Below are 55,424 nucleotides of genomic sequence, written 5' to 3' on the forward strand. Positions count from 1 at the left end.
CTCAAAATAGCATGAACAAACATAATTTGCCCCTTACCCCCCGTCTTTTTTCTTAGAGGTGATAAAGTAAACCTTTTTCCGCCCAAACCGTGTAATACTGCCCCTGCGAAATTAGCCCCCCTCAAATTTGCCTTAGATAAATTCGCCTGATGGAGAAATAAACCCTCCAAAATACAATTACTTAAATTAGCCTTTCTTAAATCCGCACGGCTGAAATTAGCTTCACTCAAATTCGCCCCCGTCAAATTAGACTCCGATAAATCTGCCCTAGTAAAATCCGCCTCCATTAAGTTTAAACCGCTCAAATCCGCTTCACTCAAATTAGCCCCCGTTAAATTCACCCCCGTAAGGGTAGCCCCTGTGAGGTTAGCCCCTGTGAGGTTAGCCCCTGTGAGGTTAGCATTAGATAAAAAAGTATTAGATAAATTGGCATAGCTTAAATCCCCATAGCTTAAATTGGCGCTGTTAAAATTGCTCCAACTTAAGTCACTGTAACTAAAATCCGTATGTTGTAAGTTCGCGCCGATAAAACGAGAGCTAATAATCCTTGCGTTTACCAAGTCGGCATGGCTGAGATTACCACCACTTAAATCTGTTGAGCTTAAATTACTCCAACTCAAATCACTATGATTTAATTCAATTTGAGTTAAATTTACCTGAATTATTTCACTAGCCGAAAGACTCAGACGGCTAAATTCTCTTTGCCCTTGGGAATATAACCTTAGTAATTCATCAACATTCATTATCAAAAGTAGTTTTACAAAAAAAATCGTAAGTGCGATCGGCAATTAGAAGCAAAATTAATTTAATATCAAATTCTTATCTTAGCTTAATTGGCGAGAAGCCCCACAGCTTGTTTTCGACAAAAAAATAATTAAACAGTTGTGGGACGGGGCTTACAAGGTTTGGATGTAAAATCCAAACACAGCCCCTCATGAATCGCCCAATAAAAAAACATCCCATAGGATTCGACATTTCCCTAAATTATGTGTTAACTTTTTTTGTATTGAATCTCGTTTGCTCTAAAGTAATGTTAAAAGTCGTTAAAGTCAGAATTTATCCAGATTCATCTCAAAAACTAGCACTAACAAAAGCCTTTGGTACTTGTAGATGGCTATGGAATCATTTTTTGAATTTAATGAATGAAACTTATAAGCAAACTGGGAAAGGGTTATCAGGGTATGATATTAAAAAATTAATTCCTGAGCTAAAAAAACAAGAGGAAACTTCTTGGTTGTCTGAAACTTATTCTCAATGTTTACAGCAAGTTTGTTTAAATCTAGGAGTAGCTTTTAATAATTTCTTTGAGAAAAGAGCAAAGTATCCTAATTTTAAGAGTAAACATGGAAAGCAATCCTTACAATACCCTAGCAATGTCAGTATTAAAGGCGACTGTCTAAATGTTCCTAAAATTGGTTTGGTTTATGCAAAAATTCACCGCCCTATTGATGGAAAAATTAAAACTGTAACTATTACTAAGAATTGTTGTAATCAATACTACGCCTCTATATTGATTGATGATGGTAAAGATAAACCAGAAGTAAGCTCGGAAGGTAAAGCTATAGGAATTGATTTGGGATTAAATCCTAACATTGCTATTACCAGTGATGGGAGTAAGTTTGATAACCCAAAAATACTAAAAAAACATGAGGTTAATTTAAAGAGAAAACAGCAACAATTATCCCGTAAACAAAAAGGGTCAAATAATCGAAATAAAGCAAGATTAAAAGTTGCTAAAGTACATAAAAAAATTACTAATTGCCGTGAGGATTTTCTACACAAACTATCTCGTAGGATAGTAAACGAAAACCAAGTTATAGTGCTAGAAAATTTAAACGTAAAAGGTATGATGCAGAATCATTGCCTAGCTAAATCAATACAACAGGTAGGTTGGGGAATGTTTTGCACGATGCTTAAATATAAAGCAGAGCAGGAAGGAAAAGTTTACATTGAAGTAGATAGATTTTTCCCAAGTTCTAAAACTTGTCATGTGTGTCTTAATAGAGTAGATAGTTTGCCTTTGGACATAAGACACTGGGAATGTCCAAAGTGTAAAGCAAGGCATGATAGGGATATAAATGCGGCAATTAACATCCGAGATGAAGGACTACGAATATTAAAGACGGGGCTTATAAAGCCCCTCACCTCTGGAACGGGGGATAAAGCCTGTCGCCAAACTGTAAGACGAAGTAAGGGAGGACGTAAGAAATCCACTACTACGCTGGTTTCTGGGCAGGAAGCCAACACTTTACCGTCAGGTCAGTGTAGGTAGTTCACCCCATAAACCATTGACCATAGAAGATGATTTTGTCTCCTAACTAACACCATAGAAAATCGATTGTAAAGGAAAGTTTATATTTATGACCAACCACCAAAATCAGATCTAAGATCAAAATAGAGACAAGTATAAAACACTTATTTAAAAATCTCTAATCAATTTTATTTAGGTGCTACTTGATAACTCTTTTTTAGTAACTTTATCAAGGAGTAAATCATGACCGATAACCAAAACCAATTAGCACAATTAGAAGAATTAATTGCCAAAGTAAAAAAAGCTCAAAAAATTTACGCTACCTTTAGCCAAGAACAAGTAGATCGTATTTTTAAAAGAGCCGCCCTCGCTGCCAATGATGCCCGTATTCCCCTTGCTAAAATAGCTTGTGAAGAAACAGCGATGGGTATAGTCGAAGATAAAGTAATCAAAAATCACTTCGCTTCAGAAATTATTTACAATAAATATCGTGATGAAAAAACCTGTGGAGTTATTGAAAAAGATGATTTTTATGGCATCGAAAAAGTAGCCGAACCCATAGGATTAATTGCAGGAATTATTCCCACCACAAACCCCACTTCCACCGCAGTTTTTAAAACTCTTTTAGCCCTCAAAACTCGCAATGGAATTATTTTATCTCCCCATCCTCGGGCAAAAAAATGTACCATAGAAGCCACTCAGATTATCTTACAAGCTGCGATCGCAGCGGGCGCCCCTCCTGATATTATCGGTTGCATCGAAGAGCCTACCCTACAAGTATCCCAAGCATTGATGCAACACCCCGAAATCAAATTAATCCTTGCCACAGGGGGACCAGGGATGGTGAAGGCCGCTTATTCTTCAGGACATCCTTCCCTGGGGGTGGGTGCTGGAAATACCCCCGCTTTTGTGGCGGGTAGTGCGGATATAAAAATGGCTGTTTCTTCGATTATGCTCAGTAAAACCTTTGATAATGGCATGATTTGTGCCTCTGAGCAGTCGGTTATCGTGGAAAATGATATTTATGACGAGTTTAAGAAAGAATTTGAGTTTAGGGGAGCTTATTTTACTACCCCAGAGGAGACAGAAAACTTACGGCAAGTTATCCTCAAAGATGGTCGTCTTAATGCCGATATTGTGGGGCAGTCGGTGATTAGGATTGCTGAGTTGGCAAATATTGTTATTCCCCCAGAAACGAAGGTATTAATTGCGGAGGTGGAGGACATTGGTATTAATGAGCCTTTATCCTATGAAAAATTATCCCCCATCCTTGCCATGTATCGAGCCAGAGATTTGGAAGATGGCACGGCGAAAGCGTCTCGGTTAGTGGAATTTGGCGGTAGGGGACATACTTCGGTAATTTATATCGCCCAAGATGACCATGACCATATAGAATATTTTGAGGCACGGATGGAAACCAGTCGGGTATTGGTGAATACCCCTGCGTCCATGGGTGCGATCGGCGATTTGTATAATTTCCGTCTCGATCCTTCCCTTACCCTTGGTTGTGGTAGTTGGGGGGGTAACTCCATCAGTGGTAATGTGGGGGTATCTCACCTGCTGAATGTGAAAACCATTACCGAGCGTAGAGAAAATATGCTTTGGTTTAGAGTACCGCCGAAGGTATATTTTAAGTATGGTTGTTTGCCCGTGGCGTTGGGAGATTTGGCAGGAAAACACCGAGCTTTTATTGTAACCGATCGCCCCTTATACGATCTGGGTATTACTAATAAAATCGAGAGCGTATTGGAACAGTTGGGCATCAAATTTGATATATTCTATGACGTAGAACCAGATCCGAGTTTAAGCACCGTAAACCGTGGTTTGGAGCGCATGAACAGCTTTAACCCCGATGTAATTATTGCTGTGGGGGGTGGTTCGCCCATGGATGCCGCCAAAATCATGTGGTTGTTGTACGAACATCCTGACATCGAATTTGAGGGCATTGCCACCCGTTTTATGGACATTCGCAAACGGGTATATGATCTACCTCCTTTGGGGGAAAAAGCCATCATGGTAGCCATTCCCACCACCTCTGGCACGGGTTCGGAAGTAACTCCCTTTGCCGTGGTAACGGACGATCGCACCGGGGTAAAATATCCTTTGGCAGACTATGCCCTAACCCCTAATATCGCCATCGTTGACCCCGAATTGGTGTTGCATATGCCCAAAGGTTTAACAGCTTTTGGGGGGATAGATGCCCTCACCCACGCCCTAGAAGCCTATGTTTCCGCCTACTCTACCGAGTTTACCAGTGGTTTGGCGCTAAAGGCGATCGGTTTGATCTTTGAATATCTCCCTCGCTCCTACCGTGAAGGGGCAAAAGACGTTAAGGCAAGGGAAAAAGTCCACTATGCCGCCACCATTGCAGGGATGGCCTTCGCTAACGGCTTCCTTGGTATCTGCCATTCTTTGGCTCACAAATTGGGTTCTCGCTTCCATATTGCCCATGGTTTGGCTAATGCCCTCATGATTTCCCATGTAATTCGTTACAATGCCACCGATGCCCCTTTTAAACAGGCTATTTTTTCCCAGTACAAATATCCTAACGCCAAATACCGTTATGCCCAAATCGCCGACTATCTCCATTTAGGGGGTGAAACGGAGGAAGAAAAAGTTGACTTACTCATTGAGGCGGTGGAAAATCTCAAACGGGCGGTTAATATTCCTGCCACCATTAAAGAAGTTTACTCTGGCACTGAAGAGGAATTTTTAGGGGCGATCGTCACTTTAGCAGAAGAAGCCTTTGATGATCAATGTACAGGCAGTAATCCTCGTTATCCTTTAATAAAAGATATGAAGGATTTATATATCATTGCCTATCACGGTAGTTAGTTTTTTTTCCCCAGGGTAAAAGTAGGGTGATGGGGAGTAGGGTTGATAATAATTTATACTAAATCCATAGATCAAAATATACCTTAGTTCAATTTATTGAACGATAAACTATTAGCCTTGTAATTTATTGCAAGGCGAGTAACGATATATTTTTAAATCGGATTTGGTATCAAACCTGACAGCTTGGGAATACGATAAATTTTATCCCGAACTAAATTATCTTAGGTCAATTTATTGAACTAACTATCGTTAGCTGTGTAATTGATTACACGGTGGGGCAACTGCCAAAATACAATCTATTTATGATGAATTATCCGAACTTGACATAATAAATTACAAGGCGAATAATGATATATTTTCTAAATCGGATTTGGTATCAATTTAATTGCAAAAAAAGAATTAAATATGCTATTATTTTAGTTATTCGGTTTTAATAATTTAAAAAAATTATTGAACGTGAGGGGGAAAGATTGGTGCAAATCCAACGCTGTCCCGCAACTGTAATTGGTAAAATTTACCATAAGTCAGAATGCCCACCGATGATTAACCATGTTATTAAATTTATCTGCGAGGCACAGATGATGGTATTACAACAACGTAGAATATCTTTGTTCCATAACCATAACCTTTGGTTAGACTATCAGTAGTAAACTGAAAAAATATTACAAATAAGATCACTCTTAACCCTGAGAATATGACCCTCAGTACTTTTTAGGATATAAGAGCCTTCATACTAATCATTACTAATCTTAATTAGACATTTACAATTTTTGCTCCTATACTCTTGGGAAAAAAGAGATAGAGTTATTTTTTTATAGTCATCCTTCGGCTTTTTGTCTCTTCGTAACCATTGATAGACAAAGCATATCGCTACCCCAAACCCCGATAATGGATACTATGAATTAATTTAACTCAGGGCAAAATTATCGTCACACCCCATTTTTAAGATAGTTAATGGATTGCCTATTTACCTATAGCCATAGGGATATAAAGTTAGTGGGAAAATTATTGATGTTTTTTCCTACTTATAAATATGTCCGATATTGGCGTAGTTTTGTGATGCAAAAAATTAGATAAACTGTATATTTTTGTGCGGTTAAATTCACCCATTCATTATCTTAATAAATAATCTCAATATCCATGACAAATAAATCAAATTCATTGACTACATTAACTCTCGGATACCCTCGCATTGGCGAAAAAAGAGAAGTAAAAAAAGCCTTAGAATCCTATTGGGCAAAGAAAATTAGTTCTGATGAACTATATACCACCATTGAAGACATTGAAAAATCGAATTGGCAAAAACAAATAGATGCGGGGATTGATTTAATTGCCGTGGGGGATATGAGTTTATATGATCATATCTTAGACTGGACTGTTTATTTGGGTTTAATTCCTTCTCGTTTTAAGTCTTTTACTGGTTTACAACAATATTTTGCCATGGCCCGGGGCGCTGATGGTATTCCGGCCTTAGAAATGACAAAATGGTTTGACACTAACTATCATTACCTTGTCCCTGAAATTGAGGCAGATTGTCAACCCTGTAATAATTTTCAAGGGTTTTTAAATCAAGTAAAACGAGGGCAAAATATTTTAGTAAAAAGTGCTAACCCTATTATTATTAGCCCTGTAACCCTCGTTGCCCTTAGTAGATATGAGGGTAGTTTGAGAGAAAATGTAGAGAAATTATTGCCTTTATATCAATCTTTATTGGAGGAGTTAAAGGGTTATGGCATCACAGAAATACAAATTCATGAGCCTATTTTAGTTACCGATGAAACCGCAGAGGTAAAAGAAGCGACTATCAAAACCTATGAAATTTTTAACCAAGTGGGTTTAGCCATTAATTTAGTGACTTATTTTGAGGATTTGGGTAATAACTATGGTTGGGTAATTAATTTACCCGTTGAAGCCATCAGTCTCGATTTCACGAGGGGTAATAATTTAGATTTACTGCAAAAGTATGGATTTCCCAGCGATAAACGTTTGGGGGTAGGTATTGTTGATGCGCGTAATGTGTGGCAGGTTAATTATGCACAGGTGCAGGATGTTTTAGAAACGGTTAAAACTGTTACTACTAATATCAGTATTCAACCTTCGGCTTCCTTGCAGTTTGTGCCTTTGGATGTGGAAAGGGAGGTTAATTTACCAGCGCACCTTAGAAATATCCTTAGTTTTGCCCAACAAAAATTAATTGAGCTAAAAATGCTTTCAACGGAAGGAAATGGGCAATTTTGGCAAGAAAAGAATGACAAATGGCAATCATTTAAGGCTTTAGCCCCCCATCGCCCTGGGGTGCAAGAAAAGGTTAAGGGTTTAACGGTGGAAGATTTCCAGCGCACTTTATCCTATGAAGAAAGAATTAAGCAACAAATAAAGTTACCAATTTTCCCCACCACCACCATCGGCTCGTTTCCTCAAACCAAGAAGCTGAGAAGGTTACGACTAAATTATAAAAAAGGAGAATTAAGTTTACAAGAATATCAAGAAGCCATTGACAAGGAAATCGCTGAATGTATTAAATTACAAGAAGATATTGGCTTAGATGTGTTAGTTCATGGGGAATTTGAGCGCACCGACATGGTAGAATTCTTTGGACAACGGTTGTCTGGTTTTGCTTTCACCGACTCGGGTTGGGTACAAAGTTACGGTAGTCGTTATGTGCGCCCCCCCATTATTTTTGGGGATGTGGAAAGAAACGAACCCATGACCATCAGGGAGTTTAAAATCGCTCAAGCCCTTACGGATAAACCTGTTAAGGGGATGTTAACTGGCCCTGTTACCATGTTAAATTGGTCATTTCCCCGCGCTGATATTTCCCGTAAACATCAAGCCTTCCAAATTGCTTTGGCACTTCAAGCAGAGGTGGCTGATTTACAAGAGGCTGGGGCGTTAATCATTCAAATGGATGAACCTGCCTTCAGGGAAGGATTACCCCTAAAAACCGCTCTCTGGGCTGATTATCTCACATGGGCAGTGGATGCTTTTCGGTTAGCCAGTGCGATCGCCCTTCCTGTAACACAGATACATACTCATATGTGCTATTCTGAATTTGGAGATATTATCAAAGACATCGAAAAAATGGATGCTGACGTTATCTCTATCGAAAATAGCCGTAGCAATAATCGCACCCTCGAGGAAGTAACCACCGCAGGATATAACCACCAAATCGGCAATGGAGTATATGATATTCATAGCCCCGTAGTGCCTTCGATTCAACAAATGGTAAAACAATTAGAAGAAGGAATTAAAAATCTACCCTTACAACAAATTTGGGTAAATCCCGATTGTGGCTTAAAAACCCGTCATTGGAATGAAGTTATTCCCGCCCTAACCAATATGGTAGAAGCCACTAAAATTATTCGTCAACAAGCCGAAAAATAAAAGAGTTATGGGGAGTATGGGGGATAATAGTTTAATTTTAGTTCAATTTATTGAACGAACTACCATTAGCCGTGTAATTTATTACACGGTGGGGCAACTGCTGAAATACAATCTATCTATAAGGAATTTTCCGAACTTGATATAATTCATTACACGGTGGGGCAACTGCGAGGATACTTGATATTATGAGGCCATGGGGGTATAAACTTTACCCCTTCACCTTAACTTTGAGATAGACGTTTAACCTCTTGCCCCCCCAACAAAGACTCCGCTTCCGCCAGAAGACGGGGAATTTGCTCACCATAGGGGCTTTTTTGTAAACAAGAAGTTAAATCCAAGCCCTGTAACTTATCAGCCTTTTGCCCGGGAAACCAATGCCCCCCATTACCCAAAAGGTTATAACGCATTTTGCCATATTCCACCATGTCATAAGCAAGGGCGAGATTACGTAACCATAAAATGGTAGATATATTAATATTTCCGGGGGTTTCCTTATAACTAGGCAAACCTCGGCGCCATGTCTTTAACCATTTTTCCCCTAAAACTTTCTTAGCCTCATTTTCCAATCTTTCAATGATAGGAGGTAATAAAACATTAGCCTTTTCTAATAATGGTAAAGTGTTGAGATGCTCATCAAAATCCTCTGGTTTTGCCGCCCCTAAACTAAGGGTATGCACTGGGGCATGGGATAAACAAAATAAATTATTAAATACCATGGGGCTAAGGGGTTGACATAATTCCCTTAACTTTGGAGAAGGTTGATATAATAAACCACCCTTATTAGAAGGGCTGATAATAAATACCCCCATATCTAGTTTATTAGCTTCTGCAATGGCTGCCCAATTTTCTTGATTAATCCAATACCAGTGTAAATTTACATAGTCAAACTGGTTGGTTTTAATGGTATCTATGATTAAATGGGTGTCGCCATGGGTAGAAAATCCAACATATTTGACTTTTCCTTCTGCCTGTAGTTTACGCACCTCATCAAGACAACCCCCTTTTTTTATGGTCATTTCCAGTAATTCGGGGGTATTAATACCATGGATGCCCAATAAATCCACATAGTCTAGTTGTAGATATGCTAAGGATTTATCAAAAGTTTCCCTAAATTTACGACTATCACTTTGGGGAGATACCTTGGTTTGAATGATTAAATCTTCTCTGGGAAATTGGGGTAAAATACGCCCTAACTGCATTTCTGATGTGCCATAACCCCTTGCGGTTTCGATGTGATTAATACCAAGCTCAATACTACGTTTGATAACGGCTTCTAAGTTATCTTGATTGTCTTGGGGTATATCTTTTTGGGGTACATCTTGCCATTTATATTGGTAGCGCATTCCTCCACAGGAAAATACGGGCATTTGTAATTCTGTTCTACCAAATCTACGATACAGCATAGAGAAAAGCTAAGTTAATGGTTAATTTTCTTAACATAACTTTACCATATTTGTTTGGGGGGCTGGTTTTGCTTATAAATTGGTTAATTGAATGATGGCTTTTTGTAGGGCATTGAGGGGGATTTCTCCTCTTTTTAAACTTAATTCTAGGTTGAGGAGAATGGGTAAGGTTGATTGTAGTTTCTGGGCGCTGATGTGACTGACTTCTTTTTTGAGGAAATAGATTCTTTTGGGATTGCCAACATCGGCTTGGGTAGCGATTTTTTTTTCGTCTTTTTCCCCTGATTCGATGATGGTTTTTACCATAGCCCAAGTGCGAAATTGTCCTACTAGGGTAGCAACTATTCGGAGGGCTGGTTCATTTAAATTAATTAATTCTTGGGCCAGTTGCAGGGCTTTCCCTGTGTCTTGTTTTAGAATTGCTTGGGCTAGTTGGAGGCTGTTTTGGTTACTGACGTTAACTAGGGCGTTAACGGTTTCTTGGGAGATGGGTTGGGGGTTGTCTCCTTGGTAGAGGGCGAGTTTGTCTAATTCTTGCCATAGTAAGCGACTGTCGTTACCGACACAGGTGGCAAGGGTTTGGATGGCGGGGGGAGTTAGTTTAATATTTTTTTCTTGGGCTGTTTCTTCTACTCTTTTGATTAAAATATCGGTTTGCCAGATGGGGATAAGGGAAAATTCTTTGATTTGGGTATATTGATTGATTAATTTGGTGCTTTTGATTCGGGCATCGGGTTTTTTTCGACTGGTGAATAGAAGATGACTGGTTTCTGGGATTTGTTGTAGGGTGTTTTTGAGGATTGATAGTAATTCTTCGCTACAGGTTTGACATATGGTTGTATTATTTAACCATACAAGGCGATCGCCATTACCGAAGGGAGGAGTCATAACTTCCATCAAGGCTTGTTTGATGTTATCTTCTTTATCACCGTTAATTTTTTCATAGTTAAACTGTACCCAATTTGAGTCTATTTTATCTTCTTTTATAAGGGCGATCGCCCGATTCATGGCAAAATCATCTTCACCCCAATAATAATAAATTGGCATGGCTAAAATTGACAGATAAGGTAAATCAAAACTTTATCATTAAACGAATGATTTTCCATAACAATGATAAATCGGACAATAACATAGTCGATAATTCGTGTAGGATTATGGTGTAGTTACTAATGCCTAACTTTAGCATCCAACTTCGGTTATTTAATGAGTCAAACCATCGTTATTAAAATTGGTACTTCTAGTTTAACAATTCCGGAAACGGGAAGCCTTGCCCTATCCACCATTGCTACCCTCGTCGAAACCCTCACCAATCTAAGACAAAAGGGTTATAACATCATTTTAGTTTCCTCAGGCGCAGTGGGGGTTGGTTGCGGTAGATTAGGCATCTCTAAACGCCCCCAAAATTTAAATCAAAAACAAGCTATTGCAGCGGTGGGGCAAGGGCGCTTAATCCGTATCTATGATGATTTATTTAATAATTTAGGGCAGCCCATCGCCCAAATTTTGCTTACCCGTCATGATTTTAAGGAAAGAAGTAGTTACGTCAATGCTAGTAACACTTTTCGGGCTTTATTGGATTTGGGAGTAATCCCCGTGGTAAATGAAAATGATACCGTGGCAACCGATGAGTTAAAATTCGGTGATAATGATACCCTCTCGGCTTTAGTGGCTAGTTTAGTGGATGCTGATTGGTTGTTTTTATTGACCGATGTTGATAAACTATATTCTGCTGACCCTCGTTTAGTGCCTTCTGCTACTCCCATTGATTTGGTGGCAAGGCATGAGTTATCTAATTTAGATATTGATGTGGGTGATAGTGGCACCAATTGGGGCACAGGGGGCATGGTTACTAAAATTACCGCCGCTCGTATCGCTACAGGGGCAGGGGTGACAACGGTTATCACCAATGGTAAGAATCCTACTAATATCCTTGATATTTTAGCAGGAAGGGCGATCGGTACTCGTTTTGAACCTCAACCACGTCCAGAAAATGCCCGTAAGCGTTGGATTATTAATGGTTTAGTTTCTAAGGGCAAAATATATCTTGACAATGGGGCAACTAAGGCTATTTGTGAGCAAGGAAAATCCCTTTTATCCGCAGGAATTTTAGCCATTGAGGGTGATTTTAATAGTGCTGATGCAGTGGATTTATATGCCCCTGATAATTTGCCTGTGGCACGGGGTATCGTTAATTATAGTAGTAATGAATTACAGCTAATTAAGGGTAAAAAGTCTCAAAAAATTTATGAAATACTTGGTTATGAGGGAGCACAGACAGTTATCCATCGAGATAATTTAGTCGTTATTGATTAAGATTTTTTGCGGATTGATGTTGATAAAAGTTGGTGTTAAATACTGTTTATGAAAAAGGTATTATTTATTAGTAATGGTCATGGGGAAGATTTAAATGGCAGTTTAATCGCTGAGGCTTTAAAAAAAATTGATCCTAATTTAATTATTGATACTTTTCCTATTGTGGGGCAGGGTAAAAGTTATCTTAATAAGGGTTTTAATGTGGTTGCACCTATTTTAACTATGCCCTCTGGGGGAATGTTTTATCTCAATCCTCGTAATTTTGTCAAAGATTTATGGGCGGGTTTATTGGGATTAACTTTTAAACAAATTTTAACTTTATTTAAACTCAGAAAAAACTATGATATTTTTGTGGCAATTGGGGATATAGTACCTTTATTATTCTGTTTTTTAATTAGAAAAAAGTTTTTTATTTTTTTAGTTGCTTATTCTAGTTATTATGAAGGTAAATTGGGCTTACCTTTATTTAGTCGTTTTTTCTTAAATTCTTCTTTATGTTTAGGGGTTTTTACGAAGGATAATTTCACGGCTCAAGATTTACAAAAACAGGGTATTAAGAGGGTTAGTTGTTATGGTTATCCGATTATGGATGCGTTAAAAATTAACTCGAATAAGATGGGTTTTAATGTTCAAAGTCAAACTTTAAATGACGACTCAAACCCTTCTATGATAGCTCTTTTACCAGGTAGTAGAGTACCTGAAGCGGTGAATAATTTACAATTACAAATTCAAGTTTGTGAAAGGTTAGTGCATCTTTCTTCAAAGCCATGGCGGTTTTGTGGGGCTTTGGTGACGGATATTATTTATAGTGATGTGGCGAAAATTGCCAAAGATTTGGGTTGGAATTTTTATTTTTCTAATGATTTTAAAAAAAGTAAAAAAAATAATTATATTTCCTTAAAAGAAAAGCCAGAAAAATTAATTTTAACTAAAAATATTAATGAGCAAAATGTTACTATTGAGTTATTTTATAATAGTTTTGCCGAGATTTTAATTAGCAGTGATTTGATTTTAGGAATGGCTGGAACTGCCATAGAACAAGGAGTTGGTTTAGGTAAACCCGTAGTACAAATTATTGGTGGAGGCCCTCAATTTACTTATCGTTTTGCCGAGGCTCAAATGCGTTATTTAGGGCTTAATATTCGTACGGTAACTGAGTTTCGGGATTTAGATTTGATGTTTAGTCAGGGGGCAAGGGAGATTATGGAAATTATGGAAGATAGTCAGTATTTAGCTGATTGTCGGGAGAATGGATTGGAAAGAATTGGTTCTGCGGGGGCTTCAAGGGCGATCGCCCATAGTATAATCTCAACCATTAGGGATTAAATTAATACCAAATTTGTTCCATAGCCCATTTAATCACCGAGCGCACCTTAACTATTTCCTTTTCTTGTCCTTTTTAGGATAAAAAACCTGAGGATAACCAAGGGGGCGTACCTCCTGATACTTTCTTTCCTCCTCCTTCTGCCGCACTTGGGTATAATCTAACCAATGAATACAATCCACAGGGCAAGTGTCCATAGCCTCTTGAATAATATCCTCCTCATCTCCATTTTGGTTATACACCCTAGAGCGCCCAAAATTATCCTCAATATAAAAAGTATTAGGGGCAACATGAACGCAATTTTTACAACCAATACAAGTCACCTCATCCACATAAACCCCCCTTTGACGAACACTCCCCCCCAACTCAGGTTCAAAACCAGTCCTTTCAGGGTTATCACGCCAAACCCCTCCCAATTCAGGCTCAAAGCCACTGGTTTCGGGAATATTTTGTTCATCAAACATAACAAACCTCATCAAAAATAACAGCAACCCATCACCAAAACCCCACCCAATCAAAAACAGTGGGTAACAATAATCATTACCCACCCACAAAACGAAAAAACTAACTCCAACGCTGTACCACTAAACGGATAGAGCCATCCTCATTCTTTTGTTGCTCAGTCACAGCAAACCCCTGTTGGCTAGACTCCGTCAAAACAGTATGTAAAGCATAATTCTGAGTTACACGCTGTAAAAACCCATCAACAGTCCAAGGCTGTTGCCAGTATTGTAAATCAGCCACTAACTCATAATGTTGACCATTCCAGCTAAAACCAATATCATAATTGTTTTCCTGTGCAATGACCAAATCAGCCTTACTGGTTTGCCCCTGATAACCACGAACCTCAGAAGGGCCCTCCTTCCAATCAATTTTGAGGTCATTTAAGGCAGATTTGAGAGAAGTTAGATTGCGAATTTGCGTCTTGATGCTACTAAAATGTGACATAAATTTATCTTGATAGAGTAAACAAAAATTGGAAAAATGAGATTTATATATAAAAGTTTACCAATTCTGATTCTGAATTTGATTTTCAGATTCGATTTTTTGTTGGTAATAATCCGATGTTTTTTGGCTAGAAATGACAACGCCCAACTGTTCTTCGATCGCCCTAGTCACCTCCTCACAAGACTTCCCCACAATACCAGTAACCCTTTCTTTTACCCTACCATCAGGATAAATAATAAATTCTAAAGTTTCCATTGCCATGGATATTTACCCTCACTATATAAAAAAATTCTCAGAAATTGTACAAAAATTACAATTACCCTCCATTAACATGATAGACAAATTGAAGATTATTGCATTATGCAAAATAAATAAAAATCTGGGGAAAAATAAAATTAAAATAAAAAAAGAATATCATTGAACAATGATTGCACCATGAAAATCGCCCCAAAACCCGACAACGAACAAGAGCGTATCAATGCCCTTCTTGCCTACGATATTTTAGACACCGAATTCGAGCAAGTTTATGACGAACTCACCGAATTAGCCTCCTCCATCTGTCAAACCCCCATCGCCCTTATTAGCCTCATCGATGAAAATAGACAGTGGTTTAAATCGAGGGTAGGATTAGAAGCCAGGGAAACTAATCGCGATATTGCTTTCTGTAGCCATGCCATTTTAAAACAAGAAGAAGTTTTAATCGTTGAAGATGCTACCAAAGATGAACGTTTCGCCGATAACCCCTTAGTCTTAAAAAATCCCTCCATTCGTTTCTATGCAGGAGCGCCCCTTATCACCCCCAATGGTTTCGCCCTAGGTACATTATGCGCCATCGACACCAAACCCAAAACCTTAACCGCCGCCCAAGAAAAAGCCCTCAAAATCTTAGCAAAACAAGTCATTAGCCAATTAGAACTTCGGCTATCATTTAAAAAACTACAAACTTACTCCACAGAATTAAGACAAATTAACGCAGGAAAAGACCGTTTTTTCTCCATCATTGCCCATGACTTAAAATCCCCCTTTAATGCCATGCTTGGGTTTGCCGAAATTCTCCATAAAGACGTTGATAATTTAGACGACGAACAAATAAAAGAAATCAGCTCAGACATATATAGTACAGGTAAATCTACCCTAAAACTATTAGATAACCTTTTACAATGGTCTATGCTAGAAACAGGCAATTTATCTTGGCGCCCTAAAAGACTTAATCTTCGTGAAGTAGTAGAAGAAGTTTTAGAGTTACTTTCTGGCACAGCCTTTCACAAAAAAATTATTTTAGTCAATGAAGTTAGCCCCGATATTAATATTTACGGCGATTTAATTATGCTCGAGTCAGTGATTCAAAATTTAGTGAATAACGCTATCAAATTTAGCCACATGGGGGAAAAAATTACTATTACCTGTGAGTTAGAAAATAATAACCTAGTTAGGGTGATAGTAGCTGATTCAGGGGTTGGTATGACTCAAGAGCAAATGAATCGTTTATTTGAAATAGAATATACCGCCACTAAATTAGGTACGGAAGGGGAAAAAGGTACAGGGTTAGGATTACTGTTATGTAAAGAATTTGTCCATCGCAACGGTGGCTCTTTTAGGGTTGAATCAGACTTACATCAAGGTTCTCGCTTTAGTTTTACCATTCCTCGAATTTAACCTTTTTTGTATTATACGAAGTTTTGTAATGTAATATATATCCTATCTGGAAAATAAATTAAGTTTATTACTAAAGCTAGAAAAGAGTGATAATTTTGTGGAATGTAGTATTCGTTATCGCCCCGCCTTTGCCACTATTTTTGTAACCCTACAACCTAGGGAAAAAATTACCGCCGAGGCAGGAGCAATGGTTAGTATGGATGGGGGAATAACTATTAAAACCGAGTTTTCTGGTGGTTTTTTCCCTGCCCTGATGCGTAGGTTTTTTGGTGGAGAATCTTTGTTTGTGAATGTTTTCCAGAATAACACCAATGTCCCTCAAACCCTAGTGTTAAGTCAGGCTATGATTGGCGACATTGAACATAAAAAACTAAGTTCAAAACCTTTTTGTTTGCAACCTGGGGCTTATATTGCCCATACTCCTGGGGCTAAAATGGGAGTGCGTTGGGCTGGTTTTTCTAGTTGGTTTGCGGGGGAAGGGTTGTTTAAACTGCAATTTACGGGTAAAGGGCAGGTTTTATTTGGCTCTTATGGTGGTTTGACTCAAAAGGAAGTTAGTGGCGATTTTGTGGTGGATAATAGCCATTTGGTTGCCTATGAGGGTGATTTGAAAATGAATATTGGTTTATCGGGAAATCTACTCTCCTCCATGACTTCGGGGGAAGGTTTTGTTAATCGGATTACGGGAAGGGGTACTATTTATCTTCAATCTCGTAGTATTTCTGGTTTGGTTGGTTTTTTACGTCCTAAAGTTCGTTAATTTGAGATTTTTATGAATATTGAAACTTTACAACAGCCCGACAGTGCGATCGCCAAGATAACCCTCGATGCTCAAGAGGAGTTACTAGCCGAGGCGGGAAGCATGATTGCCATGAGCGATTTTATCAATGTTAGTACCACCCTCAGGCAAGGAAAGGGAGGAGGTATTTTAGGGGGTTTAAAAAGAATGATGGCAGGGGAATCATTATTTCTTAGTGTTTTTCGATGCTATCAACCCAATGGAGAAATTTATCTTGCCCCCCATCTGATGGGAGATATATTGGTTTATGAAATGATGGGCAATGAATTGGTAGTGCAATCAGGCTCTTATTTGGCTTGTGCTTCGGGGGTAGATATTGAATTGGGTTTTCAGGGTTTTAAATCATTGTTTTCGGGAGAATCTGTTTTTTGGTTACAAGTAAGCGGTAGCGGCCCAATTATTCTTACTTCTTTTGGTGGTATCTATGAAATAGATGTGGATGGGGAATATGTGGTTGATACGGGAAATATTGTGGCTTTTGAAAAAACTTTAGATTTCCGCATTACTAAAGCTAGTTCTAGTTTAATAGGTTCTTTTTTGGGGGGTGAGGGTTTAGTTTGTCGTTTTAGTGGGCGAGGAAAACTATTTTGTCAAACCCATAGTCCAAAGAGTTTTGGTACTACCATTGGCCCTAAATTACCTCCTAGATAAGTAATAAATATTAATTAAAAAATGTTTTTTTGACATTTAATAGTAATAGTGAAAAAGATAAAAAATGTGATAAAAATATGTTAAATAAATCAGAAATTAATTATCGAATTGAAAATAACCCGGCCTATGCTTTTTTAATTTTAACTCTACAGGCTAATCAGATGGTGATGGTGGAGTCAGGAGCGATGGCGGCCATGGATTCTGGTATTAAGATGAAATCGAAAATGAAAGGGGGTTTAGGTAAAAGTATTGGCAGGATGTTAGGGGGAGAATCCTTGTTTTTAAGTGGATTTACCGCTGAAAATAAGTCGGGGGAACTATATTTATCCCCGGGTGTGCCAGGGGATATTGCCCATTATTTATTAACGGGAAATAATAGTTTAATGATTCAGTCATCGGGTTTTGTTGCCTGTGGTGCGGGGGTGGAAATAGATACTAAATTTCAGGGTTTTAAAGGTTTTTTTAGTGGTGAGTCTTTATTTTTGATCAAGGCTACGGGGCAAGGAGATATTTGGTTTAGTTCCTATGGTGCTATTTTGGAGGTGGATGTTAGGGGCAGTTATGTGGTGGATACGGGATATATTGTCGCCTTTGAGGATACCCTAGATTACAATGTGGAGATGATGGGGGGTTTATCGTTTAAGGGTTTGCGTACGGGTATATTAGGAGGAGAAGGGTTGGTATGTCGTTTTAGTGGTAATGGAAAGTTATGGATACAGTCTCGTAATCTTTTTCCTTTGATGAATTTTCTCAATCCTTTTCGCCCTGTTAAAAGCGATTAATTAATATTTTGGCATTGCTGATTTTGAGTATGATTTCTGGTTGAGGCAGGGAACAGGGAACGGTTATAATATTTAGAAGTCTTATTTTTTAGTGTAATTCAACTATATTTCATGCCATAACCCATGCAATGATCATATTTTATTATGCCTTATTCTTCTCCTATACGCGATCGCAACTCAGACACTAATAATAGACAAGTGATTATTGTTTTGATTATATTTTTGACTGTTATTAGTTTAATTATATATGGTCTATTTGCGGTCATTAATAATGTTGTTAATTTTATTCCTATTTCGGTAGAACAGAGAATCGGTTCATTAGTTGTCCCTAGTTTTGAGCGAAAAAATTTAGCTAATATTACTAATCAACAATTAAATCAATTATTAGATAATTTAGAGAATAAATTACCTGAAAATAGTTTAGTAAAAAGGGATTATGAAATTATTTATGTTCCTGAAAATGTTGTAAATGCGATCGCCCTTCCGGGTAACAAAATAGTCATTTATGAAGGTTTACTAAAGGAAGTAGAATCGGAAAATGAATTAATGATGATATTAGGTCATGAAATAGGACATTTTGCTAATCGAGATCACCTCAGGAGTATTGGTCATTTAATCTTAATTAGGATAGTAATTAATTACTTTTTAGGAGGTTCGGAAATATTACAATCGGGAGCAGATTTAAGCAACTTAATTGTCAATGCCCGATATAGTCAAAATCAAGAACAAAAAGCCGATTTATTTGGAATTAATCTCTTAAATAAATACTATGACCATGTAAACGGGGCAACGGATTTTTTTCAAAGATTAAATGAAGAAGCAAAAAATAATCTTAATATTGCATTTTTATCAAGCCATCCTCTACCCGAAAAAAGAGTTAGAAGACTAGAAAAACTAATTAAAGAAAATAATTATTCTATCAAAGATAAGACGGCTCTTAACATTACCATTGAAAGATAGTATGGAGTATCGATAATTAGTTTTTAGCCCTAAATCTTGATTATCAATTAACTAAAGCATTTTGTCCCACTAAATTTTGAATGGCCTGTAAAAACTTTTGTTCAATATAAGGCTTAGTAAAATAAGCATCAGCCCCTAAATGGGTAGCCAATTTTTGGTGTTTTTCATTACTACGAGAAGTAAGCATAGCCACAGGAATTTTGGTTAACTCAGGAAAACGGCGACGTTGCCCCAAAAATTCAAAACCATTCATATTAGGCATTTCAATATCACAGATTACTAAACTAATATTAGAGGTTTGTTGCAATTGATCAAGGGCTTCCTTACCATCTTTGGCTTGTAATACCCTATAACCCGCTTTCTCAAGGGATAAAGCCAGGGTACGTCTCATAGCGGCGCTATCATCTACCACTAACACAGAAGTAACCCTAAACACTCCCGAAGAAGGCTTACGCGCTGATTCTCCATAATTTGACAGGGGAGTATTTAAACTACTACCAGGCTGGGTAGCTTGGAAATAATTTTCTAAAAGAATCGCACTGTTAATCACAGGAATTAATGTACCATCCCCCAAAATTGTACAACCGTAGGTGTAACTAGGGGCGCTCAAGGCACTACCAAAGGGTTTAATTACTAATTCTTGCTCACTAACTAAGTTATCCACTTGGATGGCAAATAATTCTTGCCCTTGACGGATTAATAGTAATGGTTTGCCCCAATCCTTGGGGGTGGGTAAAACTTCTAGGGCTTGGGTGGTGCTACTGACATCAGGCATATGACAACGGTAGTTGAGTAAGTCATTTAAGCCGTAGATGGGAATGATACGGTTTTCAAAATGAAGGAAGCGTTTATTGCCAGAGGTTTTAATTTGTTGGGATTCTGGGACTACAATTTCTTCGATGTTGTCCGATGGTAGGGCATAAAATTGCGACTCGGCGGATAAAACTAATAATTTGTCAATGGTAAGGGTTAAGGGTAGTTTTAGGGTGAAGGTTGTTCCCTCATTGGGGTTTGAATCCACCGAAATTGTACCTTTTAAGGATCTAAGTTGCGATCGCACTATATCCAAACCTACTCCACGGCCAGATATTTCGGTAACCGATGCTGCGGTAGAAAAACCAGGTTGAAAAATAAGATCGAGTAAATTTTCTTTAGAAGCAACGGCCAATTGTTCAGGGGTTAAAATACCACGTTCTACAGCCTTCTTACCAATCTTATCAAGATTTAAACCACCACCATCATCTTTGACTTCAATAATAGTCTGATTACCCTGATGATAGGCTTTAACCTCAATTATCCCTGTTTCGGATTTACCCTTTTGACGACGAATAGAAGGGGTTTCAATGCCGTGGTCAAAACCATTACGGATCAAATGTACCAAAGGATCATATAATTTTTCTAAAGCGGCCTTATCCACTAAAACATTTGTACCGCTCAACTTAAGATTAACCTTTTTGCTATACTTTACCGACAAATCCCGCAACACACGGGGGAAACGGTTTAACACCTCCCCTAAGGGTAACATTCTCGCCCACATCAACTCATCTCGCATCCGATTGAGCATTTGTCGTTGATTTTCCATGGTTTGCCCCGACTGGGCCGCATAAAGGGCAATATCATCCACCGATTCTTCTAACTGAATCATCTGTTCAATTAACCCTTGTACCACATAATAAAGGTTATCATAACGATCCATTTCCAGAGAATCGAAAGCGGCCATTAAATCCACGTTGCCATCTTCCGAGACACTGAGGGGAAAAGAAGAATTACCCTGAGAAACGTTAAATTTTTCGGGGGAGGTTAGCATCTTATCAGACAATTCCCGTAGGGCGTTAGCGGTGGATTGGAAACGATTAAAACGTTCTAAAAGATCCTTAACGGAGGTTTGTAGTTTATCATTTTGTAGGGACAAACCATTACGGTTAATGGATAATTCACCAATCAGATTATTCATCCTTTCTAAACGCTCTAAATCTACCCTTACGGTGAGATTACTTTTTGGTTTAGGGGCGGGGGGAGTCGTCTGGGGGGTTACAGGTTTTTTCTTGAGATTAGGTTGAGAATTTTTCCCACGGGCAAACAAATTTATATCAGCTTCTTCTTTTAACCCGGGTAACTTATCAAAAACATTTTTTAAAGACTCTATTTGTTCGTCAATATTACCTTGGGGGCTTGTGGTTTGAATATTTTCTTCTTCCTGCTGACTAACAGGGATAGACGATTCGGGGGTAATGGTTTGTTTGGAGTTTTGCTCCACATCACCGATTAACTCCTCAATACTAGGAATCGGACTGTTATCATCATCCCTTTGGGAGTTATCATTTTCAATGGTACTAAAGGTAATTTTGTCCCCAAAAACATCCTCTAAACTGGGTGATTCTTCTTCCTTGTCATCTTCGGGAGGGACTTCTATGTTACTTAAATCGGGGGTGATAAAGACTTCTTCTAGGGATGGTAAGGTGGTGTTTTTATCTTCTTCTAAGGCCATTTGGGAGGCTTTGGAGAGAAGGTTGATTTCTTCGGGGCTAATTTCATTGGTGAAGATTTCTTCGAGGGAGGCAATGTCTAATTCTTCGTTATCTTCTGGGGGGGTTAAGGAGTCGATAACGGCGAATTCGTCTTCTTGATTACCAAATACTTCATCGAGGGAAGGGGAGTTGGTATGGGTTTCTTTATCTTCGAGGCTAAAGTTAACTGATTCTTCATTATCCCTCACAACATCGTTAAATACTGGTTCGATATTGTCTGTTTCGTTTTCTTCTTCTTCAAGGTAGAAAATTTCTTCTTGGTGGTCAGTGTCTTTTCCTGCTTCTGGGCTATCTGTGGGGCTGTGATTGGCTAGTTCTATTAATTTTTGACTTGGAGAACCTCCTGTGGTGCGATCGCCCCCTAACACTAAATCACGAGCGTTATCAGCATCTTCGATCACCGTTTCAATGATGGCAACCACCTGATGGGGGTTATTTTCTAGGGCGGTTAAACCCCATTGGGCAATGGAGGCAAAACCGCTCAGGTTAAGCATTTCCCCAAACCCTGAAAACACTTCGAGGGTGGCCCGTAACTCCCCTGCCAGGGGTTGAGAAGTGGGGGTAGATAACACTGCCCTTAATCGCTCTAATTCTTGGGCCACATCTATTTCAAACATTGATTGTACTATATCCACCCCTAAATCTTCCGAGGAGGGGATAAAGTCATCGGGGCGATGGAGGGCATCTCCTAATCTATTTTCTAGGGCTTTCCATACCTCTTGGGCTTTATTTAGGGCCAGGGCGGGTTGATAAGCTCCCGTTTCCATTTGCTCGATGAGGGCTTCTTGGAGACAGTCAAAACCGTTGAGAAGGAGGGTTTCTAATTCATCATCAATGACAATGGCTTCATCGTAAAACACTTTAATAATGTCTTCTAGGCGATGGGAAATTGTTTTGATGGCTTCTAAACCAACACTAGCGGCACCTCCTTTTATGGAGTGGGCGGCGCGCATAATGCTATGGATTTTAGCCGTGGTGCGCTCTGCTTTTAAACTCAATAAGCCTTCTTCCATCATAGCGAGTAATTCGGGGGCTTCTTCGATAAAGAATCCATAACTAGGATCGTTGATGTCGATGGGGGCTTCTTGATATTCTTCAATGGGGGTATTGTCTTCTTGGGGTTGAATACCTGCAAGGGTTAATAATTCTTGGTTTGGGCTTCCCCCTGTTTCCCTATCTCCTGCCATGACTAATTGATGGGCTTGTTTTATGTTATCTAAAAAGATAGGGGCGATCGCCCTTAATTCTTCTGGTTTTTGTTGTAAAACATCCCCTGTAATCTGACAAATTTCCACAAACCCGGGTAAATTTAACATTTCCCCAAATCCTGTAAATACCTCTGTCTGCATGGTGAGGGTTTCTCTGAGAGTATCATCATCCCTTTGGATGGCACTTTCTACCTCACTAATACCCTGGGCCACATCTACTTCAAAAATAGAGGTAGCAATATCAATGCCTAAATCACTAGAAGAAGGTAAAAATTCTTCTGCCTTGGCTAACTCCTCTCCATATTTTTCCTCAAATTCGGCCCACATTTCATTGGCTAAATCAAGGTTAAATTTTTCGTCAAATTCTTGGTTTTCTAATCGGGCAACCAAAGGTTGTCGCAACAGTTGGTATATATCCCGCATATAGGCGGTTAATTCTTCGTCAAGGTTAATATTTTCATTAAAGAGGGCTTTAAAACTTTTTTCTACCCGTAGGGCAATGTTACCAATATCTTCTAATCCTGCACTTCTTGCACCCCCTTTGAGGGAGTGGGCTGCCCTTGCTATTTCATTGATTTCGTTGATATTATCAGGTTCTTGGACTACTTTTTCAAATCCTGTGTCAATTAGCCCGATTAATTCTGGCACTTCTTCGATAAAAAATTGATAGGATTGTTGTTGTAATTCCTTTTGCTGTGCTAATTCTTGATCATTTTCTTCGGCATATTGGGCAAAGGCATCTTCGAGGCTATCAAATTCTTCGGGGTTATTTTCTTGATAGGATTGGTTATCTTCTGGCTCAATGGTATCTAAATTTTCGACTAATTGACTAAAATCAAGATTGTCTTGATTAAAGTTATCAAAATCGAAGGTTTCTTCGGCTAAATTACTAAAATCAATGGTTTCGTCGGAGGCTTGATTGTCTTCTTCCACTAAGGATGCAAAATCGAGGGCTTCTTCTTGGCTAATGGTTTCTTCGGCTAAATTGCTAAAATCAATGGTTTCGTCGGAGGTTTGATTGTCTTCTTCCACTAAGGATGCAAAATCGAGGGCTTCTTCTTCTTGGCTAATGGTTTCTTCTGCTAAATTGCTAAAATCAATGGTTTCGTCGGGGGTTTGATTGTCTTCTTCCACTAGGGATGCAAAATCGAGGGCTTCTTCTTCTTGGTTGATGGTTTCTTCTGCTAAATCGCTAAAATCAATGGTTTCTGCCTCCTCATCTTCTAAATCATCATCGAGGGGTAAACCGTGGTTAATGTCATCTTTTTGACTTTCAGCGGGGGATTGCTCTAAACTATCTTGTGGATCGTCCATATCTAACTGTCCTGATAATTTTCTTAACTCCATGGAAGGATTACCCCCGTAAGTGCGATCGCCCTGTAATACTTCTTCTTGCGCACGGATTACATCTTCAATGAGTAAATGGGTAATTTTTCTGATATGATTAGGGTTATGGGCGATCGCCATGGAAGTAGCCTCAGCAATTTGACGAAACCCAGACAGCTGAAACATTTCACCAAAACCAAGGAAAACCTCAGCTTGTAATAATACCTCCTCCGTCAGATTTTCTTCAGGAAGACTATCAACTATTTCCTGTAAATGTTTAATGGCATCTCCCACATCCGATTCAAACATAGAAGCCACCATATCTGAGGAGGATGGTAAATAATCATTGGAACTAATATCGCCCAATTTTTCGGCCAATTGTTGCCATACCTCATTCCCTTGGGCTTCGGCTTGGTTAGAATCGAAACTTCCTTTTTCTATCTGTTGCCTCAAAGGCTGTGCTAAACAATGGTAACCCTTTAAAAAAAGTGCTTCTAAATCTTGGTCAATGGTTAAATTTTCGTGATATAAACCCTTGGTATAGTGTCCTAGTTTTTGGGCAATATTACTAATTACTTGTAAACCTACCCCCGCAGCCCCCTTTTCCAGAGAATGAATGGCTTGAATTACCTGATTTACTTGAGCTTTATTTTGATGGGTTTGTTCAAGATTTGTAAAACCTTGTTCTATCTCTGGCAATAATTGAGGAACTTCATCAATAAAAAATTGATATGCTTGGTTAGGTAGATTCATGATTGTTACTGATTTTGCACAACGGACGTGGAGATATATTCGTTTTTAGCCCTATTGTTTAGTTTAACAATGATCTTCCTTATTTGAACATTTTGTTAATCAAGAAAATTTTAACGGTTAAGGTGCGCTGTTAGGAGTTAACATTTATTCATTGCTGACGCCTAATAACTAACACCTTTGAATATCAATTATGCTTATGTTAATCTGATGACTCGAGTAATAATACTTTAACTATTTACTGCTTGAGTGTACATCTTTTTGACTGAACCCAAAAGACTTTTAAAAATAGATTGGGGTGTTTGATTTTGAGGATCTAAATCTTGTAAATAGTGTAATAATTTTGCTTCTTCAATGTCAATATCTCCATCACTGTAAACTAGACCGCTAATAGACTCTAATAATTTTTGATAGTCTTTTTTACTATGATTTTTACCTAAATAAAGTTCTAACCATTCATAACATTGATTAATAGAAATAGGCTTTATTTCTGATAATAAACTTTTGATTTCTGGATCATTTATTAATTCGGTTTCTGTGGCCATTTTTTTTAAATAATCCCTTTCTTCCTGATGAATGATGCCATCAATCCAAGCGGCACCGATAACAATTTTCATCAATAGTTTTGTTTTATTGGCTGTATTCATTTAATTTATCCCTTGGCTAGTTTGATCATAAAAAAACCATCCATATTATGACGGTGAGGGAAAATTTTTATTGCCCCCTTTGATGTTATCGGAAAATTTGCCGTTATATTGTTTCTTTCTGTAACAATGTGCCAATCAGGGTGAGATGCCAAAAAAGCCTCGATTACTTCTTCATTTTCCCTAGGATTTAATGTACAAGTGGCATAAACTAAGCAACCGTTATCTTTTACACCCTTTGCCATGTTACTCAGGATAGCTAATTGTTTTTTGGCTAATTCGAGAATTTTTTCTGGTTTTTGTTGCCAACGAATATCAGGGCGTTTATGTAATGTACCTAATCCAGAGCATGGGGCATCTATCAAAATCTTATCATAGAGTTTTACCCCTTCACCAGCGCCCCTTAACCCCGCCAAAAACTCAAAATTACTACTATCCCCCTCTATAATGTCAACGGATTTTAAACCCAAACGCTCCACATTTTCCCTAACTTTTTCCAAACGAGAAGCAATATTATCACAAGCAACAATCAACCCTTCATCCCCCATCAACTCAGCCATATGGGTAGTTTTGCCCCCCGGGGCAGCACAAGCATCAAAAACACTTTCCCCCGCCCTAGGGGCTAAAAAATGGCTCACTAACTGGGCGCTACTATCCTGCACCGAAAATAAACCCTCCCTAAACCCCTTTAAATGACGAATATTACCCACTGAAGATAACCTTAATCCTTGGGGTAAATGGGGAATAAATTCAGACTCAATGCCATCTATGGCAAAAGAATTTTGTACTTCTTCAGCGGTTGTTTTTAAACTATTTACCCTTATATCCAAAGAAGGGGATTCGTTGTACCACCGTAATAACTTTTTAGTTTCCTTAAGGTTTAACTGTTTTAAAAAAACCTCCACAATCCAATCAGGAAAACTATACTTTACCCCTAATTTTGGTATTAACTCCGAAGGTAAAATTAAAGGATCTTCGATTTCCGCTTTCCTAAGATAAGATCTTAAAATACCATTCACCACCCCTGACAATTTACTTAAGCCATTTTCCTTGGCTAACTCCACGCTAGTATTTACCGCCGCCGAAGGGGGAATTTTATCCAGATACCTTAGTTGATATAAACCTAAGTGTAAGATAACTCGCAACGGTAAAGGTTGCTGACTGGCTTTTTTTGTACCAAGTTGATTTACTAAACTATCGAGAGTCCTTTTTCTTCTCACTATGCCATATACTAACTCTGATATTAAGCCCTTATCCATGGGATTTAGGCTTTTATTTTTGCTCAAAATTCTTTCTAAGGCAATATCAGTATAAGCCTTGTTTCCATAAACATCCTGTAGGGCAAAAAAGGCTAGTTGACGGGGAGAAATTTTTGGATTCATTTAATAATGGATAATTGATAATTGATAATTGATAATATGATGACGTTGGTAAATTAAGGTACGATTTTAAGTTGAGTTTGGCAATAGGGAATGGGCAATAGTAATAATAATATAGTTTTAATACTATACACTTACTGTAATTCAATAATGTTTTATACTCAAAATCAGCAATGGCATGATGATTATTGACGGCCAAACGTAATTATCTTTTATATATAGTGTTTACGGGGTTGCAACTTCTTCTGCCATTGAGGTTAAATTATTAAGAATGCAAACTTTTGCTACAAATAATCTTCGGGGCGAAAAAAACAATGCTACCGTATAGATATAGATAAAATCAGTTAATGGAGTTGAATCCATGTACGAATCTGGTTCGACCATCGATTTTTGCGCTCAGGATTTAGAACGAGAAATTTTGGATAGATTCCGCCATACAGTTGATATTTTACCCTCAGATTGTAAAATATTTCGTGAGCCTTGGGACTCATCTACGATAGTTTGTCTCGATTTTAGCCTTTGCCCTTATCAACTAGAAATTGTTAAAGAAAAAGTAGCTATTCTCATTGATGGAGCAAAACAATTACATTTAGGAAAATCCATTGTGTTCCGTTACAATAACCAACTAAAAGCATTTCGTCAAGTTCCCTAATAATTGATGTATCAAGTTTCTAAAGAAGTGGCTACCATGAAAACCCGTGATGGGATAACATTGGTAGCTGATGTTTATCGACCAAAAACAGAGGAAAAGCTACCAATTCTGTTAATGCGTCAACCCTATGGCCGGGAAATTGCTTCTACGGTGGTATATGCCCATCCTAGGTGGTATGCTTCCCAAGGATATATGGTGGTTATTCAAGATGTGCGGGGGTGTGGTGATTCGGGGGGAGAGTTTCATTTATTTGAATCGGAAATTGATGACGGAGAGGATACTTTAAACTGGGTTACTACCCTCGAAGGTAATACAGGGGCGGTGGGAATGTATGGTTTTTCCTATCAGGGTATGACTCAGATATATGGTGCGATTAGTCAACATCAGGCCCTGAAAACCATTTGCCCTGCGATGATTGCATCTGATTTATATGCCCATTGGGCTTATGAAAATGGGGCGTTTTGTTATGAGTTAAATTTGGCTTGGGCGATACAGTTAGGGGCGCTGAGGGCAAGGTTAAAAGAGGATTTTTCGGCTTATAAATTACTTTATTTGGCTTCTCGTCATTTACCTGTGTGGGATATTCCTGTTTCTGTGGAGAAGGCGTTGAGAAAGTATGCTCCTTTTTATTATATTTGGTTGAATACGCCTTCTAAGGATGATTATTGGCGTAGGTTATCACCCCAAAGTTATCTTGATAGGATTGATTTACCGATGCTTCATATCGGGGGTTGGTTTGATGGTTATTTGCGGGGTAGTTGGAATTTTTATGAACAAATGAGGGCTAAAAGTGCTTTTCAACAGTCTTTAATTGTTGGGCCTTGGTGTCATATTCCTTGGGGTAATAGTAAGGGGAATTTATCCTACTCCCAAAAGGCAAATAATAATATTAATGAGGCTCAAATAAATTGGTTTAATCATTATTTAAAGGGTATTAATCAGGATAAAAAGCACTCAAAAAATATAAAATTATTTCTAATGGGTGACAATAAATATATAAACAGAAAAACTTTAAAAAAGAAAAAATACACTAAATTTTATTTAAACAGTACAGGATTAGCTAATATTAGAGATGATGATGGTAAATTATTAAGTAAAAACAAAAACAATTCAGAAGATATAATAGTAACTGATTTTTGGCGACCGACTCCCAGTTTAGGGGGACATAATAGCATAAATGCAGGAAGTTTTGAAAGAGGAGAGTTAGATCAGCGCACCGATATTCTTACTTATACTTCAGATTATTTGACCGAAAAATTAACCCTAATTGGGGATATTTCTTTACAGTTAAAGGTAGCTTGTAATTATTCTAGTTTTGATATAAGTGCGGTACTTTCTCAGGTTTATCCTGATGGGAGGGTTTATAATTTTAGTCAAGGTTATATCAGGGTAAAAGAGCATCAAGAGAATATACCAATTATATTTAACTTGCAGCCTAGTGCGATCGCCCTTAAGAAAAATACAGCCCTTCGTCTTAGTATTAGCGGGAGTGCCTTCCCTGCCTATGACTTGAATAAAGGAGATAGTAAAGACGCTCAAACTATTACCCTCAGCATTTTTTGCACTGAAGAATCTTTCTTAAAAATATAATCAAACTGAGTCCAGGATAAAATTTAGATTCTTGTAAAGGTGTAAACAATGGACAATTGACAATGAATAATCAAACTATTATCACCCCCATTCCCCATCACCTCTACTCCAATTTTGATAAATCCCGAATTGAGATTATTTATTGATATGCCAATAACCAATCAACTTATAAATCAACTTAGCGGCGGTAAATTCCGATACCACAGAATCCTTGGTAGGGGCTAACTCCATCACATCACAACCAATTACCTCAAAACCATTAAAAATTGCCCTCATAAACGCCAAAATTTGATACCAATCAAGCCCCCCTGGTTCAGGTGTACCAACCCCAGGCATAAAACTAGGATCTAAACCATCTAAATCAATGGTGATAAATACTTTTTTGGTGGTAATTTTATCTAAGGCTTGGTTTATCCAGTGGGGGTTGTAATAAATATCCCTTGCCCAGATGACAGGAATATTTTTTTCTTTGATTAAATCTGCTTCCTCCTGACAAATAGCCCGAATGCCCACGGGAAGGGTTGGTAATCCTAATTCTAAGATTCTTCTCATCACACAGGCATGGTTATGGATTGAGCCTTCAAACTCATGGCGCATATCTCCATGGGCATCTATTTGCACCACAGTAAACGGTTCATTAATACTTTCTAAATAACCTTGTACTAATCCTGTGGTGATGGCGTGTTCGCCCCCAATACCGATTACAAATTTGCCGTCTGCCACCATTTTTTTTACCGCTTCTTTGGTGGCTTCTAACATTTGCTCTGCGGTTAATTCAGGGTTTTTTCTGGTGTCTGCGGTGCGATCGCTCGTAAAGATTTTTGTCTCAAAACAAGTTTCAATACCTAATTCCTCATCATAACATTCCAATTGATCGGAGGCTTCTAACACCGCATCTGGCCCATACTCGCAACCTTTCCGATAGGTGGTTGTTACTTCATAGGGTATGGGCAAAATTACTACTTCTGATTCTTGGTAATTAGATATAACCTCTGACTCTAAAAACTGCTTCATTCTATTTTACTTTTCGGGAAATTTAATCGAAACGATATGGGCAATTATCTAGTTTTGCCCGAATTTGATTTTATCCTAAAATGTTCCTTCCCTTTTTTCTATTTTTTGTGTATTGAATTATTAAATTTTTCGGGAAAAATTGATTATTTATTATTTAGGGGCGCTTTTATGTTATGCTGTAATATAATGGGATGCTAAACTTTTTTAAATATAAATGCACAGATTTCTATTATATAAAACATACTTCTATAGTAACTCAAAAAAAGCCCCGAGGCAAGAAAAAAAGGAAAATTTGTAACAAATCGACACACAAACAGACCCCCTCTGGTAAAGTAGAGGGGAGAAAATAGACTTGCTTAATCAGCGCACTCATGGCCAGCTTGGGAGATCGCACCTTTGATGACATCTATACTGGTTTGAGTTTCCACATTAACTATTTTCGTAGGCACATCAATTTTTACTTGAGCTTTAGGATCAGTATTTATAATAGCCTTAGTAATAGTTTCGGCACATACTTCACAGGCAATGGAGGGAACTTTTACAGAAATCATAATATTAGTAGATAATAGAAGGCAAAAGGCTGATTCGACTACGCTCATCAACCGGGCAAGAGGCAAAAGATAATTATCAATTATCAATTATTCACCCCTAAGCATCAAAAGAAAGGGCTTTACCCCTTACTTCCGTGTTAATAATACCTTTTTCCATGGCAACTTGACCACCAACGATGGTATATACAGGGAAGCCAGTTAAACTCCAACCCTCAAAAGGACTCCAACCACATTTAGTTTGTAAGTTTTCACGCAATACAGGACGATAATTTTTTAAATCCACCAAGATTATATCGGCATCATAATCAAGGGCGATCGCACCTTTATTGGGTATATTATACAACTTAGCAGGGGCGCTACACATCCATTTCACCACATGGGCAAGGGTACAACGTCCTTTTTTATGCTCCGTCAACATCAAAGGTAAAGAAGTTTCTACCCCCGGCATTCCCGAAGGACTATTGGGATATTCCTTGGCTTTTTCCTCCAATGTGTGGGGTGCATGATCCGTAGCAATACAATCGATTACACCATCCATCAACGCCTTCCATAATATATCATTGTTTTCGGGCGATCTTAACGGGGGATTCATCTGGGCAAAAGTGCCAATGGTTTCATAAGCATCGGTATTTAACAATAAATGTTGGGGTGTCACCTCCGTAGAAACCCAACTGGGCTTATGTTCCCGTAAATATTCCGCCTCAATACCCGTACTCAGATGGAGAATATGTAACCGTCTTTGATATTTATTAGACAACTTCAAAGCCAACTTCGTCGCATTTAGCGCCGCCGTCTCATCCTGAATAGTAGAATGGATAGCAGGGTTAGTAATACCATGGAACTCTTTTTTTCTTTCTACAATTCTACCTTGATCCTCCGCATGAACCGCAATCAAACGACTTCCCTTGGCAAAAATAGGCTCAATTTGTTCCTCCGTACTCACCAACAAAGCCCCATGGGATGAACCCATAAAGATTTTAATACCACAACTAGGATTGGCATCGCGCAAATCATCCAAATTATCCGCCGTAGCACCCATAAAAAAGCCATAATTGACCAAAGACTTTTGAGAAGCACGGTATAACTTATCGTCCAAAGCCTCCTGAGTGGTAGTTAGGGGGCGAGTGTTGGGCATTTCCAGAAAAGATGTAACCCCCCCCATCACACAGGCACAAGAAGCGGTGAACAAGTCTTCTTTATATTCCAAACCAGGTTCTCTAAAATGTACTTGAGGATCGATAACCCCCGGTAACAGAGTTAATCCTTGGGCATCGATTATTCTTTCTTCTCCTACTTCTAAATCTGTGCCTATCTCGGCAATTTTACCTTGTCTTACCCTTACATCTCCTAGTAGAATATCCCCATCAGGTAAAAAGATTTCTGCCTGTCTAATTAATAAATCTGATGTCATAATTATATTACTCGATTATTGTTTTTGCTCTTTTTTTCTCTTTTTTATTAACCATAATAAATCAATAAAATAGAAGAAGTATAATTCTTTTATAGTCTATAGTAAACTATTTTTTGCCTAAACTTTAGGATTTGTAATATAAATAACCATAGATTTCTTTCTATGTATTAATTAGTTATTTTTTTGTAAATTAGTATTTTTTGAAAGTTTATTTTTTATTTATAATTATCAAAATCAATGAAAAGCCCCATTGTTAAAAATATCAAAAAAACCACCAAACCAGTATCTTGGATTTATAATTTCTGGTTTGATAATATCTATGTAGCCAAATTAATGGCGCTAGTTTCCCTTGCCAACCTAGGAGTTGTTGCCTTCGATTTAACCTACATTCCCTTCCGTGATATATGGTTAAATGGCGTTATTACCGTAGGAAATTTCAAAGCTGGCCCCTACGAATATGATGGATACAAACTTACTATTGTTCCTAAATCGGTTAGGGAAGTGGTGATTCAATATGACGCAGTGAAAGGTATTGAACCTTACCGAGACACTCAACAATATTTAGATACGGTGACACAGTTAAAAACGACCATTGATGAGTTTGGTTTAGATTCTCCCCAGACTAGGGAAATATTAGGAATGCTAAGGGAAATGAGTGCAGAAATGATTGCCCAAAATCCCTTTGAATTAGCTGATAAAAGTGGTAATTTAGAGAAAGTTAAAAATTTAATGCGCGATCGCATGGCTGACCCTATTTTTAATCCCCGTAATTCAGCCACAGTCGCCTTTGAAAACTTCTGGAATGTTGATTATTTAGAAGGAAAATTAGAACAAGAATTAGCCTTTTTTGAAGAAGAAATCACCCCTTTAATTAATACCAATTATTTTCGTCCCATCGGAGAAAATGGTCAATTTGTAGATTATTTCGGCTTAATAGATTTTCCTTTTATTGCCATACTGTTTGCTGACTTTTTGCTAAGATCATTTGTTATTAGTTTAAGATATAGTGGCGTAAAAATTCAAGATGCCATTTTTTGGCGTTGGTATGACCTAATCTTTTTTTTACCCACCCTAAGATGGTTAAGAATTATACCAGTAGCAGTCAGACTTGATGAAAGTAAACTAATCTCCTTAAAATCCATTAAAAGACAAGCCAGTCAAGGATTTGTCGCCAGTATTGCGGGAGATATTACCGAAGTGATTATCTTAAGAGTTATCAATCAACTGCAACACGTAATCAAAGACGGTTACATTGAAAATACCTTATCTCCCGAAAAAACCCAAAGGGATTATATCGACATAAACGATACCAATGAAATCGGGGAAATTATCAAATTAATTGTTGATTTAGTCGCTAATCAAGTGTTACCCGAAATCCGTTACGAAGTAGAAGATTTATTAAACTATATTATTGAAAAAAGCATTAGTGAATCTCCAGCTTATCAAAGTATTTCCCATCTGCCAGGGTTAGCCAAATTTCCAGAAAATATTAGTAAAAGAACATCTAGCCAAGTATATTCAATTTTACTCAAAACGATTCAACAACTTTTACAAGAAGATCCTGTTTTTGATGATCATATCGAAAAAATTATCACCAAGTCAGGTTCAACTTTAACCCTTTCAGTGGCCGCAAAACATAACCTCGAGGTTTTAGAATCATTATTAAATGACTTATTAGAAGAAATAAAAATTAATTATGTCAGACAACCATCGGACGAAGAAATTGAAGCCTTGCTCGATGAAACTAGGGCATTAAGGCAAATTGAAAGTTAAAATAACTTTTGTTAAGTGCAACACCACAAAACAAAATAAAATTTGCTAATATTTCTTTTAGAGAAAGTCAGCCTAGTCCTTGACATTACAAATATTAAGTGATTGGTAAGGAGCGGGGGAACCAATTTTGGGGCTTATCTTTAAGCATAACTTAAAGAAGAACATCTCTCAGTTCTAGCCCGTCAGCTAACCTCGTAGGCATTGGGAGGAGACCAAAAAATAGTTTTTTTGTGAAAACTAAAAATTGATTTAGGTATCCGAATAAGACGCATCTCTTCATAAAATCATCCTTATTCAATCTGAAAATAAATAAATAAATAATGCCCAACTTTTCTAGCTTGGTGGCAGGAGGCGTGTTTATTGCCGTAATTGCTCTAATTATGTCCGAAAAAATACACCTAACGGTGGCGGCTTTACTAGGCTCATTGGTGCTTATATTTGCCCATATTATGACTTTAGGCCAGGCAGTGGAATATATCAGTCAAAGTCACGTTACACTAGGTTTATTTTTTGGGGTAATGGTATTAGTAAGAGCTTTTGAACCTACTAATATTTTTGCTTATTTAGCGACCAAAATTGTCCTTTGGTCAAAGGGTAGAGGCAGTTATTTATTATTAGGTATTATTGGCATTACTGCCCCTATTTGTGCTGTATTACCCAATGCAACAACTGTAACTCTTCTTGCTCCTTTAATTCCTCCTTTGGCGGAGGAAATTGGGATTAATTTTGTGCCGTTAATCATTTTGATGGTGATTGTGTCTAATAGTGCTGGACTATTAACATTAGTGGGAGATCCTGCTACTTTTATTGTGGGGGATTCTATTAATATGAGTTTTTTTGACTATTTAACGTCCCTGAGTTGGGGGGGAGTTTTGGCGGTGGCTACGGTGGTGGTAATGACTCCTTTTTTGTTTAAGGACATTTGGCGTACTCGTTTTACTAATTTTGAACAGTTACCCATTCCCAAAATTAATCATCCCCGTGTGTTGTCGTTGGGGGCTTTGATTATGCTGTTTGTTCTGCTATTCTTTGTTTTTGGTGATTTATTACCTATACCTCTTTCTCCTGCGGCAGTTGCCTTGATGGGGGCAGCCCTTGCTTTATTGCTCGCCCATCAGAGTAAAATCGACACGGTACAAAATATTTTAAAGGATGTGGATTGGAGTACCTTAATCTTTTTTATGTCTGTCTTTGTGTTGATAGGAGGACTAGAAAAAACAGGGATTATTAGTCAGATTTCTCTAGTTTTTGCCTTTTTATTAGGTCAAAATATTTTTGTGGCTTCTATGGTTTTAATTTTTGTAGTAGGTGCATTATCAGCGGTAATACCTAATATTCCCTTGGTGGTAGCAATGATTCCCTTACTAAAAGAATACTTATTCAATACGGGATTAATAGGGGCGGAGGTTTTGCAAACAAACTTTAGCGGTAATTATCCTGCAGTAGTGTTGCCTTTATTTTTTGCCATGATGTTTGGGGCTACTTTGGGGGGAAATGCGACTCTCGTGGGGGCTTCTGCTAATATTGTAGGGGCTGGGGTTGCTGAGTTGCACGGCAAAACTATTTCCTATGGTGTTTTTCTGCGTTATGGTTTACCGATTACCATTGCCCAGTTAACCGTTTCAGCTATCTATATCAGTATTTATTATCTGTTGAATGGTTAAGAAGATGGGGAATAAGGGTGATAGGGAGTGATGATTACTATTATTCAAAACCTTTATGGTTACTTTTTCCCCGATGATACAAAGCCAATTGATAGTATTTCATGGCGTGTTCAATTAATTCTTTTTGTTGAGTGGGGGTAACATCTTTTGCTTTTTTGGCAGGAATACCCACCATTAAAGAATGGGGTGGCACATCTTTGGTGACAATACAACCCGCACCGATAATGCTACCTTCTCCCACGGTGACACCATCTAAAACCACCGCCCCAATACCAATTAAGCATCCTTTGCCAATGTGGGCCGCATGGATTACCGCACGATGCCCCACGGTGACATAATCTTCTAAGATGGTAACTTTGCCAGGGTCTCCATGCAACACTGCTCCATCTTGAATATTAGTATAATTACCGATAATGATTTTTTCCACATCCGCCCTTACTACGGCTGAATACCAAATACTGACTCCTTCTTTGAGGGTGACATCTCCCATAACAGAGGCGTTATCAGCAATAAAAGCAACGTCAGGAAAGTTATTGTGATTTAAAATTTGCATAGTTTTTTATCATTATAAAGATTTATCTAACTTGATCTCTAAATCTGTAAATTCTTCAGGTGGTTTTCCTTCATTTCTGACCCTAATTAAGTAATAACCTTTATGATTGAGAGGTCTAGTTTTTTCTTGTACACTTTTAACGGTAAACCATTGTGTGGGAAGGCTAGTGCGATCGTAAACCGTCACATAAATATCATATTTATCAAGGGTATGTTGATCAACCTCAATGGTGAGAATTTCTTCTTTATCTAAAGCATCATAATAAAACTTAGTATCGATCGCCCCTACGGGTAAAAATTCATACTTAACAAAAGATTCAGGTAAATATTTTCTTAAACTTAAAACCGTATAGATATAATAATGTATCGCTAAAAAGTACCAGTTTTTTTTCTCAATTATACTATGATAAAACTCATTACTATCATTAGGTATTTCCTTAGTAGAAGTAAACTTTTTACCATCTACTTTAACTGCAGGTAAAGCTAATTTATCACCATAATTATAATATCTTAAACCAATGGTATATTTACCTCTTTTTAACTTAATAGATTGCCAATTCTCCCCTTGATAATCAACCTTTGATGCGATGGTATCCACCGTATTATAATTAGGAAAATCATAAAAAATAGCAAACCAAGATTGAGCCGAATTATTAGCCGATGCTATATCCAAACTAAGCTCTTTTTCCACCGCAAAAGGGCCCAAAGTACCGATAATAGCATGGGTATTCCAACGGGGAGCTTTTGTCATTAACACCCCCATATTAATGATAGAAGAAACCAATTGATTATCAATCACCCGCCATTGATTAGCCTTTTTTTGATTAACCTTTAAATAAATACTATAAAGATTACCAATCAAAAACTTATTAATTTTAGCAAAAAGAAAAGAAGAAATCGCCAGAGGAATTTCCACAATTAAACCAACATTTTTAGCGGACATATATTCGAGATTTCAGGTTACAGGTGGCAGGTTGCAGATTAAAGTTTGTTCATTATCAATTGTCCATTGTCCATTGTCCATTGTCAATTATTCCCCATCAGAAAATTTTAGAATGAATCAGTCCTACTGATATATTATGATGTTGTAGTTGTGCAGTTTGTAACTTTTGAGAAGGCAACCGAATATGTTTGAAAAATTGACCCCCCCCCAAGAAGGTACTAAAATTAAATTTGAAAATGGTAAACCCATTGTTCCTGATGATCCCATTATTCCTTTTATCCGTGGTGATGGTACAGGGGTAGATATTTGGCCAGCCTCAGAAAAAGTTATTGATGCCGCGGTGGCTAAAGCCTATGGCGGTAAACGTAAAATCAACTGGTTTAAAATTTATGCTGGAGATGAAGCCTGTGAGAAATACGGCACTTTTCAGTATTTACCCGAAGACACTTTAAGCGCCATTCGGGAGTATGGTATCGCCATCAAAGGGCCTTTGACAACCCCCGTAGGAGGCGGTATTCGCTCTTTAAACGTTGCTCTACGACAGATTTTTGATTTATACGCTTGTGTACGTCCTTGTCGCTATTATCAGGGTACTCCCTCCCCCCACAAAAGCCCTGAAAAGTTGGATGTGATTGTATATCGGGAAAACACTGAGGATATTTACTTAGGTATCGAGTGGAAAGAAGGTTCAGAAATTGGTCAAAAATTAATTACCATCCTTAATGATGATTTAATTCCCTCTACCCCTGAACATAAAAACAAAAAAATTCCCCTCGATGCAGGGATTGGTATTAAACCCATTAGTAAAACTGGTTCTCAACGTTTGGTGCGTCGTGCCATCCAAAATGCGCTCCGTTTACCCAAGCATAAACAAATGGTTACCTTGGTGCATAAGGGTAATATCATGAAATACACGGAAGGGGCTTTCCGTGATTGGGGTTATGAATTGGCCGTGACGGAATTTCGTGATGTGTGTGTAACGGAAAGGGAATCTTGGATTTTGGGCAATAAGGAAGCTAATCCTGATATTTCCACCGAGGATAATGCCCGTAAAATTGATCCTGGTTATGATGGTTTAACCCCTGAGAAAAAAGAGGCTATTTGTGCAGAGGTTGAAGGCGTTTTGGCTTCTATCTGGGATACCCATGGTAATGGAAAATGGCAGGATAAGGTAATGGTTAATGATCGCATCGCTGACAGTATTTTCCAACAAATTCAAACCCGCCCTGACGAGTATTCTATCTTAGCTACCATGAATCTCAACGGAGATTATCTTTCCGATGCGGCCGCAGCCATTGTCGGTGGTTTAGGTATGGGGCCAGGCGCCAATATTGGGGATAATTGTGCTATTTTTGAGGCTACCCATGGTACAGCGCCTAAACACGCTGGTTTGGATAGAATTAACCCTGGTTCGGTGATTCTTTCTGGGGTGATGATGCTGGAGTTTATGGGATGGCAGGAAGCCGCTGATTTGATTCGTGATGGCATTAGCCGTGCGATCGCCTCCAGGCAAGTAACCTATGATTTAGCAAGGATGATGACTCCCCCCGTCGAACCTCCTTTAAAATGTTCTGAATTTGCCGATGCCATTATCAGTAACTTTGAGAGTTAATTAACCTGTAGGGGTTGAACAACCTTCAACCCTTTTATAACTCAAGGCTGATGAGTAACAATCTATTGCCCATTGCTTATTACCCATTGCCCATTGCCTATTCCCAAGAATGGTATATTTACTTATAGGGGAATGATTTAACATTTCAGAACTATAAAAAAATATTTATTAAACCATGGTTGATACCCAATCTGTTTTAGAAGTTTTAAAACCAGTTCAAGATCCTGAACTACAAAAAAGTTTAGTAGAATTGAACATGATTCGTAACGTAAAAGTAGAGGGGGGGGAAGTAAGTTTCACCCTCGTATTAACTACCCCCTCTTGCCCTTTGAGGGAATTTATCGTAGAAGATTGTGAAAAAGCCGTCAAAACCTTATCAGGGGTGGAAAAAGTATCGGTAGAAGTAACCGCCGAAACCCCTGCCCAAAAGTCTTTACCCGATCGCACCTCAGTGGATAAAGTAAAAAATATCATTGCCATTTCTAGCGGTAAAGGGGGAGTAGGAAAAAGTACCGTGGCAGTCAACGTGGCGATCGCCCTTGCCCAAGCAGGATCAAAAGTAGGACTCCTAGACGCCGATATATATGGGCCCAACGCCCCCACCATGCTTGGTTTATTAGATGCCCCCATCAACGTCACCAAATCCCCCACAGGGGACATTTTAGAACCCCTCTTTAACCATGGCATTAAGATGGTTTCCATGGGCTTTTTAATCGATCCTGATCAACCTGTGATGTGGCGTGGCCCTATGTTAAACGGTATTATCCGTCAATTCCTTTATCAAGTCAACTGGGGTGAATTGGATTATTTAATTGTCGATATGCCCCCCGGCACAGGGGATGCCCAACTAACCCTCGCCCAAGCCGTGCCCCTAGCAGGGGCTGTCATCGTCACCACCCCCCAAACCGTATCCCTCCAAGATGCCCGTCGTGGTTTAAAAATGTTTGAGCAATTAGGCACTAATATTTTGGGTATCGTTGAGAATATGAGTTATTTTATCCCACCAGATATGGGCGATCGCACTTACGATATTTTTGGCTCTGGGGGAGGAGAAAAAGCATCCACAGAATTACAAGTACCCTTACTCGGTTGTATTCCCATCGAAATGTCCGTCAGGGAAGGAGGAGACAATGGCATTCCCATCACCGTTGCCCATCCTAACTCAGAATCTGCCAAAGCATTGGTAAAAATTTCCCAACAAATAGCCGCAAAAGTATCCGTAATGGCTCTAGCATAAACCTTAGTTTAATTCATTGAACGATGATAAACTGTTAGCCTTGTAATTCATTGCAAGGCTCATAATGATATAATCAGATTTGATATTAGGTGATAAGTCATTAATTAAACCTGAGTTCGGGATAACATTTTTTAGTTAAGGCAGGGAATAGGGAACGGGGAACAGGCAACAGATAATAATTGTTTATTATCAATTGTTATATGAAATATAAAAAAGATTGCTATAAATATAACTCGGCTGGGATGTCATTTTAGAGGTTTTATTTGTCGTAAACATTTAAGTATTTCATATTACAGGGTGGGTTAGGGTAAACCTTATAAATTGGATTTGGTATCACACTGTAATTAAGCAACATCACATCTATAACCTACAACCCAAAACTTGTGCTACTGATAACCTGTTATCCCGAATTCACGTTAATTAAGCAATGCCAAATAAATCATCAAGCCCGAATAAACATCAATCACCCCCCAGAATAAGATATTAAAATGATCAATAAATAATCCATAACTCATAATTCACAATTGATGCTCATAACTGATGATACCCTGCTTCAATACAAGAGGTGTAACCGTAAGGCTTTTCTTAATTTTCATTTTAAAAATGAAAAACCACAGGAAAGGGATTTTGTAAATAAACTAAAGCAGGAAAGAATTCTTCACACTCAAGAGGTTATAAAGCATTATAATTGGCAGGTTGAACACCCCATCTTTTCCCCCACTAATAATTCTTACGTTGATTCAACCCTAGATTTGATGAGACAAGGGGTTGACTGTATTTACAATGGAGAATTAACCTATCATATCAAGGGAAAATATGACAATCTTATTTTTCAAACCAATCCAACATTATTAATAAAACAAAATATTCCCTCTGGGTTAGGAAATTGGAGTTATCTCACTGTTAATACTCATCTAGGTAAAAATCATAAACCAGAATATAAATTAGTAGCAGCTTTTCAGGGGTGGATATTGGGCAATAATCAAGGCTTCATGCCTACCCATGCTGATTTTATAGTCAGAAGTTTTAAAAAATATAGCATTAACTTGGCGATTTGGTGGCCAAAGGTGGAGGCGGTGATTAACGATTGTCAAAGGTTATTTCAAGATAAAAACCCACCAGAAGTATTTATTTCCCGTCAAAAATGTGGTTTATGTGAATGGTACAATGACTGTCATGAGGTGGCGGTTAAACAAAATCATCTTTCTTTAATACCCGGTATTACTCCTCGTAAATATGAGATGTTGAAACAAAAAGGGGTAGAAAATTTTGAGCAAGTGATTAATTTGTCTTTGCCTCAATTAAGTCAGATATTTGAGCAGGATGGGGGAGAAATTCTTTTTAAGCAAATTCAATCTTTAAGATTTAATGCTCCTATTTTAAAAAGAGATAAGGTAAATGTTATTCCTAGTAGTAATATTGAACTTTATTTTGACATAGAAGCTGAACCAGATCGTAAAATTGATTATTTATTAGGGGTTGTATTGGTTGATTATAATCAAAAAATAGAAAAATATTATCATTTTTTAGCAGAAGATTTACAGCAAGAAAAAGAAATTTGGCTAGACTTTCTTGAGTTTATTAATGGTTATCCTAATAGTTTTATTTATCATTTTTCGGGTTATGAGGTGGAAACTATTAAAAGGTTAGCGAGTATTTATCAGACTCCTAAAAATATGGTTCAACCCTTATTAAAAAGATTAGTTGATGTCCACAAATTTGTTACTCAAAATTATCTTTTACCCATGGAAAGTTACTCTTTAAAGTCTTTGGGTAAATGGTTGAATTTTCAATGGCGTATTCCTCCTAATTATGAAAATCATAGTTTGGGAGGTGATCAATGTGTTGTCTGGTATGATCAGTGGTTAAGTACGGGCGATCGCACTTATTTGGATTATATATTAATGTATAATGAAGATGATTGTCGAGCAACTTTTGCCGTAAAAAAATGGTTAGTAAAAGAACAATTAAAATAATTTATTAACCATTAAGAATTATCCCGTTTATTTTTAAAAAAATCAGGTAAATCAATAATAATTTTTTGGTCTTTATGGTTTTGTTTGGGTGGTTTTATTCCTAAGGATAAATCCATATTCTTTTTTATAATTTTATCTTCCAATGATTGTGATACTTCATTAGTGTTATTATCCTTTACCTTGTCGGGTTGCATCTCAGATATATCTACATTATTAGAGACTATTCTATCTTCCTTAATTTGCGTATTATCTTCTTGTGTCACCTCTTGCTTCTCCATCTCGAGATTATCCACTTCCTGTGAGGATGTTTCAATATTATTGATGACTGGCTCTTGAGTAGTGTTATCCTTTACTTGGGGTGAATCTTCCATGGGTTTTTTATTATCATCCACCAAAGGAATATTAACAAAATTAGGTACAGGGGCGATGGTAAAATTAGATAACGGACTTATACTAGAATCATCTTTCGACTTGCTAATCTCTGACCAAGATTTGATAGTATCTTTTTCCGTACTAACCATTTTAGGTTTATCCGTAGAAGAGTGTAAATACTTATCCAAAGCCGCCTTATATTCTAAAGTAGTCCGTTGTTGTCGTTGTAATCGAACATTTAACTCTTGATTTTCCCTCTCCCTATCCCTAATCCGATATTGTAATTGGTTATAACTTTCTTGTAACAAAGAGCATTCCCTCTCAATGCGCCCCCGCTGAGTTTGAGAATCCTTTAAATCTTGACTTAACTTTTCAATGAGTAGCTGTTGATGGTTAATTTGTTGGGTAGCATCATCGACCTTGATATATAATTGGTTGAGGGTTACTCCATGGTTATCTAACTGTCTATTTTGTTCATTAATAATTTTATCCTTCCCCTCAACTTCCTTTTGATAGCCTAATAAAGATTGCTCCAAATAAGTTACCTTTTCCTTTAACTTCTCATACTTAACTCTTACTTTACAGGCGATAGCATACCAATCCATATGGCGGAGTTTTTCAGGTAAATCTTGAGGACTATTCATAGTAACTAAATGTTTAATATATAGAGAAGCAAATTAAGAAAAATAAATGATTGTAAATTTTATTTTACACCCAGTGACCAGTAATCCATAAAACTTGACTGATCAAAGAAAAAATGATAAGGTTTACTAATCATAGCCATATTATAAGCAGGAAACAATGAACTTAAACTCAAATATTCCCCATCCTTCTGCCAAAGAAGATGTAAGCGATTATGTTGCCCATTTACAGCTACACATGAGCCTTCAATCTCGCAATCTTCTTCCTAGTATGAATAAGATTAAGGATAATAACCATAATTTTGTCTATGAAAGTCAAGCAACCATTGAGAAGTTTACTTCCCGTGAGTTGGGTTAATTGCGCTTAAAAGCTATTTTTTCCATACAAAAAATTTAAAACCGTCTCCATGGGGGCGGTTTTTTTTATGGCTTATTTAGGGTTATAACTTGATTTTTTTATCTCAACTATTGATCAAAATTAAAAGGTAAAGGACGTTTCGCAATATATAACCAGAATAAACCAAAAAGACCAAGGGCGATCGCACTTACACTAATAATTTGTGCCACCCGCCAATCACCAACCATTAAACTATCGGTGCGAAAACCCTCAATCCATACCCTACCCAAACTATAAGTAATCAAATAAACAAAAACCAAAGTACCAGTTTTCAAATTATTCTTACGGCGTAAACCCCAGAAAAAAAGAGCCATTAACAACACAAAAACCATCAAATTCCACACCGACTCATATAAAAAAGTAGGGTGAAAATATTCAAAAGTTAAAAACTCCATGGGGCGACGATGGGGAGGAATATATAACCCCCAAGGTAAATCCGTAGGCACACCAAAAGCCTCAGAATTAAAAAAATTACCCCATCTACCGATAGCTTGACCTAAAATTAAAGAAGGCATCACCACATCCATCAACCCCCAAAAAGACTGTTTCTTTATCCTTGCAAATATAACCGTAGCCAGAGTGCCACCAATAATCGCCCCATGAATAGCAATACCCCCTTGCCAAATGGCAATCATATCCCCCGGGCGCCCCGCATATCTTTCCCACTCAAACAAAACATAATAAATTCTGGCACAAGGCAGCGCCCCTATTACCAACCATAATACTAAATCCCCGATCATCTCAGGGTCAATATTTTTTCTTTTTGCCAAATTTTGAGCAATGAATAAACCAATTATTACCGCCATGGCAATCAAAAAACCATACCAGCGCACCGCCACCGGCCCTAATTCAAATAAAATTGGTCCTGGTGATTGAAAACGAAAAGCAAGTAAACTCATAAAAATTTTGTATTAGTATTATTTTTCTTTTCTATGGACTACAATCAAAGATTAAGTAGAATTAATGATATGATAAACTAAACAAGATTAATGCAAATCTTCACCTAGTTACAGAAATTTAACAGTTTCTCAAATATTTTAAATGAGAAAAAAGCATATTAGCCCAGATAGCGCCCTCGGTTTAGTTTCAACCCTCAGTTTCCCCGCCATCGTCGGTACAGCAGATATGATGTTGAAGTCTGCGGAGGTTATTTTAGTTGGTTATGAAAAAATCGGTAGTGGTCATTGTACTGCTATTGTAAGGGGTAATATTGCTGATGTTCGTCTTGCGGTGGAAGAAGGTGCAAAGATGGCAGAACAGATAGGACAATTACATACTAAGCTAGTAATAGCCCGTCCTATGCCCAATTTAGAGGCAGTATTTCCCATCGGTAGTCGTTTGATAGAGTTAGCCCAACAACAAAAGGGTTACAGTCGTTTAAGTAATCGCTCTATCGGTTTAATTGAAACTAGGGGTTTCCCTGCCATGGTAGGGGCAGCTGATATGATGTTAAAATCGGCGGATGTACAATTGGCTTCCTATGAAACCATCGGTAGTGGTTTATGTACTGCTATTATACGGGGTACTGTGGCCAATGTGGCGGTAGCCATTGAGGCGGGAATGGCAGAAGCCGAAAGAATTGGGGAGTTAAATTCAGTGATGATTATTCCTCGTTTGTTAGAAGATTTAGAGCATACTTTACCTGTTGCTAATTATTGGTTAGAAGAGCAAGATAAACAACAGCCTTTACCTAATTTTGCGGCTAAAAAACGTACCCCATCCCGTCGTAAGTTGGTGGCTTTACCTGAGTTGGAAAAAGTGCCTGTTAATTTTAATAATTCTTCTAAGGTGGAATTAAAGGCAGAGTTGGAAAACCGTAAACAGGAGAAAAAGCCTTTACCCATGGAAATTATTGAACCTCAAACCGAAGACGATTAATCAATAATTGATAATTGAAAATGGATAATTGATAATAACAATTTAATTATACTGTTGAGGACAGGAGATAAACAGCAAGGAGAAATCATTACACCATTGCCCACCTCAACCAAAATAATTGTTCATGATAACCTAATTATTACACTATGTGGAAACAAATTGCGATCGCCATTAGTAACCATACTCAAACAGACTTTAAATTAAAAAATACCCGTAGTGTGGGGGGAGGTTGTATCAACCAAGCCTATCAACTGATAGGGGAAAATGAAAGTTATTTTGTTAAATTAAATTCCCCCCATCAATACGAAATGTTTCGGGTAGAGGCGATCGCCCTTAAGCAAATGTATGATACCAATACCATTAAAATACCCAAACCCATCTGCACAGGTTACACCGATAACCATAGCTACATCATCTTAGAATGGCTCAAATTTGGTAGAGGGAATAATCAATCATGGCAAACCATGGGCAAACACCTAGCCCAACTCCATCAACAAGGTAAAGCCGATAAATTTGGTTGGGATGATAACAACACCATCGGTGCAACCCCTCAAATTAATGATTGGCAAGAAAACTGGGCCGACTTTTTCGCCGAAAAAAGAATCGGTTATCAATTGAAGTTAGCCCGTCGCCAAGGGGCAACCTTCGGTAATCCAAACCATATCATAGAAACTATTAGGGAAAAACTATCTCCCCATCAACCCCAACCATCCCTCGTCCACGGAGACTTATGGGGCGGTAACGCCAGTTTTTTAGAAGGAGGAATCCCCATCATTTTCGACCCAGCCGCCTATTATGGAGATAGGGAAGTAGATATTGCCATGACAGAACTTTTTGGCGGTTTTCCCTCGGCTTTTTATCAAGGATATAACCAACAATGGCTTTTAGACTCTGGTTATCCACAAAGAAAAACCATCTACAACCTTTATCATATCCTCAACCATTACAATCTTTTTGGGGGCGGTTATGCCAGTCAAGCCCAAAGAATGATTACCAAAATCCTATCAGTTAATAGTTAACACCCTTCTCTACAATAGCTCTTACCAAACCATCTAGGGTATATTCCTGGGCTTCAATATCCACCCTGCCAAATATTTTTTGGCAAGTCATAGAGGTTTGAGGACCAATAGAGGCGATCGCACTGTGATTAAATAAAGAAAGAGTATCATGGGGAAACCGTGCCTCTACCATCGTATAAAAATTACGTACCGTTTTAGAACTAGCAAAAGTAATCATATCGATAATTTTTTCCTCTAAGGCATGAAAAATAGTTTCATCCATCTGTTTCGGGCAACCCGACTGATAAGCAGAAACCTCGGTTATGTGTGCCCCCCTCTGGCTTAATTCTTGCACCAGAATTTCTCTGCCCCCAGTTTCTACCCGAGGAAAGAGAATTTGTTTTCCCCCTAGCGACTCAGGAAAATTTTCCGCCATGGAGTCGGCAATAAAATCAGGGGGAATAAAGTCTGCTTGTAGATTATACTCTTTTAAAACTTGGGCGGTTTTTTTGCCCACCACCGCAATTTTTATTCCATTTAAATCTGTTTCGTTTTTTCCAGCCTTTTCCAATCTCTGCCAAAAATACTTTACCCCATTGGCACTGGTTAAAATTATCCATTCAAAATTATTTATATGGGCGATCGCCCCATCTAACCCATCCCAACTAGAAGGAGGAGTAATTTCCAATGCAGGTAACTCAAACACCGTCGCCCCTCTCTCCTCCAGCATTTTCCGAAACTGACTAGAAGAAGAAATGGCACGGGTAACAAGAATAGTTTGCCCTGCTAAGGGATAATTATCAGTGTATGTAGGCATTCTGAGAACAGTTGTTATAAAAACCTTTAATAGATTTTCAACCGTCCTCGGCAAACTGTCAACTATTTATGTCCGTTGTTGACTTATCATTAAGTTTTTTAAACCTTTGAGCAATCAACAATAAAACATAAACCAGTAACACATATATGAGGGCGAGAAAAGGAATGAGCATAGAAAAACCTCCGAAAATAAGGGTAACAAAAAACCAGAAATCGAACACTTTTAACCAACGAGGATCAAAATGTTCAGGAATAAAATACAATGAACCATAGAGTATATCTAAGCAAACAGTTTCAAATTTGCACCGCAAAGCATTGCAATCCATCACTGTAGTTGCACCAATATATATTATGGGTAAAATTACGTCCGCTTTTGTCGTAAATTCAGCTTGAATATTTGACAGGCATAATCACCTTTATCACTACCTTTCCAGTAACCACAATAACCGTCACTATCCCCAACAACTCCTCAAATAATTACTTATCTGCGGGGCAATTGAAAATCTCTGGGTAGCAAAAAATAGATGGAAGATGAAGAAATAACCACACTCAACCCCAAACAAGGTTAAACCATGTCTCCTCACACTCACATATTACTGATAAAACCCTGTTTACTAAACGTCGAGGCTTTCAACTTTAATCAAGCTACGCCTAAAGCCATAAATATTCACGACACATTTTAGCGCGAGAGTTTTTTTTAAACTTTGAGAAAGTTATTTATTCCCTAGTAATAGCATAGCACAGATTTTCAAAAATTAGAAAAAAAAAATTTTTTTTTTCTTAAGCCATAACCCTTATCAAATATGGAATTGAATCCTTTTCTTTTCCTGCAAACTGTGAGAAGATAAAGAGTTACCGTGTCAGTAAGCAAACCATAGCTTAAAATAGTAATAAGATATGTGAACTTTCGTAAACTATTTTTGCTAATACAACTCATCAATGACAACTGTAACCTCTCTATTTCAGCCCGTTGACCAAGATTTGCACCTCCTAATCGACAACTTAACCAAATTAGTAGGCGCCCAACACCCCATTCTAGGAGCGGCAGCAGAGCATTTATTCAGTGCAGGGGGCAAGAGAATTCGCCCAGCGATTGTATTACTCGTCTCCCGTGCCACCATGAATGGAGAAGACATCACCTCTCGCCATCGGCGCCTAGCGGAAATCACAGAAATGATTCATACCGCTAGTTTAGTTCATGATGATGTGGTTGATGATGCAGAATTAAGAAGACAAGTTCCCACTGTCAACAGTTTATTTGGTAATCGCATTGCGGTTTTGGCAGGGGATTTCTTATTTGCCCAATCATCTTGGTATTTAGCAAACTTGGATAATTTGCAAGTAGTTAAATTACTCTCTGAAGTAATTAGGGATTTTGCAGAAGGAGAAATCCAGCAGGGTTTAAGTTGTTTTGATACCGATGTATCCTTAGAAAAATATTTACAAAAGAGTTATTTTAAAACTGCTTCCTTGATTGCCAATAGTGCTAAGGCGGCAGCCATCCTAAGTGATTCTAATGGGGAAACAGCCCAAAAAATTTATAACTATGGCAAAAATTTAGGACTAGCTTTCCAAATTGTCGATGATATATTAGATTTTACCTCCCCCACCGAAGTTTTAGGCAAACCCGCAGGTTCAGATTTAGCTAGTGGAAATTTAACCGCCCCTGTTATATTTGCTATGGAGGAAAATCCTTCTTTAAAAATGTTCATTGAAAGGGAATTCAGTGAGGATGGAGATTTAGAAAAGGCTTTACAATTGGTATATGATAGTCAGGGTATTGATAAATCTAGGGCGATGGCAGAATATCATAGTAAACTAGCCCTTGAGGATTTAGATTGTTTATCTCCTTCTCCTTCTACTCAGGCGTTAATTGAATTAACTGATTATCTTTTAAGTAGAATTAAATAATATCAATTGTTGATTATGTGCAATGGTTAATTTTATTTTTTCCTCATCTTTTATATTAATAATATAGATTGCATCCAAATAAAAACTTTTATAATCTAGGAATTTTAAAAATTCTCGGTGATGGACAAAAAAATAATGGGGAATTGTTTGATAATTTACATTAATTATTACAACATTTAGATATTTTTAACCCCAAAATCATTCATGATGTATATAGTGATGTTAGAGAGATTTTGAGAATGGATAAGTCACAAAATGTTAATAATGAAAAGAGTCTTATCTTAATTGTGGATGATTTAAAGGCTAATTTAAAATTATTGACTTATATTTTAGAAGCAAAGGGTTATCAAACAAGTTTTGCCATTAGTGGTAAAGATGCCCTAGAGAGATTAACGGTTTTAACTCCTGATTTGATTTTGTTGGATTTAATGATGCCTGATTTAAATGGTTTGGAGGTTTGCCAACGGGTTAAGTCAAATCCTGATTATCGGGATATTCCTATTATATTTTTAACGGCTAGTCAGGAAGAGCATCATTTGATTGAGGCTTTTGAGTTGGGGGCGAATGATTATGTTACTAAGCCTTTTCGTAAGCCTGAGTTGTTACGTCGGGTGCATACTCAAATTACCATTAGAAAACAGCATCAAGAAATTTTGGCTCTTAAACAGCAGGTTGAGGATATGAAGTTGATGGTTTGTGCTTAATTGCCGTTGGAATTTAGGATAAGGTAATTTAGCGTTGGTGAATTAAGGTATGATTTTTAGTTTAGTTTGGCAATAGGGAATGGGCAATAGTAATAATAGTATAGTTTTAATACTATACACTTACTGTAATTCAATAATGTTTCATGCTCAAAATCAGCAATGCCGGTAATTTTAATTTGATAGTTAAGGTGAGCTTAGGACTTTTTTTTGTTTAATCTTGTGGGAATTCTTGTTTATAATGAGATGAATTTGATTGAATAGTAGGTGTCTATGGGTTATTTTGATGCTTTGCTTGAGCGTTTTGAGGAAGATAAGGAATTAGAAAAGGCTTTTGGCAAACATATCCATTGGGGTTATTGGGAAAATCCTTCTTCGGCGGATGGTAGTTTAAAGGATTTTGCGATCGCATCTAACAATTTATCAAGGTTAGTAATTGATGTTGCGCAGGTGGATAATGGCTTTAGAATATTGGATGCGGGATGCGGTTTTGGAGGCACTATCAGCTTATTAAATGAGGGTTTTGATAATTTGTTGCTTCGGGGTGTAAATATTGATGGGGTGCAAGTAAAAAGGGCTTCTGAGGTAATTATCCCTCGGGGTGGTAATGATATTCAGTTTATAGAAGGGGATGCCTCGAATTTACCTAATTTTAATGATTTATTTGACGTTGCGATCGCCCTTGAATGTATATTTGCTTTTCCTAGTCGGGAAAAATTCTTTGAAGGAGTAAAGCAAAACCTCAAACAAGAAGGTAAATTAATTGTGGTAGATTTTATTATTAACCCTACAATTATTAAAATTTGGAGTTGGTTTGAAAAAAATATTTTAAGTCGTTTAATTACTGATACCTATGGTTCAAAAGCCACTAATGAAGTTGCATTTATTGATCTAAAAACTTACCAAGAAATTGCTCAAAAAACAGGTTTTAGGCTAGAAAAAGTAATTGATATTAACAAAAATGTACAACCAACCTATCCTGCTATTAACAGTATTATAATTAATAATTTTAATGATTTTTTAACAGCAAAAGGACTAGAATATTTTAGCTTATTAAATTTAATTCAGTATCAAATATTAATTTTTCAACCTATTAAATAAAATTTGATGACCAAATTTGTGGTGTTATATTAAGTTAAAATAATTCGTTATCAACAGATTGTATCTTCCGAGTTGCCCCACCCTTTAATGAATTACGGTTTCACCACCCCCACCCATGAATTAACCTAGAAACCGATCCAGATTCTGAGAAATAAAGATATAATTTGTAACAAAAGCGTTAAGAAATATTGCAAATGAGTAATCCAGTAACAGAAGCATTCTTCTTTGGTAAAGCCTTAGCGGAAGTCTTGACAGAAAAAGTAGAAGACACCCTCACCAACACCCTCAGTGAATTTGGTAAATTTGACGCCGAAACCAGAGAAAGACTAAGACAATTTGCCGAAGAAGTAAGACTAAGGGCAGAAATTGCCAAACAAAAATCAGACCACGATCGCACCAACACCACCATAACCGTAGAAGTCGATACCAGTGTTGACTTACAAGAACTCTTAGACGAACTAAGGGCAGAAATTGCTAGATTAAAAGCAGAACTAAATAAATATCGACAAAAATAAACAAATTTAAATAATCCTAAAATTTGTACCACCAGCAAAACCATCAGACCAATTTATCATCATAAAATAAAAGTGTCATCAGCCTATCCCAACACCAGTAAATATTTGGAGTCCTCCCCAGAGATTCCGACCACAACCCCCCGTAACAAACCAGAAGCGGGGAAAAAAGTCTATCGTTGGAATAGCGAAAATTATTCCCCCCTGCGTCGTCGCATCGATATTTGGACATTTGTTCTTTTACTACTCTTTAAACTGTGGCGCAACGGCAAAAAATGGAGTTACTCGGGGGGCTACAGCGAAGAAAAATTAATCGCCCGTCGCCGTATTCAAGCAGGATGGATTAGAGAAAATCTTCTCGAACTAGGGCCAACATTTATCAAAGTAGGACAACTATTCTCTACCCGTGCCGACTTATTCCCCGAAGAATACGTCGAAGAATTATCCAAATTACAAGACAGAGTACCCGCCTTTAGTTATGAGCAGGTATGCGCCATCATCGAAAAAGATTTTAATAAGCCATTAAATAAATTATTCCTCAGTTTTGACCCCACCCCCCTAGCCGCCGCCAGTTTAGGACAAGTCCACAAAGCCCAACTAATCACAGGGCAAGAAGTGGTGGTAAAAATTCAGCGCCCCGGATTACCAAAACTATTTGACATTGACTTAGGTATCCTCAAACAAATAGCCCGTTACTTTCAAAATCATCCCCGTTGGGGCAAAAATAGAGACTGGTTAGGGATTTATGATGAATGTTGTCGTATTTTGTGGCAAGAAACCGATTATCTCCTAGAAGGTACAAGCGCCGATACATTTCGCCGTAACTTTCGGGATGAAACTTGGGTAAAAGTACCAAGGGTATTTTGGCGTTATAGCTCCCCTCGGGTGCTTACCCTCGAATATATGCCAGGTATTAAAATTAGCCACTATGATGCCCTAGAAGCAGCAGGGTTAGACCGTAAAGAATTAGCCAGATTAAGCGCCAAGGCTTATTTAATTCAACTGCTTAACGATGGTTTTTTCCACGCCGATCCGCACCCAGGTAATTTAGCAGTTGACCCCGATGGCGCTTTAATTTTCTATGATTTTGGTATGATGGGGCAACTACCAGCAAACATCAAAGAGAAGTTATTGGAGATGCTTTTTGGGGTAACCGAAAAAAATGCTGAACGGGTAGTTGATTCCTTGGTGGAATTAGGAGCTTTAGCCCCCATGGATGATCCAGGGCCTATTAGGCGTTCGGTACAGTTTTTGTTAGATAACTTTATGGACAAACCCTTTGAGGAACAATCCATCGGTCAGATTAGTGAAGATCTTTACGAGATTGCCTATGATCAACCCTTCCGTTTTCCCGCTACCTTTACCTTTGTGATGAGGGCTTTTTCTACCCTAGAAGGAGTCGGGAAGGGTTTAGACCCAGATTTTAATTTTATGCAAGTTGCCCAACCTTTCGCCCTTAATGTTATGAGTCAATTTAATGCAGATAATGGTAAATCGATCATTGATGAATTTAGCCGTCAAGCCCTGCAGGTAAGTAATACAGCCTTTGGTTTACCCGCTCGGTTAGATGATACTATCAATAAATTAGATCGGGGGGATATCCGTTTAAGGGTTCGTTCCCTAGAATCGGAGCGCCTTTTACGCCGTATTAGTAGCACTCAGATGGCAACTAACTATACTTTAATTATTAGTACCTTGGTTTTATCCGCTACTATTTTAGTGGTCAATAGTTTATGGCAAGTGGCGATCGCCCTTGGTTTTGTCGCCATTTTACCAACAGTTTCTCTCTTAAAATTGTTAAAACAAATTAAAAAATTAGACCGTAAATTTTAAAGTTATTAACAATAAAAATAACTGATCAGCTTATGGTAGAATCAAATATACTTAGAAAATAAGCCTATTTTCAATAATTAGATAAATCAATAGACCATGGGACGGTAGGCGATTCCGTCCTCTAAATTTGTAAAGGCAATAAATGTTCAATTCCAATCAAGGTAAATTAGTCATATGAAATGTGCATTCGCTGGCTTGAGTGATCCAGGACTGGTAAGATCATATAATCAAGACAATTATTATACTGATACTTCTGGAAGATTTTTTATCCTTGCTGATGGCATGGGAGGTCATGCTGGGGGAGAACAAGCCAGTAAAATCGCTGTGGAAGTAATCAAAGAATATTTAGAGGAAAATTGGGATGCCCCCATGGATTCCTACGATCTCTTGGAAAAAGCAATCTTACAAGCTAATGAGGCTATCCTTGAAGACCAAGAAACTCACCCCGAACGGGGAGATATGGGAACAACGGTGGTGGTGTTAATTTTCCGTGAACAACAAACCTGGCGAGCGCACATCGGTGATTCTCGTCTTTATCAGCTCCATGATCAAATGTTAATCCAAGTCACCTCGGATCATACTTGGATTGGTCAAGCCATTCGGGCGGGGGAAATTACCCTAGAAGATGCTAAACATCATCCCTGGCGTCATGTGTTGTCTCAATGTTTGGGTAGAAGGGATTTATACGAAGGTATTGACATTCATAAGATTGATCAGATCGATAAGGGCGATCGCTTCTTACTCTGTAGCGATGGTTTAACCGAAGAAGTTTCCGACCCCATTATTTCTAAACTTTTAGGGGATGGAAATGATTTAGATAAAGTGGCCGATAGCCTTGTTACTGAAGCCAAGAATAATGGTGGCTCTGATAACGTTACCGTGGTTTTAGTCAAAATTGACGAAGATAATTAGGGTTTGCCGCAAAAAGTGGAGTAGTGAAGGCGAGGAATAGGCACTCTTGCCATAGGCAATAGTTTTCATGTTTTATCAAATTGGTACAGTGTCTATAATTTGGTTGTGTTTTTTTCATTATCCATTATCCATTATCCATTACCATCCCATGTCTAATCAAATTGTTGAAATTCTCTCCGCCGATGAAATACGCCGCACCTTAAACCGTTTGGCATCCCAAATCGTAGAAGAAGCCCCCGACTTATCATCAGTGGTTTTGTTGGGTATCTATACAAGAGGAGTTCCCCTCGCTCAACTTTTGGCAAAGCAAATTAGGCACATTGAGCAACAAGAAGTTACCGTAGGGGCGATCGATATTACCTTTTATCGGGATGACTTAGATAAAATACAGATTAGAACCCCTGAAAAAACCGAAATTCCCGTCGATTTAACGGGTAAAACCGTGATTTTAGTGGATGATGTCATTTACAGTGGACGCACCATTAGAGCGGCTCTTAATGCCGTGGCTGAGTATGGCAGACCAGAAATTGTTAAACTGTTGGCATTGGTAGATCGGGGACATCGTCAATTACCCATCCATCCCGATTTTGTCGGTAAAATATTGCCCACGGCCAAAGATGAAAAAGTAAAAGTCTATTTGCGATCGGTGGATGATAAGGATGCTGTAGAGTTAAGGAAGTTTTAATGACTGATTATTTACCAGAACAAAGATGGCGTTTTAATCAACCGAGTCCTGAGTTAGTACAATTATTTTCCCAGTCTTTGGGTTTGTCTCCTGTAATGGCTCAGGTGGTTATCAATCGTGGTTTGACTAGCCAGGAAGATGCTCAAATTTATATTGAGCCTGAAAAAGATATTTTACCTTCTCCCCTCACCGAATTTCCTGATTTGCCCAAGTGTCTTGATTTGTTAACAGAGGCGATCGCCCTTAACTCTAAAATAGCCATTTGTGGAGATTATGATGCCGATGGCATGACAAGCACCGCCCTATTAATTCGAGCCTTAAAACACCTAGGAGCAAACGTTGATTACGCCATTCCCAGTCGAATGCAAGATGGTTACGGCATCAACAAACGCATCGTTAAGGAATTTAAAGAAGAAGGAGTAAGTTTGATTCTCACCGTTGATAACGGTATATCCGCTTACGAGCCCATTGCCCTAGCTAGGGAATTAGGCTTAACGGTAATTATAACCGATCACCATGATTTACCTCCCCAATTACCCCCCGCCCATGGT

General features: G+C 38.0%; 46 protein-coding genes and 2 riboswitches. Of the genes, 28 read left to right on the top strand and 18 right to left on the bottom strand.

Annotated elements, in window-relative coordinates; all coding sequences use genetic code 11:
• On the bottom strand, window positions 1-743 hold a 743-nt coding region (locus tag IQ215_RS10560; RefSeq protein WP_193801277.1), incomplete at its 3' end, for a pentapeptide repeat-containing protein.
• A gap of 287 nt (window positions 744-1,030) precedes the next feature.
• Here IQ215_RS10560 and IQ215_RS10565 point away from each other — a divergent pair.
• The 3 genes from IQ215_RS10565 (at window position 1,031) to metE (ending at window position 8,470) form a co-directional block, all read left to right on the top strand.
• Window positions 1,031-2,272, top strand: a complete 1,242-nt coding sequence (locus IQ215_RS10565; RefSeq protein WP_193801278.1) for an RNA-guided endonuclease InsQ/TnpB family protein — start codon at window positions 1,031-1,033, stop codon at window positions 2,270-2,272.
• Between the two features lie 222 nt (window positions 2,273-2,494).
• Window positions 2,495-5,086, top strand: a complete 2,592-nt coding sequence (gene adhE / locus IQ215_RS10570; protein WP_193801279.1) for a bifunctional acetaldehyde-CoA/alcohol dehydrogenase — start codon at window positions 2,495-2,497, stop codon at window positions 5,084-5,086.
• A gap of 408 nt (window positions 5,087-5,494) precedes the next feature.
• Window positions 5,495-5,641, top strand: a riboswitch (cobalamin riboswitch).
• A 585-nt stretch (window positions 5,642-6,226) separates the two neighbouring features.
• Complete coding sequence (gene metE / locus IQ215_RS10575) at window positions 6,227-8,470, top strand: 5-methyltetrahydropteroyltriglutamate--homocysteine S-methyltransferase (protein ID WP_193801280.1); 2,244 nt, start codon at window positions 6,227-6,229, stop codon at window positions 8,468-8,470.
• A gap of 221 nt (window positions 8,471-8,691) precedes the next feature.
• On the opposite strand, the gene IQ215_RS10580 is transcribed toward metE, so the two are convergent.
• Entirely contained in the window at window positions 8,692-9,873 is a 1,182-nt protein-coding gene (locus IQ215_RS10580) for an aldo/keto reductase (protein WP_193801281.1), read from the bottom strand.
• A gap of 72 nt (window positions 9,874-9,945) precedes the next feature.
• Window positions 9,946-10,920, bottom strand: coding sequence for a DNA polymerase III subunit delta (gene holA, locus IQ215_RS10585; protein WP_193801282.1), 975 nt, complete (start codon window positions 10,918-10,920; stop codon window positions 9,946-9,948).
• Between the two features lie 156 nt (window positions 10,921-11,076).
• Between holA and proB the strand changes: the two genes are divergently transcribed.
• A complete protein-coding gene (gene proB, locus IQ215_RS10590) occupies window positions 11,077-12,186 on the top strand; it encodes a glutamate 5-kinase (protein ID WP_193801283.1) in 1,110 nt (369 codons plus the stop codon).
• Between the two features lie 48 nt (window positions 12,187-12,234).
• A complete protein-coding gene (locus tag IQ215_RS10595; RefSeq protein ID WP_193801284.1) occupies window positions 12,235-13,512 on the top strand; it encodes a lipid-A-disaccharide synthase-related protein in 1,278 nt (425 codons plus the stop codon).
• Window positions 13,513-13,563: 51 nt separating this feature from the next.
• Here IQ215_RS10595 and IQ215_RS10600 read toward each other — a convergent pair whose 3' ends face one another.
• From IQ215_RS10600 to IQ215_RS10610, 3 genes are all read right to left on the bottom strand, one after another.
• Window positions 13,564-13,974: a ferredoxin gene (locus IQ215_RS10600; RefSeq protein WP_193801285.1), complete on the bottom strand. Its 411-nt coding sequence runs from the start codon at window positions 13,972-13,974 to the stop codon at window positions 13,564-13,566.
• A 100-nt stretch (window positions 13,975-14,074) separates the two neighbouring features.
• A complete protein-coding gene (locus IQ215_RS10605; protein WP_193801286.1) occupies window positions 14,075-14,458 on the bottom strand; it encodes a DUF1257 domain-containing protein in 384 nt (127 codons plus the stop codon).
• Window positions 14,459-14,515: 57 nt separating this feature from the next.
• The gene (locus IQ215_RS10610) at window positions 14,516-14,719 is read right to left on the bottom strand and encodes a DUF2997 domain-containing protein (protein ID WP_193801287.1); all 204 of its coding nucleotides are present in this window, start codon (window positions 14,717-14,719) and stop codon (window positions 14,516-14,518) included.
• 174 nt (window positions 14,720-14,893) lie between these two features.
• Between IQ215_RS10610 and IQ215_RS10615 the strand changes: the two genes are divergently transcribed.
• The 5 genes from IQ215_RS10615 (at window position 14,894) to IQ215_RS10635 (ending at window position 19,306) form a co-directional block, all read left to right on the top strand.
• Complete coding sequence (locus IQ215_RS10615; RefSeq protein ID WP_193801288.1) at window positions 14,894-16,114, top strand: GAF domain-containing sensor histidine kinase; 1,221 nt, start codon at window positions 14,894-14,896, stop codon at window positions 16,112-16,114.
• Between the two features lie 97 nt (window positions 16,115-16,211).
• Window positions 16,212-16,874 carry a TIGR00266 family protein gene (locus tag IQ215_RS10620; protein WP_193801289.1) on the top strand — a complete coding sequence of 221 codons (663 nt, stop codon included), beginning with the start codon at window positions 16,212-16,214 and terminating at the stop codon, window positions 16,872-16,874.
• Window positions 16,875-16,886: 12 nt separating this feature from the next.
• Window positions 16,887-17,564, top strand: a complete 678-nt coding sequence (locus IQ215_RS10625; RefSeq protein WP_193801290.1) for a TIGR00266 family protein — start codon at window positions 16,887-16,889, stop codon at window positions 17,562-17,564.
• A gap of 77 nt (window positions 17,565-17,641) precedes the next feature.
• Entirely contained in the window at window positions 17,642-18,346 is a 705-nt protein-coding gene (locus IQ215_RS10630; protein ID WP_193801291.1) for a TIGR00266 family protein, read from the top strand.
• Between the two features lie 144 nt (window positions 18,347-18,490).
• Window positions 18,491-19,306, top strand: coding sequence for a M48 family metallopeptidase (locus tag IQ215_RS10635; protein ID WP_193801292.1), 816 nt, complete (start codon window positions 18,491-18,493; stop codon window positions 19,304-19,306).
• Window positions 19,307-19,349: 43 nt separating this feature from the next.
• On the opposite strand, the gene IQ215_RS10640 is transcribed toward IQ215_RS10635, so the two are convergent.
• From IQ215_RS10640 to IQ215_RS10650, 3 genes are all read right to left on the bottom strand, one after another.
• On the bottom strand, window positions 19,350-25,121 hold the full coding sequence (locus IQ215_RS10640; protein ID WP_241735307.1) for an Hpt domain-containing protein: 5,772 nt from the start codon (window positions 25,119-25,121) through the stop codon (window positions 19,350-19,352).
• 227 nt (window positions 25,122-25,348) lie between these two features.
• The gene (locus IQ215_RS10645; RefSeq protein ID WP_193801293.1) at window positions 25,349-25,765 is read right to left on the bottom strand and encodes a TerB family tellurite resistance protein; all 417 of its coding nucleotides are present in this window, start codon (window positions 25,763-25,765) and stop codon (window positions 25,349-25,351) included.
• 5 nt (window positions 25,766-25,770) lie between these two features.
• Window positions 25,771-27,144: a 16S rRNA (cytosine(967)-C(5))-methyltransferase gene (locus tag IQ215_RS10650; protein ID WP_193801294.1), complete on the bottom strand. Its 1,374-nt coding sequence runs from the start codon at window positions 27,142-27,144 to the stop codon at window positions 25,771-25,773.
• 358 nt (window positions 27,145-27,502) lie between these two features.
• Between IQ215_RS10650 and IQ215_RS10655 the strand changes: the two genes are divergently transcribed.
• Both IQ215_RS10655 and IQ215_RS10660 read left to right on the top strand, forming a co-directional pair.
• Window positions 27,503-27,793: a hypothetical protein gene (locus IQ215_RS10655; protein WP_193801295.1), complete on the top strand. Its 291-nt coding sequence runs from the start codon at window positions 27,503-27,505 to the stop codon at window positions 27,791-27,793.
• A gap of 6 nt (window positions 27,794-27,799) precedes the next feature.
• The gene (locus tag IQ215_RS10660; RefSeq protein ID WP_193801296.1) at window positions 27,800-29,383 is read left to right on the top strand and encodes a CocE/NonD family hydrolase; all 1,584 of its coding nucleotides are present in this window, start codon (window positions 27,800-27,802) and stop codon (window positions 29,381-29,383) included.
• Window positions 29,384-29,518: 135 nt separating this feature from the next.
• On the opposite strand, the gene speB is transcribed toward IQ215_RS10660, so the two are convergent.
• The 3 genes from speB to IQ215_RS10675 all read right to left on the bottom strand — a co-directional run bounded on the left by speB (window position 29,519) and on the right by IQ215_RS10675 (window position 32,359).
• Entirely contained in the window at window positions 29,519-30,397 is an 879-nt protein-coding gene (speB, locus tag IQ215_RS10665) for an agmatinase (protein WP_193801297.1), read from the bottom strand.
• A 356-nt stretch (window positions 30,398-30,753) separates the two neighbouring features.
• Entirely contained in the window at window positions 30,754-30,996 is a 243-nt protein-coding gene (locus tag IQ215_RS10670; RefSeq protein WP_193801298.1) for a heavy-metal-associated domain-containing protein, read from the bottom strand.
• A 49-nt stretch (window positions 30,997-31,045) separates the two neighbouring features.
• On the bottom strand, window positions 31,046-32,359 hold the full coding sequence (locus tag IQ215_RS10675) for a dihydroorotase (protein WP_193801299.1): 1,314 nt from the start codon (window positions 32,357-32,359) through the stop codon (window positions 31,046-31,048).
• A 237-nt stretch (window positions 32,360-32,596) separates the two neighbouring features.
• Between IQ215_RS10675 and IQ215_RS10680 the strand changes: the two genes are divergently transcribed.
• Window positions 32,597-34,132 (top strand): hypothetical protein, encoded by a 1,536-nt coding sequence (locus IQ215_RS10680; protein WP_193801300.1) that lies wholly within the window; start codon window positions 32,597-32,599, stop codon window positions 34,130-34,132.
• Window positions 34,133-34,191: 59 nt separating this feature from the next.
• Window positions 34,192-34,348, top strand: a riboswitch (cyclic di-AMP (ydaO/yuaA leader).
• A 104-nt stretch (window positions 34,349-34,452) separates the two neighbouring features.
• Window positions 34,453-35,796: an SLC13 family permease gene (locus IQ215_RS10685; RefSeq protein WP_193801301.1), complete on the top strand. Its 1,344-nt coding sequence runs from the start codon at window positions 34,453-34,455 to the stop codon at window positions 35,794-35,796.
• Between the two features lie 40 nt (window positions 35,797-35,836).
• Here IQ215_RS10685 and IQ215_RS10690 read toward each other — a convergent pair whose 3' ends face one another.
• Together IQ215_RS10690 and IQ215_RS10695 are read right to left on the bottom strand one after the other, a co-directional pair.
• Complete coding sequence (locus IQ215_RS10690) at window positions 35,837-36,349, bottom strand: gamma carbonic anhydrase family protein (protein WP_193801302.1); 513 nt, start codon at window positions 36,347-36,349, stop codon at window positions 35,837-35,839.
• A gap of 12 nt (window positions 36,350-36,361) precedes the next feature.
• Window positions 36,362-37,291 carry a DUF6208 family protein gene (locus IQ215_RS10695; protein WP_193801303.1) on the bottom strand — a complete coding sequence of 310 codons (930 nt, stop codon included), beginning with the start codon at window positions 37,289-37,291 and terminating at the stop codon, window positions 36,362-36,364.
• 184 nt (window positions 37,292-37,475) lie between these two features.
• Between IQ215_RS10695 and IQ215_RS10700 the strand changes: the two genes are divergently transcribed.
• From IQ215_RS10700 to IQ215_RS10710, 3 genes are all read left to right on the top strand, one after another.
• Complete coding sequence (locus IQ215_RS10700) at window positions 37,476-38,903, top strand: NADP-dependent isocitrate dehydrogenase (RefSeq protein ID WP_193801304.1); 1,428 nt, start codon at window positions 37,476-37,478, stop codon at window positions 38,901-38,903.
• 175 nt (window positions 38,904-39,078) lie between these two features.
• Window positions 39,079-40,140, top strand: coding sequence for an Mrp/NBP35 family ATP-binding protein (locus tag IQ215_RS10705; protein ID WP_193801305.1), 1,062 nt, complete (start codon window positions 39,079-39,081; stop codon window positions 40,138-40,140).
• A gap of 527 nt (window positions 40,141-40,667) precedes the next feature.
• A complete protein-coding gene (locus IQ215_RS10710) occupies window positions 40,668-42,116 on the top strand; it encodes a TM0106 family RecB-like putative nuclease (RefSeq protein WP_193801306.1) in 1,449 nt (482 codons plus the stop codon).
• Window positions 42,117-42,127: 11 nt separating this feature from the next.
• Here the strand turns inward: IQ215_RS10710 and IQ215_RS10715 are convergent, their stop codons facing one another.
• Window positions 42,128-43,132, bottom strand: coding sequence for a hypothetical protein (locus IQ215_RS10715; protein WP_193801307.1), 1,005 nt, complete (start codon window positions 43,130-43,132; stop codon window positions 42,128-42,130).
• A gap of 157 nt (window positions 43,133-43,289) precedes the next feature.
• On the opposite strand from IQ215_RS10715, the gene IQ215_RS10720 reads away from it, so the two are divergent.
• Complete coding sequence (locus IQ215_RS10720) at window positions 43,290-43,487, top strand: hypothetical protein (protein WP_069789554.1); 198 nt, start codon at window positions 43,290-43,292, stop codon at window positions 43,485-43,487.
• A gap of 107 nt (window positions 43,488-43,594) precedes the next feature.
• On the opposite strand, the gene lgt is transcribed toward IQ215_RS10720, so the two are convergent.
• On the bottom strand, window positions 43,595-44,425 hold the full coding sequence (lgt, locus tag IQ215_RS10725; RefSeq protein ID WP_193801308.1) for a prolipoprotein diacylglyceryl transferase: 831 nt from the start codon (window positions 44,423-44,425) through the stop codon (window positions 43,595-43,597).
• A gap of 142 nt (window positions 44,426-44,567) precedes the next feature.
• On the opposite strand from lgt, the gene IQ215_RS10730 reads away from it, so the two are divergent.
• Window positions 44,568-45,404, top strand: coding sequence for a carbon dioxide-concentrating mechanism protein CcmK (locus IQ215_RS10730; RefSeq protein WP_193801309.1), 837 nt, complete (start codon window positions 44,568-44,570; stop codon window positions 45,402-45,404).
• A 146-nt stretch (window positions 45,405-45,550) separates the two neighbouring features.
• Window positions 45,551-46,423, top strand: coding sequence for a fructosamine kinase family protein (locus tag IQ215_RS10735; protein WP_193801310.1), 873 nt, complete (start codon window positions 45,551-45,553; stop codon window positions 46,421-46,423).
• Here IQ215_RS10735 and IQ215_RS10740 read toward each other — a convergent pair.
• Together IQ215_RS10740 and IQ215_RS10745 are read right to left on the bottom strand one after the other, a co-directional pair.
• On the bottom strand, window positions 46,413-47,219 hold the full coding sequence (locus IQ215_RS10740; protein WP_193801311.1) for a uroporphyrinogen-III synthase: 807 nt from the start codon (window positions 47,217-47,219) through the stop codon (window positions 46,413-46,415). The genes IQ215_RS10735 and IQ215_RS10740 overlap by 11 nt on opposite strands.
• Before the next feature lie 58 nt (window positions 47,220-47,277).
• Window positions 47,278-47,544 carry a hypothetical protein gene (locus IQ215_RS10745; protein WP_193801312.1) on the bottom strand — a complete coding sequence of 89 codons (267 nt, stop codon included), beginning with the start codon at window positions 47,542-47,544 and terminating at the stop codon, window positions 47,278-47,280.
• A 613-nt stretch (window positions 47,545-48,157) separates the two neighbouring features.
• On the opposite strand from IQ215_RS10745, the gene sds reads away from it, so the two are divergent.
• The 8 genes from sds to IQ215_RS10785 all read left to right on the top strand — a co-directional run.
• Window positions 48,158-49,129 carry a solanesyl diphosphate synthase gene (gene sds / locus IQ215_RS10750; protein ID WP_193801313.1) on the top strand — a complete coding sequence of 324 codons (972 nt, stop codon included), beginning with the start codon at window positions 48,158-48,160 and terminating at the stop codon, window positions 49,127-49,129.
• 239 nt (window positions 49,130-49,368) lie between these two features.
• Window positions 49,369-49,833 carry a response regulator gene (locus IQ215_RS10755; RefSeq protein WP_193801314.1) on the top strand — a complete coding sequence of 155 codons (465 nt, stop codon included), beginning with the start codon at window positions 49,369-49,371 and terminating at the stop codon, window positions 49,831-49,833.
• Window positions 49,834-50,103: 270 nt separating this feature from the next.
• On the top strand, window positions 50,104-50,931 hold the full coding sequence (locus IQ215_RS10760) for an SAM-dependent methyltransferase (RefSeq protein ID WP_193801315.1): 828 nt from the start codon (window positions 50,104-50,106) through the stop codon (window positions 50,929-50,931).
• Between the two features lie 194 nt (window positions 50,932-51,125).
• A complete protein-coding gene (locus IQ215_RS10765) occupies window positions 51,126-51,446 on the top strand; it encodes a DUF6825 family protein (RefSeq protein WP_193801316.1) in 321 nt (106 codons plus the stop codon).
• A 123-nt stretch (window positions 51,447-51,569) separates the two neighbouring features.
• Window positions 51,570-53,276: an ABC1 kinase family protein gene (locus IQ215_RS10770; RefSeq protein WP_347239032.1), complete on the top strand. Its 1,707-nt coding sequence runs from the start codon at window positions 51,570-51,572 to the stop codon at window positions 53,274-53,276.
• A gap of 174 nt (window positions 53,277-53,450) precedes the next feature.
• Window positions 53,451-54,188, top strand: coding sequence for a Stp1/IreP family PP2C-type Ser/Thr phosphatase (locus IQ215_RS10775; protein WP_193801318.1), 738 nt, complete (start codon window positions 53,451-53,453; stop codon window positions 54,186-54,188).
• A 148-nt stretch (window positions 54,189-54,336) separates the two neighbouring features.
• Complete coding sequence (gene pyrR, locus IQ215_RS10780) at window positions 54,337-54,873, top strand: bifunctional pyr operon transcriptional regulator/uracil phosphoribosyltransferase PyrR (protein WP_193801319.1); 537 nt, start codon at window positions 54,337-54,339, stop codon at window positions 54,871-54,873.
• A partial coding sequence (locus IQ215_RS10785; RefSeq protein WP_193801320.1) for a DHH family phosphoesterase occupies window positions 54,873-55,424 on the top strand: 552 nt, incomplete at its 3' end. The genes pyrR and IQ215_RS10785, both read left to right, overlap by 1 nt.

Source organism: Cyanobacterium stanieri LEGE 03274, from assembly GCF_015207825.1.
Classification (GTDB): domain Bacteria; phylum Cyanobacteriota; class Cyanobacteriia; order Cyanobacteriales; family Cyanobacteriaceae; genus Cyanobacterium; species Cyanobacterium stanieri_B.

Bases quoted from the DNA above. Each gene is read 5' to 3' on its own strand.
- IQ215_RS10565 (WP_193801278.1), top strand. From the start codon at position 1,031: ATGTTAAAAGTCGTTAAAGTCAGAATTTATCCAGATTCATCTCAAAAA.
- adhE (WP_193801279.1), top strand. From the start codon at position 2,495: ATGACCGATAACCAAAACCAATTAGCACAATTAGAAGAATTAATTGCC.
- metE (WP_193801280.1), top strand. From the start codon at position 6,227: ATGACAAATAAATCAAATTCATTGACTACATTAACTCTCGGATACCCT.
- IQ215_RS10580 (WP_193801281.1), bottom strand. From the start codon at position 9,873: ATGCTGTATCGTAGATTTGGTAGAACAGAATTACAAATGCCCGTATTT.
- holA (WP_193801282.1), bottom strand. From the start codon at position 10,920: ATGCCAATTTATTATTATTGGGGTGAAGATGATTTTGCCATGAATCGG.
- proB (WP_193801283.1), top strand. From the start codon at position 11,077: ATGAGTCAAACCATCGTTATTAAAATTGGTACTTCTAGTTTAACAATT.
- IQ215_RS10595 (WP_193801284.1), top strand. From the start codon at position 12,235: ATGAAAAAGGTATTATTTATTAGTAATGGTCATGGGGAAGATTTAAAT.
- IQ215_RS10600 (WP_193801285.1), bottom strand. From the start codon at position 13,974: ATGTTTGATGAACAAAATATTCCCGAAACCAGTGGCTTTGAGCCTGAA.
- IQ215_RS10605 (WP_193801286.1), bottom strand. From the start codon at position 14,458: ATGTCACATTTTAGTAGCATCAAGACGCAAATTCGCAATCTAACTTCT.
- IQ215_RS10610 (WP_193801287.1), bottom strand. From the start codon at position 14,719: ATGGCAATGGAAACTTTAGAATTTATTATTTATCCTGATGGTAGGGTA.
- IQ215_RS10615 (WP_193801288.1), top strand. From the start codon at position 14,894: ATGAAAATCGCCCCAAAACCCGACAACGAACAAGAGCGTATCAATGCC.
- IQ215_RS10625 (WP_193801290.1), top strand. From the start codon at position 16,887: ATGAATATTGAAACTTTACAACAGCCCGACAGTGCGATCGCCAAGATA.
- IQ215_RS10630 (WP_193801291.1), top strand. From the start codon at position 17,642: ATGTTAAATAAATCAGAAATTAATTATCGAATTGAAAATAACCCGGCC.
- IQ215_RS10635 (WP_193801292.1), top strand. From the start codon at position 18,491: ATGCCTTATTCTTCTCCTATACGCGATCGCAACTCAGACACTAATAAT.
- IQ215_RS10640 (WP_241735307.1), bottom strand. From the start codon at position 25,121: ATGAATCTACCTAACCAAGCATATCAATTTTTTATTGATGAAGTTCCT.
- IQ215_RS10645 (WP_193801293.1), bottom strand. From the start codon at position 25,765: ATGAATACAGCCAATAAAACAAAACTATTGATGAAAATTGTTATCGGT.
- IQ215_RS10650 (WP_193801294.1), bottom strand. From the start codon at position 27,144: ATGAATCCAAAAATTTCTCCCCGTCAACTAGCCTTTTTTGCCCTACAG.
- IQ215_RS10655 (WP_193801295.1), top strand. From the start codon at position 27,503: ATGTACGAATCTGGTTCGACCATCGATTTTTGCGCTCAGGATTTAGAA.
- IQ215_RS10660 (WP_193801296.1), top strand. From the start codon at position 27,800: ATGTATCAAGTTTCTAAAGAAGTGGCTACCATGAAAACCCGTGATGGG.
- speB (WP_193801297.1), bottom strand. From the start codon at position 30,397: ATGAAGCAGTTTTTAGAGTCAGAGGTTATATCTAATTACCAAGAATCA.
- IQ215_RS10670 (WP_193801298.1), bottom strand. From the start codon at position 30,996: ATGAGCGTAGTCGAATCAGCCTTTTGCCTTCTATTATCTACTAATATT.
- IQ215_RS10675 (WP_193801299.1), bottom strand. From the start codon at position 32,359: ATGACATCAGATTTATTAATTAGACAGGCAGAAATCTTTTTACCTGAT.
- IQ215_RS10680 (WP_193801300.1), top strand. From the start codon at position 32,597: ATGAAAAGCCCCATTGTTAAAAATATCAAAAAAACCACCAAACCAGTA.
- IQ215_RS10685 (WP_193801301.1), top strand. From the start codon at position 34,453: ATGCCCAACTTTTCTAGCTTGGTGGCAGGAGGCGTGTTTATTGCCGTA.
- IQ215_RS10690 (WP_193801302.1), bottom strand. From the start codon at position 36,349: ATGCAAATTTTAAATCACAATAACTTTCCTGACGTTGCTTTTATTGCT.
- IQ215_RS10695 (WP_193801303.1), bottom strand. From the start codon at position 37,291: ATGTCCGCTAAAAATGTTGGTTTAATTGTGGAAATTCCTCTGGCGATT.
- IQ215_RS10700 (WP_193801304.1), top strand. From the start codon at position 37,476: ATGTTTGAAAAATTGACCCCCCCCCAAGAAGGTACTAAAATTAAATTT.
- IQ215_RS10705 (WP_193801305.1), top strand. From the start codon at position 39,079: ATGGTTGATACCCAATCTGTTTTAGAAGTTTTAAAACCAGTTCAAGAT.
- IQ215_RS10710 (WP_193801306.1), top strand. From the start codon at position 40,668: ATGCTCATAACTGATGATACCCTGCTTCAATACAAGAGGTGTAACCGT.
- IQ215_RS10715 (WP_193801307.1), bottom strand. From the start codon at position 43,132: ATGAATAGTCCTCAAGATTTACCTGAAAAACTCCGCCATATGGATTGG.
- IQ215_RS10720 (WP_069789554.1), top strand. From the start codon at position 43,290: ATGAACTTAAACTCAAATATTCCCCATCCTTCTGCCAAAGAAGATGTA.
- lgt (WP_193801308.1), bottom strand. From the start codon at position 44,425: ATGAGTTTACTTGCTTTTCGTTTTCAATCACCAGGACCAATTTTATTT.
- IQ215_RS10730 (WP_193801309.1), top strand. From the start codon at position 44,568: ATGAGAAAAAAGCATATTAGCCCAGATAGCGCCCTCGGTTTAGTTTCA.
- IQ215_RS10735 (WP_193801310.1), top strand. From the start codon at position 45,551: ATGTGGAAACAAATTGCGATCGCCATTAGTAACCATACTCAAACAGAC.
- IQ215_RS10740 (WP_193801311.1), bottom strand. From the start codon at position 47,219: ATGCCTACATACACTGATAATTATCCCTTAGCAGGGCAAACTATTCTT.
- IQ215_RS10745 (WP_193801312.1), bottom strand. From the start codon at position 47,544: ATGGATTGCAATGCTTTGCGGTGCAAATTTGAAACTGTTTGCTTAGAT.
- sds (WP_193801313.1), top strand. From the start codon at position 48,158: ATGACAACTGTAACCTCTCTATTTCAGCCCGTTGACCAAGATTTGCAC.
- IQ215_RS10755 (WP_193801314.1), top strand. From the start codon at position 49,369: ATGGATAAGTCACAAAATGTTAATAATGAAAAGAGTCTTATCTTAATT.
- IQ215_RS10760 (WP_193801315.1), top strand. From the start codon at position 50,104: ATGGGTTATTTTGATGCTTTGCTTGAGCGTTTTGAGGAAGATAAGGAA.
- IQ215_RS10765 (WP_193801316.1), top strand. From the start codon at position 51,126: ATGAGTAATCCAGTAACAGAAGCATTCTTCTTTGGTAAAGCCTTAGCG.
- IQ215_RS10775 (WP_193801318.1), top strand. From the start codon at position 53,451: ATGAAATGTGCATTCGCTGGCTTGAGTGATCCAGGACTGGTAAGATCA.
- pyrR (WP_193801319.1), top strand. From the start codon at position 54,337: ATGTCTAATCAAATTGTTGAAATTCTCTCCGCCGATGAAATACGCCGC.